Origin of the sequence: Salinivibrio sp. VYel1 (genome assembly GCF_009377945.1) — a bacterium.
Lineage (GTDB): Bacteria > Pseudomonadota > Gammaproteobacteria > Enterobacterales > Vibrionaceae > Salinivibrio > Salinivibrio siamensis.
On sequence record NZ_RSAM01000013.1, the window covers coordinates 1 to 57171 of the forward strand.

Annotated in this window: 56 protein-coding genes, 2 tRNA genes, 2 rRNA genes and 1 pseudogene (1 of these 61 only partly in view); 30 read left to right on the forward strand and 31 right to left on the reverse strand. The window is 50.8% G+C overall.

Annotated features, from left to right (window positions below; genetic code table 11):
• The 4 genes from EHW58_RS12390 to EHW58_RS12405 form a co-directional block, all read left to right on the forward strand.
• Positions 1-98 (forward strand): 23S ribosomal RNA (locus EHW58_RS12390); the annotation flags it as partial.
• Between the two features lie 115 nt (positions 99-213).
• Positions 214-329 (forward strand): 5S ribosomal RNA (gene rrf / locus EHW58_RS12395).
• Positions 330-388: 59 nt separating this feature from the next.
• Positions 389-465: transfer RNA gene (locus EHW58_RS12400), tRNA-Asp, on the forward strand.
• A gap of 8 nt (positions 466-473) precedes the next feature.
• Positions 474-550: transfer RNA gene (locus EHW58_RS12405), tRNA-Trp, on the forward strand.
• Between the two features lie 200 nt (positions 551-750).
• Here EHW58_RS12405 and EHW58_RS12410 read toward each other — a convergent pair.
• A complete protein-coding gene (locus EHW58_RS12410; RefSeq protein ID WP_077668144.1) occupies positions 751-1149 on the reverse strand; it encodes a gamma-glutamylcyclotransferase family protein in 399 nt (132 codons plus the stop codon).
• 183 nt (positions 1150-1332) lie between these two features.
• Here EHW58_RS12410 and EHW58_RS12415 point away from each other — a divergent pair, with 183 nt between their 5' ends.
• Entirely contained in the window at positions 1333-2175 is an 843-nt protein-coding gene (locus EHW58_RS12415) for an endonuclease/exonuclease/phosphatase family protein (protein WP_172969995.1), read from the forward strand.
• A gap of 33 nt (positions 2176-2208) precedes the next feature.
• On the opposite strand, the gene EHW58_RS12420 is transcribed toward EHW58_RS12415, so the two are convergent.
• The 3 genes from EHW58_RS12420 to gloB all read right to left on the reverse strand — a co-directional run bounded on the left by EHW58_RS12420 (position 2209) and on the right by gloB (position 5301).
• Positions 2209-2898, reverse strand: a complete 690-nt coding sequence (locus tag EHW58_RS12420; RefSeq protein ID WP_370517136.1) for a YIP1 family protein — start codon at positions 2896-2898, stop codon at positions 2209-2211.
• Positions 2895-4472 carry a LysM peptidoglycan-binding domain-containing protein gene (locus EHW58_RS12425; protein WP_152796800.1) on the reverse strand — a complete coding sequence of 526 codons (1578 nt, stop codon included), beginning with the start codon at positions 4470-4472 and terminating at the stop codon, positions 2895-2897. The genes EHW58_RS12420 and EHW58_RS12425 overlap by 4 nt, the downstream gene beginning before the upstream one ends.
• A gap of 70 nt (positions 4473-4542) precedes the next feature.
• The gene (gloB, locus tag EHW58_RS12430; protein ID WP_046073779.1) at positions 4543-5301 is read right to left on the reverse strand and encodes a hydroxyacylglutathione hydrolase; all 759 of its coding nucleotides are present in this window, start codon (positions 5299-5301) and stop codon (positions 4543-4545) included.
• A 33-nt stretch (positions 5302-5334) separates the two neighbouring features.
• Here gloB and EHW58_RS12435 point away from each other — a divergent pair, with 33 nt between their 5' ends.
• Positions 5335-6060, forward strand: a complete 726-nt coding sequence (locus tag EHW58_RS12435) for a methyltransferase domain-containing protein (protein WP_046073778.1) — start codon at positions 5335-5337, stop codon at positions 6058-6060.
• An 8-nt stretch (positions 6061-6068) separates the two neighbouring features.
• On the opposite strand, the gene rnhA is transcribed toward EHW58_RS12435, so the two are convergent.
• Positions 6069-6536 carry a ribonuclease HI gene (gene rnhA, locus EHW58_RS12440; RefSeq protein ID WP_077578630.1) on the reverse strand — a complete coding sequence of 156 codons (468 nt, stop codon included), beginning with the start codon at positions 6534-6536 and terminating at the stop codon, positions 6069-6071.
• Between the two features lie 51 nt (positions 6537-6587).
• Here rnhA and dnaQ point away from each other — a divergent pair, with 51 nt between their 5' ends.
• Positions 6588-7310 (forward strand): DNA polymerase III subunit epsilon, encoded by a 723-nt coding sequence (gene dnaQ / locus EHW58_RS12445; protein WP_046073776.1) that lies wholly within the window; start codon positions 6588-6590, stop codon positions 7308-7310.
• A gap of 8 nt (positions 7311-7318) precedes the next feature.
• Entirely contained in the window at positions 7319-8623 is a 1305-nt protein-coding gene (locus EHW58_RS12450) for a TIGR03503 family protein (protein ID WP_152796802.1), read from the forward strand.
• A 94-nt stretch (positions 8624-8717) separates the two neighbouring features.
• On the opposite strand, the gene fadE is transcribed toward EHW58_RS12450, so the two are convergent.
• Positions 8718-11162: an acyl-CoA dehydrogenase FadE gene (gene fadE / locus EHW58_RS12455; RefSeq protein WP_152796803.1), complete on the reverse strand. Its 2445-nt coding sequence runs from the start codon at positions 11160-11162 to the stop codon at positions 8718-8720.
• A 310-nt stretch (positions 11163-11472) separates the two neighbouring features.
• On the opposite strand from fadE, the gene lpcA reads away from it, so the two are divergent.
• A complete protein-coding gene (lpcA, locus tag EHW58_RS12460; protein ID WP_046073773.1) occupies positions 11473-12051 on the forward strand; it encodes a D-sedoheptulose 7-phosphate isomerase in 579 nt (192 codons plus the stop codon).
• A gap of 22 nt (positions 12052-12073) precedes the next feature.
• Positions 12074-12862 carry a class II glutamine amidotransferase gene (locus EHW58_RS12465; protein ID WP_046073772.1) on the forward strand — a complete coding sequence of 263 codons (789 nt, stop codon included), beginning with the start codon at positions 12074-12076 and terminating at the stop codon, positions 12860-12862.
• Between the two features lie 54 nt (positions 12863-12916).
• On the opposite strand, the gene purN is transcribed toward EHW58_RS12465, so the two are convergent.
• Together purN and purM are read right to left on the reverse strand one after the other, a co-directional pair.
• Positions 12917-13552 carry a phosphoribosylglycinamide formyltransferase gene (gene purN, locus EHW58_RS12470; RefSeq protein ID WP_152796805.1) on the reverse strand — a complete coding sequence of 212 codons (636 nt, stop codon included), beginning with the start codon at positions 13550-13552 and terminating at the stop codon, positions 12917-12919.
• The gene (purM, locus tag EHW58_RS12475) at positions 13549-14592 is read right to left on the reverse strand and encodes a phosphoribosylformylglycinamidine cyclo-ligase (protein WP_172969994.1); all 1044 of its coding nucleotides are present in this window, start codon (positions 14590-14592) and stop codon (positions 13549-13551) included. The genes purN and purM overlap by 4 nt, the downstream gene beginning before the upstream one ends.
• 184 nt (positions 14593-14776) lie before the next feature.
• On the opposite strand from purM, the gene upp reads away from it, so the two are divergent.
• Positions 14777-15403 carry a uracil phosphoribosyltransferase gene (gene upp / locus EHW58_RS12480; protein WP_152796807.1) on the forward strand — a complete coding sequence of 209 codons (627 nt, stop codon included), beginning with the start codon at positions 14777-14779 and terminating at the stop codon, positions 15401-15403.
• Positions 15404-15543: 140 nt separating this feature from the next.
• On the opposite strand, the gene dxs is transcribed toward upp, so the two are convergent.
• Genes dxs through xseB form a run of 3 tightly spaced genes read right to left on the reverse strand, consistent with a single transcriptional unit; the run spans position 15544 to position 18583 of the window.
• Entirely contained in the window at positions 15544-17418 is a 1875-nt protein-coding gene (gene dxs / locus EHW58_RS12485) for a 1-deoxy-D-xylulose-5-phosphate synthase (RefSeq protein WP_152796809.1), read from the reverse strand.
• A gap of 27 nt (positions 17419-17445) precedes the next feature.
• Entirely contained in the window at positions 17446-18345 is a 900-nt protein-coding gene (gene ispA, locus EHW58_RS12490) for a (2E,6E)-farnesyl diphosphate synthase (RefSeq protein WP_152796811.1), read from the reverse strand.
• Positions 18338-18583, reverse strand: a complete 246-nt coding sequence (gene xseB, locus EHW58_RS12495) for an exodeoxyribonuclease VII small subunit (protein WP_046073766.1) — start codon at positions 18581-18583, stop codon at positions 18338-18340. Before xseB ends, ispA begins: the two co-directional genes overlap by 8 nt.
• A gap of 222 nt (positions 18584-18805) precedes the next feature.
• On the opposite strand from xseB, the gene pomA reads away from it, so the two are divergent.
• The 3 genes from pomA (at position 18806) to thiI (ending at position 22149) form a co-directional block, all read left to right on the forward strand.
• Entirely contained in the window at positions 18806-19567 is a 762-nt protein-coding gene (pomA, locus tag EHW58_RS12500; RefSeq protein ID WP_172969993.1) for a flagellar motor protein PomA, read from the forward strand.
• Between the two features lie 46 nt (positions 19568-19613).
• Complete coding sequence (locus EHW58_RS12505) at positions 19614-20552, forward strand: flagellar motor protein MotB (RefSeq protein WP_046073764.1); 939 nt, start codon at positions 19614-19616, stop codon at positions 20550-20552.
• Between the two features lie 148 nt (positions 20553-20700).
• Positions 20701-22149 (forward strand): tRNA uracil 4-sulfurtransferase ThiI, encoded by a 1449-nt coding sequence (gene thiI / locus EHW58_RS12510; protein WP_152796813.1) that lies wholly within the window; start codon positions 20701-20703, stop codon positions 22147-22149.
• A 69-nt stretch (positions 22150-22218) separates the two neighbouring features.
• Here the strand turns inward: thiI and EHW58_RS12515 are convergent, their stop codons facing one another.
• The 7 genes from EHW58_RS12515 to EHW58_RS12545 form a co-directional block, all read right to left on the reverse strand.
• On the reverse strand, positions 22219-22824 hold the full coding sequence (locus tag EHW58_RS12515) for a DJ-1 family glyoxalase III (RefSeq protein ID WP_152796815.1): 606 nt from the start codon (positions 22822-22824) through the stop codon (positions 22219-22221).
• Positions 22821-23711, reverse strand: a complete 891-nt coding sequence (locus EHW58_RS12520; protein WP_152796817.1) for a 2-dehydropantoate 2-reductase — start codon at positions 23709-23711, stop codon at positions 22821-22823. The genes EHW58_RS12515 and EHW58_RS12520 overlap by 4 nt, the downstream gene beginning before the upstream one ends.
• Positions 23712-23799: 88 nt before the next feature.
• The gene (locus tag EHW58_RS12525; protein WP_152796819.1) at positions 23800-24633 is read right to left on the reverse strand and encodes an outer membrane protein OmpK; all 834 of its coding nucleotides are present in this window, start codon (positions 24631-24633) and stop codon (positions 23800-23802) included.
• A 221-nt stretch (positions 24634-24854) separates the two neighbouring features.
• Entirely contained in the window at positions 24855-26249 is a 1395-nt protein-coding gene (locus EHW58_RS12530; protein ID WP_152796821.1) for an MFS transporter, read from the reverse strand.
• A gap of 21 nt (positions 26250-26270) precedes the next feature.
• On the reverse strand, positions 26271-26831 hold the full coding sequence (locus EHW58_RS12535; protein ID WP_152796822.1) for a peptidylprolyl isomerase: 561 nt from the start codon (positions 26829-26831) through the stop codon (positions 26271-26273).
• A 2-nt stretch (positions 26832-26833) separates the two neighbouring features.
• Complete coding sequence (locus EHW58_RS12540; RefSeq protein ID WP_046073758.1) at positions 26834-27403, reverse strand: YajG family lipoprotein; 570 nt, start codon at positions 27401-27403, stop codon at positions 26834-26836.
• Between the two features lie 19 nt (positions 27404-27422).
• On the reverse strand, positions 27423-28565 hold the full coding sequence (locus EHW58_RS12545) for a methyltransferase (RefSeq protein ID WP_152796823.1): 1143 nt from the start codon (positions 28563-28565) through the stop codon (positions 27423-27425).
• Between the two features lie 175 nt (positions 28566-28740).
• Between EHW58_RS12545 and bolA the strand changes: the two genes are divergently transcribed.
• The 10 genes from bolA (at position 28741) to dinB (ending at position 37885) form a co-directional block, all read left to right on the forward strand.
• Positions 28741-29052, forward strand: coding sequence for a transcriptional regulator BolA (bolA, locus tag EHW58_RS12550; protein WP_152796824.1), 312 nt, complete (start codon positions 28741-28743; stop codon positions 29050-29052).
• A 419-nt stretch (positions 29053-29471) separates the two neighbouring features.
• Positions 29472-30812, forward strand: a complete 1341-nt coding sequence (locus EHW58_RS12555; protein ID WP_152796825.1) for a Na(+)-translocating NADH-quinone reductase subunit A — start codon at positions 29472-29474, stop codon at positions 30810-30812.
• A 3-nt stretch (positions 30813-30815) separates the two neighbouring features.
• Positions 30816-32057: an NADH:ubiquinone reductase (Na(+)-transporting) subunit B gene (locus EHW58_RS12560; RefSeq protein ID WP_152796826.1), complete on the forward strand. Its 1242-nt coding sequence runs from the start codon at positions 30816-30818 to the stop codon at positions 32055-32057.
• Complete coding sequence (locus EHW58_RS12565; RefSeq protein ID WP_152796827.1) at positions 32047-32850, forward strand: Na(+)-translocating NADH-quinone reductase subunit C; 804 nt, start codon at positions 32047-32049, stop codon at positions 32848-32850. Before EHW58_RS12560 ends, EHW58_RS12565 begins: the two co-directional genes overlap by 11 nt.
• Complete coding sequence (locus EHW58_RS12570) at positions 32843-33475, forward strand: NADH:ubiquinone reductase (Na(+)-transporting) subunit D (RefSeq protein WP_046073753.1); 633 nt, start codon at positions 32843-32845, stop codon at positions 33473-33475. The genes EHW58_RS12565 and EHW58_RS12570 overlap by 8 nt, the downstream gene beginning before the upstream one ends.
• A gap of 6 nt (positions 33476-33481) precedes the next feature.
• On the forward strand, positions 33482-34078 hold the full coding sequence (gene nqrE, locus EHW58_RS12575) for an NADH:ubiquinone reductase (Na(+)-transporting) subunit E (RefSeq protein WP_046073752.1): 597 nt from the start codon (positions 33482-33484) through the stop codon (positions 34076-34078).
• 31 nt (positions 34079-34109) lie between these two features.
• Positions 34110-35333 carry an NADH:ubiquinone reductase (Na(+)-transporting) subunit F gene (nqrF, locus tag EHW58_RS12580; protein ID WP_077668158.1) on the forward strand — a complete coding sequence of 408 codons (1224 nt, stop codon included), beginning with the start codon at positions 34110-34112 and terminating at the stop codon, positions 35331-35333.
• 84 nt (positions 35334-35417) lie between these two features.
• Entirely contained in the window at positions 35418-36434 is a 1017-nt protein-coding gene (locus tag EHW58_RS12585; RefSeq protein WP_152796828.1) for an FAD:protein FMN transferase, read from the forward strand.
• 98 nt (positions 36435-36532) lie between these two features.
• Positions 36533-36754 (forward strand): (Na+)-NQR maturation NqrM, encoded by a 222-nt coding sequence (nqrM, locus tag EHW58_RS12590; protein ID WP_046073749.1) that lies wholly within the window; start codon positions 36533-36535, stop codon positions 36752-36754.
• A 54-nt stretch (positions 36755-36808) separates the two neighbouring features.
• Positions 36809-37885 carry a DNA polymerase IV gene (gene dinB, locus EHW58_RS12595; RefSeq protein ID WP_077578616.1) on the forward strand — a complete coding sequence of 359 codons (1077 nt, stop codon included), beginning with the start codon at positions 36809-36811 and terminating at the stop codon, positions 37883-37885.
• Here dinB and EHW58_RS12600 read toward each other — a convergent pair.
• The gene (locus EHW58_RS12600; RefSeq protein ID WP_152796829.1) at positions 37882-39357 is read right to left on the reverse strand and encodes an aminoacyl-histidine dipeptidase; all 1476 of its coding nucleotides are present in this window, start codon (positions 39355-39357) and stop codon (positions 37882-37884) included. The two genes, dinB and EHW58_RS12600, sit on opposite strands and share 4 nt — an antisense overlap.
• Before the next feature lie 702 nt (positions 39358-40059).
• Between EHW58_RS12600 and EHW58_RS12605 the strand changes: the two genes are divergently transcribed.
• From EHW58_RS12605 to EHW58_RS12630, 6 genes are all read left to right on the forward strand, one after another.
• Positions 40060-41352 (forward strand): NCS2 family permease, encoded by a 1293-nt coding sequence (locus EHW58_RS12605; RefSeq protein ID WP_046073747.1) that lies wholly within the window; start codon positions 40060-40062, stop codon positions 41350-41352.
• Positions 41353-41408: 56 nt separating this feature from the next.
• On the forward strand, positions 41409-41864 hold the full coding sequence (gene gpt, locus EHW58_RS12610; RefSeq protein ID WP_069361135.1) for a xanthine phosphoribosyltransferase: 456 nt from the start codon (positions 41409-41411) through the stop codon (positions 41862-41864).
• A gap of 165 nt (positions 41865-42029) precedes the next feature.
• On the forward strand, positions 42030-43283 hold the full coding sequence (gene frsA / locus EHW58_RS12615) for an esterase FrsA (protein WP_370517861.1): 1254 nt from the start codon (positions 42030-42032) through the stop codon (positions 43281-43283).
• Positions 43284-43440: 157 nt separating this feature from the next.
• Positions 43441-43842, forward strand: coding sequence for a sigma factor-binding protein Crl (gene crl / locus EHW58_RS12620; RefSeq protein ID WP_046073744.1), 402 nt, complete (start codon positions 43441-43443; stop codon positions 43840-43842).
• 85 nt (positions 43843-43927) lie between these two features.
• On the forward strand, positions 43928-45082 hold the full coding sequence (proB, locus tag EHW58_RS12625) for a glutamate 5-kinase (RefSeq protein WP_077578638.1): 1155 nt from the start codon (positions 43928-43930) through the stop codon (positions 45080-45082).
• A 21-nt stretch (positions 45083-45103) separates the two neighbouring features.
• Positions 45104-46357 carry a glutamate-5-semialdehyde dehydrogenase gene (locus tag EHW58_RS12630; RefSeq protein ID WP_152796833.1) on the forward strand — a complete coding sequence of 418 codons (1254 nt, stop codon included), beginning with the start codon at positions 45104-45106 and terminating at the stop codon, positions 46355-46357.
• Between the two features lie 72 nt (positions 46358-46429).
• Here the strand turns inward: EHW58_RS12630 and lipA are convergent, their stop codons facing one another.
• The 12 genes and pseudogenes from lipA to leuS all read right to left on the reverse strand — a co-directional run.
• Positions 46430-47395 (reverse strand): lipoyl synthase, encoded by a 966-nt coding sequence (gene lipA / locus EHW58_RS12635; RefSeq protein WP_046073741.1) that lies wholly within the window; start codon positions 47393-47395, stop codon positions 46430-46432.
• Positions 47392-48042 (reverse strand): lipoyl(octanoyl) transferase LipB, encoded by a 651-nt coding sequence (gene lipB / locus EHW58_RS12640; protein WP_158075435.1) that lies wholly within the window; start codon positions 48040-48042, stop codon positions 47392-47394. Before lipB ends, lipA begins: the two co-directional genes overlap by 4 nt.
• 84 nt (positions 48043-48126) lie before the next feature.
• Positions 48127-48396 carry a DUF493 family protein YbeD gene (ybeD, locus tag EHW58_RS12645; RefSeq protein WP_152796835.1) on the reverse strand — a complete coding sequence of 90 codons (270 nt, stop codon included), beginning with the start codon at positions 48394-48396 and terminating at the stop codon, positions 48127-48129.
• Positions 48397-48525: 129 nt separating this feature from the next.
• Positions 48526-49677: a serine hydrolase gene (locus tag EHW58_RS12650; protein ID WP_369795687.1), complete on the reverse strand. Its 1152-nt coding sequence runs from the start codon at positions 49675-49677 to the stop codon at positions 48526-48528.
• 112 nt (positions 49678-49789) lie between these two features.
• Complete coding sequence (locus EHW58_RS12655; protein ID WP_152796837.1) at positions 49790-50611, reverse strand: septal ring lytic transglycosylase RlpA family protein; 822 nt, start codon at positions 50609-50611, stop codon at positions 49790-49792.
• A gap of 2 nt (positions 50612-50613) precedes the next feature.
• On the reverse strand, positions 50614-51732 hold the full coding sequence (gene rodA / locus EHW58_RS12660) for a rod shape-determining protein RodA (protein ID WP_152796838.1): 1119 nt from the start codon (positions 51730-51732) through the stop codon (positions 50614-50616).
• Positions 51729-53609, reverse strand: a complete 1881-nt coding sequence (gene mrdA / locus EHW58_RS12665) for a penicillin-binding protein 2 (RefSeq protein WP_152796841.1) — start codon at positions 53607-53609, stop codon at positions 51729-51731. The genes rodA and mrdA overlap by 4 nt, the downstream gene beginning before the upstream one ends.
• Before the next feature lie 6 nt (positions 53610-53615).
• Positions 53616-54086: a 23S rRNA (pseudouridine(1915)-N(3))-methyltransferase RlmH gene (gene rlmH / locus EHW58_RS12670; RefSeq protein WP_077578611.1), complete on the reverse strand. Its 471-nt coding sequence runs from the start codon at positions 54084-54086 to the stop codon at positions 53616-53618.
• A 3-nt stretch (positions 54087-54089) separates the two neighbouring features.
• Positions 54090-54407, reverse strand: coding sequence for a ribosome silencing factor (gene rsfS, locus EHW58_RS12675; RefSeq protein ID WP_046073734.1), 318 nt, complete (start codon positions 54405-54407; stop codon positions 54090-54092).
• 68 nt (positions 54408-54475) lie between these two features.
• A complete protein-coding gene (gene holA / locus EHW58_RS12680) occupies positions 54476-55498 on the reverse strand; it encodes a DNA polymerase III subunit delta (protein ID WP_046073866.1) in 1023 nt (340 codons plus the stop codon).
• Complete coding sequence (gene lptE / locus EHW58_RS12685; RefSeq protein WP_231637399.1) at positions 55498-56121, reverse strand: LPS assembly lipoprotein LptE; 624 nt, start codon at positions 56119-56121, stop codon at positions 55498-55500. The genes holA and lptE overlap by 1 nt, the downstream gene beginning before the upstream one ends.
• 32 nt (positions 56122-56153) lie before the next feature.
• Positions 56154-57171, reverse strand: a pseudogene (gene leuS, locus EHW58_RS12690) (leucine--tRNA ligase) (its annotated part continues 1541 nt past the right edge of the window); the annotation flags it as partial.

Sequence of the window (57171 nt, forward strand, 5' to 3'; positions counted from 1 at the left end):
TAAAGGGTTGTTCTAGACTAGAACGTTGATAGGCAGGGTGTGTAAGCGCTGTGAGGCGTTGAGCTAACCTGTACTAATTGCCCGTGAGGCTTAACCATACAACACCCAAGAGGTTTTGGGTTGGACTTGAAATAAGCCAGTTGATTGTGGCGAGAACGAACAGCTTTCTAGATTACGTGTTTTGACTGAAAAGTGAAGACACACCAAATTTTGCTTGGCGACCATAGCGCTTTGGACCCACCTGACTCCATGCCGAACTCAGTAGTGAAACGAAGCAGCGCCGATGGTAGTGTGGGGTCTCCCCATGTGAGAGTAGGACATCGCCAGGCTTTGAATACAGTTGATTAAAGCCAATAAATATAAGCCTTTAATCATACAGAATTGGTGCGGAGTGGTAGTTCAGTTGGTTAGAATACCGGCCTGTCACGCCGGGGGTCGCGGGTTCGAGTCCCGTCCACTCCGCCACTATTTATAGGGGTATAGCTCCAATTGGCAGAGCAGCGGATTCCAAATCCGCGTGTTGGGGGTTCGAATCCCTCTACCCCTGCCACTCGAAAAGCACTGACATCCGTCAGTGCTTTTTTTATTTCAATCTTACCGATAGACTAACTTATGGATGGTTTTTGGTGTGACATCGAAGTCCGCGTGTTGGGGGCTGGGGCGCCAGTCCGATCGAATCCCTCTACACCTGCCACTTGAAAAGCACTGACATCCGTCAGTGCTTTTTTTTGATCTATTCAAACAAGTCTTCTAATAGTTCTTGGCCACAAATTGGCTTGGGCCTGTTGCATCGGGCTGGTGACTAAAACAAAGCTCATAGGCAAATGCCGTGGTATGCATTGGCTCTGTTCGGCTCTCACTGTGATATTCGACTTCCACAATCACTCTCTGATACCCCGATCCCTCAAATGCATCAAGTTTAGGTAGAAAATGGGATAAGTCCTCTGCTTTTAAGAGCCAACCCTCAACGCGATCATTGACAGAGTCGCTGAGCTCAATGCCGGGATAACCTGAGGCCGATCCCCAACCACGGTCGGTGCGTATTGCTTGTATACTCGCAGGGAACCACTGACCATGGACGTCCGCGAGCACATGGTGATTTGTGCCTTCTGGACACAGGGTTCCGTATACGAAGAGGTTGTTAAGCATAGGCGTCGCTCCATGAATGCACTTTGTTATTATTTCTTTTCTATCCTATCTCTGAGTTGAAGCAAGCAGCAAGTAATAAGTCAGTGCACCACTTGTATTTCAGCCTTCATGATCGCAAAATCGGCGCCCATTCTAGTAACAACCTATACTCACACTGGCAAGCGTTATGGTGGTGATCAAGCAATGAAAAAACGTATTGGCAAGGTAGTGGCATGGGGCAGTGCTATTTTTGTCCCTGCTGCGGTGATTGGTGTCAATGGCTACTTCACCGTGCCTGACAGCACCCAGCTCCATACAGTGTCTGGTATACATCGCCAGTGCGTTGATTACACACATTCTTCACCGCTTGACGAACAAGGCCGTTTTTCTTTGTTGGTGTGGAATATCTATAAACAACAGCGCCCTCAGTGGGACACGGCGTTAAGCCAGTATCATCAACCTCACCGTTTGATGTTGTTGCAAGAGGCAAGCTTTGGTCCACAATTGGCGCGTTGGATCACGCAAGCATCATTGCACTATGACCAAGCTTATGCGTTTGCGATGCAAGATGCTGTTGCAGGGGTGATGAACCTTTCCAAAGTGAACCCTTGGCACAGTTGTGCGTATACTGCGGTCGAGCCTTACCTGCGCCTTCCTAAAAGTGCTCTGTATAGTGAGTACCAGCTCTCCAATGGACAGCGCCTTGCGGTGGTGAATATTCATAGCATTAACTTTACTTATGCAATGGCCGCTTATAAGAAACAGTTGGCTGCATTGGAGCAAGCTTTGGCGCGTGTCGAAGGGCCTATTATTTTAGCCGGTGATTTTAATACTTGGTCTCAACGGCGGTTAGACGCGGTGAGAGCGATGGTTAAGCGCTTATCATTACAAGAAATGGGTTATCACCCCGATGAGCGAATGACTAAATTTGGGTTGCCGTTGGATCATGTTTTCTACCGTGGGTTATCGGTAGAAAAGGCGAGTGCGATAGATAATGGTGCCTCCGATCACGCAGCGATAGAGGCACAACTGAAAGTGACAGGATAGAGGCAACGAGGGGAGCCCCCTCGCTGAACTTTCCTAACTTAGTGCTATGACGATGGCCCAACTGGCAAAAACGGCAACCCAAGGCAGGGTAGCGACGACAATCGCTTTGCCATGATTGAGTGGTGTCCAAGTGCCGATAACCGTAATGCTTAATACCCAGTACCACGGGAGCAGTAGTGGTAAGCTTGCTGCCCATGCACTCCATGAGGAGGCGAGCGGCAATTTTAGCAAGCCATTAAGACTATTTAAGTCCGCATGAGCCGGCAAAATAAAACCGGATGATAAAGTCATATTGGTATAGCTTGCTAAATCGCCTACGACGGCGGGCAAAAAGATAAAGCAAGAGGCCGCGAGCCAGTGACGATAGCCAAAGTTAGGGGCTTCTTGTTTGGTGGCTAACCGAAACCACAACGCCAAGGCAAAAATGACCGCCGCTCGGCCAAACCAATCTCCGAGCACTTCAGAGGCAAGAAGTGTTTCACGTTGTAACCACTTTTCAGCGTCTGCAGGTGGCATCGATAATTGTTGCGCGAGTGCTTGCTGAAGCGCGGCAAGGTTGGTGTGATCAAAATAAGCACTCCAAAATGCAATAGCGCTTAGGCTCATGAGCAAATAAGCCAACCAACCCCATACCGGGCGCTGGCTTAATGCAGCAAAGCACGCACTGGGACGAAGGACGATGTCTCTTAAGGCGAACAATGGATTGGCTGAAGCTTGCATCATGAGCCGCTACTCCGAGAAATGTCGATATGCAGTGTTAGCTTTTGACCTGGTTGGATATACGCGTTTTGGCGTAACTGGTTCCATTTAACCAGCTCGGCGACTGATACATTGTAGCGTTGTGCAATACTGCTCAACGAATCACCTTGTCGAATTCGGTAGGTAATCGTGCGGATGCGACGTGCATCCCCCTCTTTATCCCAAACGACCAACTTCTGGCCAATGCTGAGGGTGTCGCGAGGACTCATGCCGTTCCACTTAGCGAGCTGACGATAATCAACGCCATAACGACGGGCGATTGTCCAAAAGCTGTCGCCTTGGCGGACTGTGTGGGTGCGCTTGTGGCCGTCTCGCTCCGCCGCTTGCAATGCTGCGAGGCGCTGTGGTGCGCTTAGCGTATATTGTGATTCATCTTTCAGCGAAACAGGGATCATCAGGCGCTGACCCACGCGAATACGTGAGGAGTGGAGTTGGTTAGCACGTTTTAATACTTTGACGGTGGTGTTGTACTCAGCCGCGATTTCACTCAGGCTATCACCTGACTTCACCGCATAACGTTCCACACGAAGCCCTTGGTTGTCATTTTTAGCCAACTCAGTATTAAAGCGTTCCACATTTTCGTTGGGCAACAATAAGTGGGTGGGGCCTGATGGTGACGTTGCCCAATGGTTATACGCAGGGTTAAGGCTTTGTAGCTCAGAAACACTTAAACCGGCATAGTTAGCCGCGAGAGCGAGATCCATTTGCATCTTAGGATCGACCAAGGTCAGTGCTGGCTGGTTAGGGATCGCAGGGACCTCTAAGCCATATTGATCTTGATGGCGTAGTACATCGCCAAGTGCAATCAGCTTAGGCACATAACTGCTGGTTTCTTTGGGGAGATCCAAATGCCAAAAATCGGTGGGTTGGCCACGTTGCTTGTTGCGACGAATAGCACGAGCCACGCGTCCCTCGCCGGAGTTATATGCAGCGATAGCGTGTAACCAATTACCATCAAACATGCCATGCAAGTACTCGAGGTAATCGAGCGCTGCATCGGTTGATTGCACCACATCACGTCGGCCGTCGTACCACCAATTTTGTTCTAGGCCAAAACGTCGGCCGGTTGCTGGGACAAATTGCCAAAGGCCAGCAGCCCGGCCATGCGAGTAAGCAAATTGATCAAACGAGCTTTCTACGACTGGAAGCAATGCCAGCTCGAGTGGCATGTTGCGTGCTTCGACTTTCTCTACGATCAGGTGCAAAAATGGCGTGGCGCGCTCAGCGACCGTGGCAAGGTGATTAGGGTACTTTAAGTACCAATTACGATAACGGCGCACCGAGGCGTTATCAGGTACTGGAAGCGAAAGCTGCATACTGATGCGTTGCCACACATCATTCTGTTTTTGCGGGGAAAGTACCTTAGGCGTCGCGGGGGTGGCTTTCTTGGGCGTCTCTGCGGCTTTATCAGGCGAGCGCGTTGTTTCTTTTGCGACAACGGGCGGTGCCTCGGAGGCGATATCCGTATTTTGAGCGTCGCCGATAGATTGACAGCCGCTCAGCAACAGCGTGCTCAATATAATAAAACGGTACTTCATTGCATAAAACCTTCGTCCAAAATAGCCGATGATGATAGGGGCTGGCCTCATTGATGACAAGAGACTCAGCTCAAAATTCGTCCTTCCACTGACGCAGCGCACGGAAAACGGCAAGCTCGTCGTCGGCAGTGGTGCGACCTACGACCGCTTGAATGACCGTCGGCTCTTGAGTGCGCAAAAATGGATTAATGCGCTTTTCTCGCTCTATGGTACTGGGGAGCGTTTGCTTACCTTGGGCGCGTAAGCGGTTCACTTCTTCCCGGTATAGATGTAATGCATCGTTTTCAGGCTCCACAGTCAGCGCAAACGCGACATTGGCGGCGGTATACTCATGGGCACAATACACTTGGGTTTCGATGGGGAGCGATGCCAGTTTTTTCAATGAGTTGAGTGATTGTTCAGCGGTGCCACCGAGTAAACGGCCACAACCGGCTGAAAACAATGCATCGCCACAGAACAGCTTACCATCGCCGACAAATGCAATGTGATCGTCGGTGTGGCCTTCGACACCGACGACCAAAAAACGATGGTCAAAGACATCAATTTGGTCACCGTCACCAACCGCCATTGAACGTTGAGGTATCGGGTGAACATCTGGGCCGATCACTTTGGCGCTTGGCGCATAGCGTACAAGATCGTCAATGCCATTGGTGTGATCCCAATGGTGGTGTGTGATAAGAATGCACGATAAAGTCAATGAATTCGCTTTGAGGTAGTCAATAACCTGACTTGCCTCACCCGGATCGACCACGGCGCAGCGATTATCTTCACTAATAATGAGCCATATGTAATTATCGTTAAATGCAGGTATGCTTTTTACATGAAGCATTGGGTTCTCCAGCGATAGAATGAGCCTTAATCAATGAAACCAGCGCGCATAGAACATCAGTTTGACTATCCCTATACGTGGGACCAAGTTGCTTACGGTGATTGGGCGCGCACCCAATTGCAAACTCGGCTGGATGAATGGTTGCCGACCTTATTTGGCTACCATTTGCTGAAATTGGGCGGCTTAAGCTGCGAGCTAGTCAGTGAACAGTGTAACATTCAACACCAAGTCTGTGTCGACCAACATAACCCAATGCGCAATGTGACCGCGACACATTATGCCTTGCCATTTATCGAGAAATCTTTTGATGCGTGTGTATTAGCGCACCAACTTGATTATAGCGATGATCCTCACCGTTTATTACGAGAGGTTGATCGTGTGATGATTGATGACGGTTGCTTGATCATATCGGGTGTTAACCCCGCAAGCTTTTTGGGCGTAAAAAAAGTGCTACGTGGCAGGCATCAACGGCTTCCGTGGGGGGGACGGATGTTTTCACCTCTTCGCGTTAAAGATTGGTTGAGTGTCATGAACTATGAGGTGGTTGAGGCGCACCAGATGGGACTGTGGCCGACTCATCGACCCAGTGCCCGCCATGCTTGGGTAGAGAGTAGCGCCAGTATGGTGACACCTGCGCTTGGGTCCATTTATTTGATCATTGCGCGTAAGCGTAGCTACCCACTAAAACCCATTAAGCCTCGTTGGAAACTCAAGCAAGCGGTCTCACCGCTGGGCGGCGTTGTTCCCAACGGCGGCTAGAAATAGGATTAGTCTGCAGGCTGATAGCCTTCATCGATCTCGGTAGGGTGGTTGGCAGCGTCGCGCGCGAGCTCGTCACAACGCTCATTTTCCGGGTGTCCAGCGTGGCCTTTCACCCAGTTCCAGGTGATTTGGTGCTTAGATGCCGCTTGATCAAGCTGTTGCCATAAATCGGCATTTTTCACCGGTTTCTTATCCGCCGTCTTCCATTGGCGTTTTTTCCAATTATGGATCCATTGGGTGATCCCTTGTCGAACGTACTGGCTGTCTGTAGTGAGAACCACGTTACAGCTTGTATTAAGCGCATTTAAGCCGACAATTGCCGCCATTAGTTCCATGCGATTGTTGGTGGTGAGGGTGAAACCGGCACTCAAGGTTTTTTCATGTTGTTTGTAGCGCATCACCACACCATACCCGCCCGGCCCCGGGTTGCCGAGACAAGAACCGTCTGTGAAAATTTCTACCTGCTTGGTCATCTTTGATACTATTGGCTATTCATCTGAGCCAAGTTTGACACAGTTATTGCCATGAAAGCGAATTACGATCGCCTCGTTGTGCTTGATACCGAAACCACCGGTATGAACCGCGAAGGGGGGCCACATTATCAAGGCCACAATATTATTGAAATCGGTGCGGTTGAGATTATCAACCGTAAGCTGACGGGGCGGCACTTTCATGCCTACATTCAGCCTACACGCGCGATCGATCCTGAGGCGATTTCGGTACACGGTATCACCGATGCCTTTTTGGCCGACAAGCCGCGATACGCGCAAATCCATCAAGCCTTTGTTGATTTTATTCAAGGGGCGGAGCTGATCGCCCATAACGCGCCCTTTGATGTGGGGTTTATGGATTATGAATTCAAAAACCTAGGTGTCTCGCTGCAAACCACTGAGCTTTGCACCATCACAGACACCTTAGCGATGGCGAAGAAAATCTTCCCTGGAAAGCGTAACAACCTTGATGTGTTGTGCGATCGCTACGGTATTGATAACTCTCGGCGAACGCTTCACGGCGCTTTGTTGGATGCGGAGATCCTTGCTGACGTATACCTATTAATGACCGGGGGACAAACTAACTTGTCATTTAATGCGGGTACTGAGACGGATAATGCAAGTCCAATGGCACCAAGAACCGTTAAGCGTCAGAAATCGCTAAAGGTTATTCCCGCATCGGCCGATGAAATGAGTGCGCACGAAGCGCGTTTAGACTTTATTGAGCAAAACGGTAGCTGTCTTTGGCGGCAGTAGGAGAAGGCATGAAGAAGCGATGGTGGGCGGTGTGTGTTTGTTTTCCCTTGTTGGCACACGCTAACGAGCAAGAAATTCGTCTGCTGGAAAATCGCTTCCGTGTTGATCCAACCATTGAACGTGCGGCCTTCGTGATTTATCGAGAAAAGCCAAGCATGCCAGTGGTGTTGGTACGCCCGGACGGCACCAAATATTATGCATGGCGCCACCCAGACAAAGTATCCTGGCATCAAGAATCAGACATGGACATCGTGTCGATTACCGACCCCATGCCAGGACCATGGCAAGCGATTGGCCGAGTGAGCCCTGACAACAAAGTCCGTGTTTTAAGTGACTTGCGTATGCAGGTTGAAGACTTACCCAGTCGTCTTTATCAAGGCGAGGCGGTGAAGTTTACCGCACAGCTCATGCTGGGCGATAAGCCCCTTAACTTGCGTGACTTCATTGAGCGTGTCGATTTGACCGTACACTTTACTGAGTTCATCGAAGATCCGGAGTCGCTTAATCCCGATCAGCGGCCACAGCCCAAAGCATTAGGGCAATTTAGTGACGACGGCTCGGGGCTTGATGAAGCACCCAATGACGGCGTTTTCACCGTGTCTTTGCCGATTAACGTCATGCCAGGAAAATACCGCGCACGCGTGACCTCGGGTAACGGTATTTTTTTCCGTACTTTAGAGCAACAAGTCTTAGTTTACCCGACACCGTTAATGGCCACGTTTAAACAAAGCCAAGGAGAGGGCGAACCGCATCAATTGGTTGTTGAGTCCGAGCAGGCCAGTATTGAGCCAGGTAGCGTGTCTGTTCACGCCAAATTCACCGATACCGAAGGAAAAACGACGGTCTACCAAACAACCGCTGAGGAAGAGCAGCAAACGATTACGCTCGATATTCCTTATGCCAGTACACCTGGACAATACAAATGGCGGACAACCTTGTATGCGACGGATCAGTTATCGGGACGACCCTTGGTTTTTCCTCTTCCAGAACAAACCTTTGCGGTCACCGATTACGCGGCGCTGGAAGAAGCCGAAGCAGAGCGTGAAGCGCGTGAACAAGCCATGATGGAAGCAGCGGAGGCGCGCCGCCAACAACGAGAGCGAGAAGAAGCACGAACCACTTCCCTGTTGATCATTGGATTAGGTAACTTATTGGTGATGCTGATAGGTGCCGCCACTTGGTTTGTCTTGCGAAAACGCAAAGCACGCAAATTGGCTGAAGCGGCGCAAGAGCTGGAAGCCCCTCCACTGGACAGCGACGGCGACGACCAAGCCAGTGAGCTTGACATGGATAGGCCGGATAAAAACGACTAGCACTGTGGTGCGAGTAAGCCCATCTATACGGGCAATAAAAAAGAGAGGGAAGCCCTCTCTTTTTTCGTTACGCCATTGATGCAAGAAAATACGGTTAAGCCGCGTTATGCATCTTGCTCTCCTTGACCGACGCGGCGGGCAGCTCTGACGGGTCAAAGTCATCCACATTGATCGTTTCAAGGCGGCCTTGCTCGGCTTCTCGCAATAGTGCAGCTTCTTGCTCGGTAATCACGCCGGCGCTCAAGCCTTTATCCGCGACTTGGTCGAGGAACATAAACGGCAGCTTCTCACCGATGCCATCACACACTTTTTTATGAATAGGCTCGGCATTCAAAATGTCATGCAGTGCCTTTTCAATATTACCAATCGCATTACCTGGCTCGAAGTACTGACCTCGGCCGAGGCGATCACGCGTTGCACTGGGTGATTGTAAAATGACAGCCAGTTTGCCATCGAGGCGATCGCCAGGCTGACGGCGTCCTTTACCCAGCGGTAATACCAGTACGCGCACTAAGCCAGCAACTACTCGATTCGGGAAGTTAGCGATAAAGCCATCCAGTGCTTGTTCAGCTTGGTACATGGCGTCTTGCATGCCCCAATGCACCAGAGGGAGATCCTCTTTCTGATAGCCTTCATCGGCATAGCGTTTCATGGTGGCTGACGCAAGATAAAGCTGGCTCAGCACATCGCCAAGGCGCGCTGACAAGCGCTCTTTACGCTTGAGGTTGCCGCCTAATACTGCCATAGAGACATCGGCGAGTAGCGCGAGCGCGGCACTGTAGCGATTCATCTGCTGGTAATAACGACGTGTCGCGTCTTTGCGGGGAGCTTTAGACAAACGACCATCGGTAAGACCAAGCCAGAAAGCACGTGCAACATTGCTAAACACAAAGCCAACATGACCAAATAAGGCCTTATCAAACGCTGCGAGGGCGGCTTGCTGATCGCTATTTTCGCTGGCACGAATCTCATCCAACACGAATGGATGGCAACGAATCGCACCTTGACCGAAGATGATCATTGAACGCGTCAGGATGTTAGCGCCTTCCACCGTGATGGCGATCGGCGAACCTTGATAGTTGCGTCCCAGGAAGTTTTTTGGTCCCAGGCAGATGCCTTTACCGCCTGCCACATCCATCGCATCAATCACACCTTGTTGACTGCGGTGGGTACAGTGATATTTAACGATGGCAGAAATGACCGAGGGCTTCTCGCCGATATCGATACCCGTCACCGTCAGCGCGCTGGCGGCATCCATCACGTAGGCGTTGCCAGCAATACGCGCGAGAGGCTCTTCAATCCCTTCCATTTTACCAATGGGGAGTTTGAACTGACGGCGAATGCGTGCGTAAGCCCCTGTTGCTAGGGCGGCTGACTTTAGTCCTCCCGTGGTATTGGAGGGTAGGGTAATGCCGCGACCAATTGACAGGCATTCCATCAGCATACGCCAGCCTTGGCCTGCCATTTTCTGGCCACCAATAATAAAGTCCATCGGTACGAAGACGTCGTTGCCTTGAGTTGGACCGTTTTGGAAAGGCACGTTAAGCGGGAAATGGCGACGGCCAATCTCAACCCCTTCGAGGTCCGTTGGGATCAGCGCACAGGTAATGCCAAGTTCATCCTGATCGCCTAACAGGTGTTCAGGATCGCGTAGCTTAAACGCCAGCCCCAACACAGTGGCAACCGGGGCGAGGGTAATATAACGTTTGTTCCAGGTGATTTTCATCCCCAGCACTTCTTCACCTTGCCACATACCTTTGGTGACCACACCATAATCAGGAATCGAGCCTGCATCAGAGCCCGCCTCTGGGCTGGTCAACGCAAAACAAGGGATTTCTTTACCTTGGGCCAAACGAGGGAGGTAATGGTCTTTTTGCTCTGTGGTGCCGTAATGCTGGAGCAATTCACCTGGGCCTAGTGAGTTAGGGACCCCCACGGTGGATGACAGCACACCAGAGACGCCTGACAGTTTTTGCAGCACCAAGGATTGCGCGTAGGCAGAAAATTCCAAGCCACCATATTGCTTTTTGATGATCATGGCGAAGAATTTGTTGTCTTTCAAATATTGCCAAACATCCTCGGGCAGGTCAGCGAGTTCATGCGTGACTTGGTAGTCATCGACCATGCGGCAGACTTCGTTGACCGGTCCATCTAAAAATGCTTGCTCTTCCGCACTCAGCGTCGGGGCGGGAATGTCATGCAGTTTGTTCCAATCCGGCGCGCCGCGGAATAGGTCGGCTTCCCACCAGACTGTTCCCGCATCAATCGCTTCTTTTTCCGTCGCTGACATTTCTGGCATCACGGATTTAAATGCTTTGAAAGCGGGCTTGCTGAGCCAGTTGCGACGAAACGTCACGATATTGAGGGGCAACGCGATCACGGCAAAGATCAACCAAGTGATCTCCCCGACGCTGCCCATGATTGTCCCTACAACTAGTCCGGCTGCGAGCACGGCAGTCGATACCAGCAGCTTGGCACGATGGTATGCGAGTACACCGGCCAGTATTAGCATGGCGGCGATATATAACCCTGTTGCCATCACGTCATCTCCTTAGGTTTTGGTTTGCCCTTACTGTCGTGGTAAGAGGTCGTACCACTCAATGTAAGCAAATAATTAACGAATTGTAAAATGATACGGTGTGACCTAGCTTGCAAGGTGAGAAAATCACCACTTGAGGATGAGGACAACTGGCAAGATAGGTTGCCATTCAAGCAAACGTGACCTAGCTCGCTTGTCGGAAGGGCTCGGCAGTCGACAGCCGTAAAACGATGCGGGTACACTGGCAGTCATGTGACGTTATGCCTGTCAGGCGAGAACGTCAGATATTTGTTAACAGTGGGAAAGTGCCATGTACCAAGATATTATTCGCGGTGAGCTGACAGAAGCTGCCGATGTGTTAACAGCGTTTTTAAGTGATGACAATAACATTCAGCAAATCGAGAAAGCCGCGAAACTGTTGGCCGATAGTTTTAAGGCCAGTGGCAAGGTGCTCTCTTGTGGTAATGGCGGCTCGCATTGTGATGCCATGCATTTTGCTGAAGAATTGACCGGGCGCTACCGAGAAAACCGTCCTGGTTATCCCGCGATTGCCATTTCAGATCCAAGCCATATTTCGTGCGTGTCGAATGACTTTGGCTACGAGTATGTTTTCTCGCGTTATCTTGAGGCGGTGGGCATGAAAGGCGACGTGTTGTTTGGGCTATCTACATCGGGCAATTCGGGGAATATCCTCAATGCCATTGATGTCGCCAAACAAAAAGGCATGAAGACCATTATGCTTACGGGAAAAGACGGCGGCAAAATGGCAGGTCTCGCTGATATTGAAATCCGTGTGCCTCACTTTGGTTATGCGGATCGTATTCAGGAAGTCCATATCAAAATTATCCATATTCTTATCCAGCTAGTGGAAAAGGAAATGGCAGCGTAACCCCGCGGAGGTAGATGAAAGAATGTGCGAGCTGCTTGGCATGAGTGCCAACGTCCCAACCGATATTTGTTTTAGCTTTACTGGCTTGATTCAGCGCGGCGGTAAAACGGGCCCGCATCGCGATGGCTGGGGGATCACCTTTTATGAAGGCAAAGGGTTTCGCACCTTTAAAGATCCAGCACCCAGTAGCCAGTCCAAGGTCGCAGAGCTGGTCACCAGTTATCCGATAAAAAGCTGTGCGGTGGTTAGCCATATTCGCCAAGCAAATCGAGGTGGGATCAGCTTAGAAAACACACATCCTTTCACTCGTGAGATCTGGGGGCGTTATTGGACGTTTGCTCACAATGGGCAGTTATCTGGGTTTGAGAGCCTGGATACTGGCCACTTTAAGCCTGTCGGGGAAACAGATAGTGAGAAAGCGTTTTGTTGGTTATTGAATGAGTTGTTTAAGCACTATCCGCAACAGCCAGACAATATGTGTGAGGTGTTTGACTTTATCGCTTCACGCTGTGATCGCCTGCGCGCGTTGGGTGTCTACAACATGCTGTTTAGCGATGGCGACTATGTCATGGCTTATTGTACCAATAACCTCCATTGGATCACGCGTCGCGCTCCGTTTGGAAAAGCTAGCCTGATCGACCAAGAGATGACGGTCGATTTTCATGAGCAAACCACGCCTAACGATGTGGTGACCGTGATTGCCACGCAACCCCTTACCAACAACGAGCGCTGGCATAAAATGGCTGAAGGGGAATATTGTGTGTTTCACTTTGGCGAGGTGTATTGCGCCAATCACACATCGGTATCTTAGCGAATAAAAAAGGCGCGAATGCGCCTTATTTTATGTTGTCAGTGTCTATACGAGCTACGCGTCTGCGGCATAGCCGGCGTGGCCGAGTGCCTGACCATCAAGCCAAGCGTGATCTTCCATCATCTTCAGGCGGCCATCGACAAACCACTTGACCACCAGTGGGTAGATCCTGTGCTCTTGTTGTTGGACGCGCGCGGCGACAGACTCTGCGTCGTCGTCCTCAAAAATAGGCACGCGAGCTTGGAGTATCACGGGGCCACCGTCGAGCTCTTCAGTGACAAAATGCACCGATGTACCATGCTCGGTATCGCCAGCATTAATCGCACGCTGGTGGGTATGCAGTCCTGTGTACTTGGGGAGCAGGGAGGGGTGAATGTTGAGCATTCGCCCCGCATAGTGGGCAACGAAACCTGGGGTTAAAATACGCATAAAACCCGCCAGTAGGACGAGGTCGGGCTGATAGGCATCTAGCGCTCGAATAAGCGCCGCATCATACTCTTCTCGGCTAGCATAATCGGTGTTGGCAACCACTTGAGCCGGTATCCCGGCGTGCTCGGCACGCGTGAGCCCATAGGCGTCAGCTTTATTGGCAATCACGGCGACAATGTTCGCGCGCTGCGCGTGAATGTTATCAATCAATGCTTGCAAATTGGAACCGCTGCCGGAAATCAAGACGACAATGCGCTTCATGCTTTCAGCTCCACCTGTGCGTCTTCGCCCGTCGCGTGAGCAATATGGCCCAGTTGCCAGGCGGTTTCGCCCGCTTGATTTAACAGGGTAATCGCTTTGTCAGCTTCAGCCTGAGGGAGTGCAATCACAAGTCCCACACCACAGTTAAAGGTGCGTAGCATTTCATAGTCACTGACGTTGCCTTTTTCTTGCAACCAGTTAAATACAGGCGGCCATTGCCAACTGGTGTTGTCGATCACCGCCTTGGTTCCAGCGGGCAATACGCGGGGGATGTTCTCCCAAAAGCCGCCACCTGTGATATGAGAAATCGCGTGAACGGGGATTTGCTCAAGCAGGGCTAATACCGATTTGACGTAAATGCGGGTCGGGGCTAGCAAGTGATCGATGAGTGGTTGGCCTTCTAGGTCGTCACTCAGGTTTGCTTGACTGACTTCGAGGATCTTTCGGATCAGCGAGTAGCCGTTTGAATGCGGGCCACTAGACGCAAGGCCAATCAAGGCGTCGCCATCGCTGACTTGGCTCCCATCAATGATGGCAGACTTCTCGGCAACACCGACACAAAAACCAGCCACATCGTAATCATCGCCGCTGTACATGCCAGGCATTTCCGCGGTCTCGCCGCCGATAAGGGCGCAACCTGCTTGCTGACAGCCTTGGGCGATACCCGTCACAACGTCCGCCGCGACGTCAACATCCAACTTGCCTGTTGCATAGTAGTCGAGGAAAAAGAGAGGCTCAGCACCTTGCACGATCAGATCGTTAACGCACATTGCAACCAGATCGATGCCGATAGTATCGTGTTTATTCGCATCCAGCGCTAAGCGCAGCTTGGTACCCACGCCGTCTGTACCAGAGACCAATACCGGTTCTTTGTATTTGGTTGGCAATGAACAAAGCGCGCCAAAGCCTCCTAGGCCTCCCATGACTTCGGGCCGGTGCGTTTGTTTTACTACCCCTTTAATGCGGTCGACTAGTGCGTTACCAGCGTCAATATCGACACCAGCGTCCTTATAGCTAAGAGATGATTGTTTACCGCTCACTGCAATTCCTCGCCGGAGTTGGAAGTCAAAAGTCGGCGCTATTCTATCAGTGCATTCAGAGAAAGGAAAACGTTTGCGTAGGCTGTTTGGCGAGAATCTGGGCGATATGTCAAGCCCTAAGCCTACGCTAGCAAAAACCTTTCATGTATACTACCGAGAATTTGTTTTTTGTAAGGAGTCTAAGATGAAGGTCGTGGAAGTAAGGCACCCGTTAGTCAAACATAAAATCGGCTTGATGCGCGAGCGAGATATTAGCACCAAACGGTTTCGCGAGCTTGCGACCGAAGTGGGCAGTCTGCTGACTTATGAAGCGACGTCTGACTTCGATACAGAAAAAGTAACGATTGATGGCTGGGATGGCCCAGTTAATGTCGATCAAATCAAAGGCAAAAAAGTCACCGTGGTGCCTATTTTGCGTGCAGGCTTGGGCATGATGGATGGGGTGCTTGAGCATGTCCCAGGTGCGCGCATCAGTGTCGTCGGTGTGTATCGCGATGAAGAAACCCTAGAGCCTGTCCCTTACTTTCATAAACTAGCCAGTAATATCGACGAGCGCATGGCCTTGGTTGTGGATCCGATGTTGGCCACGGGGGGGTCGATGATTGCGACTATCGATTTGCTCAAAGAGCAGGGCTGTCAGCAGATCAAGGTCTTGGTATTGGTCTCTGCCCCAGAAGGGATTGAGGCATTGAAAAAAGCGCATCCTGATATTGAGCTTTATACGGCGGCTATCGATGAAAAGCTGGATGACAAAGGGTACATTGTACCTGGGCTTGGTGATGCCGGTGATAAGATTTTTGGTACCAAGTAAGCGTGCGTGAGCGGGCTAAGCCACTGCGTCAATGTCCGCTGAAGCATAAAAAACCCGCTCATTGGTAGCGGGTTTTTTCATACCAGGAGATAGCGCCTGACTCGTGGTGCAAAAACGACGCCTCTACGCAGTCAACGCCCCTATTCAGCCAACGTGGCCAAGTAACGCTGAATTTGAGCCTTAATGCCGGGACCATCGAGCTCAAGCTCGGCATGCACTTCTTGCTGGGTGCCTTGAGAGATAAAGCGATCGGGTAAACCGATTTGCCGTACAGGCTTGATAACTCCATGGCGCATCATCGCTTCAATCACCCCGGAGCCTGCACCACCTGCGACCGCATTTTCTTCCACGGTGACCAGGCAGTCATGCTTCTTGGCCATGTCGAGTAGCAGCGCTTCATCTAAAGGTTTGGCAAAGCGCATATCAACCAAGGTGGCATCCAGCTCGTCTGCTGCTTCCTGAGCATGCGGCAATAAGGTACCAAAGTTGAGGATGGCTAACCGTGTTCCCCGACGTTTGATCACGCCTTTGCCAATCGGCATCGCTTGCATCTTCTGTTCAATCTCTGCACCGATACCACTGCCGCGAGGATAGCGCACCGCCGCTGGCCCATTATGAATATGGCCGGTATACAGCATTTGGCGACACTCGTTTTCATCACTTGGCGTCATCACCACCAAGTTGGGGACACAGCGTAAATAGCTTAAATCAAAAGCGCCTTGGTGGGTTTGGCCATCTGCGCCAACAATCCCGCCACGGTCAATGGCAAACAGCACGGGTAAATTCATGATCGCGACATCGTGAATGACTTGATCATAGGCGCGCTGTAGGAAGGTCGAATAAATGGCCACCACAGGGTGGTAGGTACCGATTGCCATGCCTGCAGCCAGCGTCACTGAGTGCTGCTCAGCAATGGCGACATCAAAATATTTGTCTGGGTGCGTTTTAGAAAAGCGCACCATGCCGGAGCCTTCGCGCATGGCTGGCGTAATCGCGAGTAACTTGTCATCTTGTTCCGCCATATCACATAGCCAGTCGCCGAACACATTAGAAAACGTTGGGCTCGCTGGCTTGGATTTAGGCAGCGTGTGTACACTGGGGTCAAACTTAGGCACGGCATGGTACCCAATCGGATCTTTTTCCGCCGGCTCGTACCCTTTGCCTTTTTTGGTCATGACGTGCAAAAACTGCGGCCCTTTTAAATGGCGCATATTTTTGAGGGTTTTGACTAACTCTTCGACATCGTGGCCATCAATTGGGCCAATGTAGTTAAAGCCCAGCTCTTCAAACATGGTGCCTGGGACAACCATGCCTTTAAGGTGCTCTTCCGCGCGGCGCACTAACTCTTTAATTGGTGGCGCGCCCGACAATACTTTCTTACCGCCTTCACGAATACTGGTGTAGACATTGCCAGAGAGGAGTTGGGCAAAGTGATTATTCAGCGCGCCGACGTTTTCAGAAATGGACATCTCGTTGTCGTTGAGTACCACGAGCATATCGGGTTTGATATCGCCGGCATGATTCATGGCTTCAAATGCCATCCCAGCGGTGATTGCGCCATCGCCTATCACACTGACTACACGTCGATTCTGCCCCTCTTTTTGCGCACTAATGGCCATACCGAGCGCGGCGCTGATGGACGTTGAGGAATGACCAACCGACAGCACATCGTAGGGGCTTTCTCCGCGCCACGGAAAGGGGTGCAAACCGTCTTTTTTCCGGATAGTTTGCATGCGCTCACGTCGTCCAGTCAGGATCTTGTGCGGATAGGCTTGGTGCCCTACGTCCCAAACGAGGTGATCGAAGGGCGTGTTATACACATAGTGCAGCGCTACAGTCAGCTCCACGGTACCCAGCCCAGAGGCAAAGTGGCCACTTGAGTGACTGACCGTGTTGAGTAAATAGGTACGTAACTCTTCACAAAGCTGCGGCAGATGATCGCGTGGTAAGGTACGCAACTCTTCCGGCGTATCAGCAAGAGCGAGAGTGGGGTATTTTGATATATCCAGTGTCATAATGGTTCGGCGCTTTTATTAATCATGCTAGTTGTTGCGCTCGATGATATATCGGGCAAAAACTTCCAATTGTTCGGTATTGTAGGGGATTGCCTCCAAGGCGTGTAGTGCCTCTCGGTAAAGTTGTTCGGCTTTTTCTTGTGCACCGGCCAGCCCCAGCAATGCCGGGTAGGTACTTTTCTCTGCGTTTACGTCTGACCCTTGTGGCTTACCCAGTGTCTGGGTATCGCTGGTAATGTCCAAAATGTCGTCTTGAACTTGAAATGCGAGACCGATGGCGTCAGCAAAGCGATCAAGCGCACTTAAATGGCGCACGCCGGACTCGCCAGCGGCATAAGCGCCGAGCCTCACCGCCCCTTTGATCAATGCACCGGTTTTATTGTGGTGAATGCGTTTGAGTGCTTCAAGATCAACAGCACGTCCCTCCGCGGCTAAATCCAATGATTGTCCTAGGCACATACCCGCCGCACCGCTGGCCGTAGCCAAGGTTTTCACCATATGTATACGGTAAGGTTCGGCCGCTGGATTGAGTTCGCCTTCAGCCAGCACGGTAAAGGCCAGTGTTTGTAACGCGTCACCGGCCAAAATCGCGCTCGCTTCATCAAAGGCGACATGACAGGTTGGCTGCCCGCGTCGCAAGCTGTCGTTATCCATGGCAGGCAAATCATCATGAATCAACGAGTAGGCGTGAATACACTCCACGGCGACAGCCGGTGTATCAATTTGCGCAAGTGGCACACCAAACAACTGCCCTGTGGCATAGGTTAGAAAGGGGCGAATGCGTTTACCACCCAAGAGCAAACCATGGCGCATTGCCTGGATAAGCGGTTGATCTTGAGAGGATAAGGTATCAAGCCACGCTTCGAGTTGTTGATTACTTCGGGTTTGCGTTTCGCGCAGCGCATCGTGTACAACAGTGTTAATCATCGTCTTGAGGAGAAAACTCAGTCAGTGGCCCATCATCTTCTTGCGAAAGCAAGATCTCGACGCGTTGCTCGGCGTCTGCAAGGGTTTTTTGTCCTTGACGCGTGAGTGCAATGCCGCGTTCAAAACGTTTCATCGCGGTATCGAGAGGGAGTTCGCCGGACTCTAGCGCACCGACAATGCTATCTAACTCTTTGAGCGTGTCCTCAAAGGTCATATTTTCTGGTTTCTTCACAGCCATGATGCCATAAAATTAGAAAAGAGAGGCTAGACGGTAACTCAGTGGTTAAGGGCGGTCAAACCACTCGGCGTGTTTTTGTGTGCTTGGCGCCACCGTGGTAAAAGGCATGTTATCCTTGTTGGTATCAGCGGATTTACGCTAAACCTATAGGGTTGGTTGCCGATATAACCAATACCCTAAAAATGAAAAACAATGACTTGACGTAATTTAAGGGAGACTGACGTGGATATAGCGACGCTCATCGGCATTCTCGGCTCGTTTGCATTCGTAATAATGGCGATGCTGTTGGGCGGCACCATGAACATGTACTTTGACGTGCCATCGGTGCTGATCGTCATCGGGGGGAGCTTATTTGTGGTTCTCACCAAGTACACTATGGGGCAGTTCTTTGGCAGTTTTAAAATTGCAGGCAAGGCGTTCATGTTCAAATCTGATGACCCAGAGGACTTGATTGCCAAGATTATTGAGATGGCTGATGCGGCGCGTAAAGGTGGCTTCCTTGCCTTGGAAGAGATGGAAGTGAGTAACTCGTTTATGCAAAAAGGCGTGGACTTGCTCGTCGATGGTCATGATGCCGATGTGGTTCGTGCCACGTTGCACAAAGACATTAACCTTACCGAGGAGCGCCACGATCATGGCATCGGTTTTTACAGTGCCTTGGCTGATGTAGCGCCAGCGATGGGGATGATAGGGACCTTGATAGGGCTGGTGGCCATGCTATCGAACATGGATGATCCGAAGGCGATTGGCCCTGCAATGGCGGTTGCTTTGTTGACCACCATGTACGGTGCGATGTTGGCCAACATGGTGGCGACCCCCATCGCCAATAAACTTGCCTTGCGCAAGGAGCAAGAGAAACTGAATCGACGCTTGATTATGGACGGCTTACTTGCGATTCAAGATGGACAAAACCCGCGTGTCATTGATGGCTTTTTGAAAAACTATCTCAATGAGGGTAAGCGTGAGGTTGATGTCGATAATTAATCGGACTGAGGTTTTGGCTTCAGCGAGCGCCAATTAAGGAGTCTTCATGGCACAACAACAAGAAGAAGAGGAATGCAAATGTCCGCCTCCCGGCTTACCGCCGTGGATGGGGACGTTTGCGGACTTGATGTCGCTTCTTATGTGCTTTTTCGTCCTTCTGTTGTCATTTTCAGAGATGGATGTGCTTAAGTTTAAGCAAATTGCCGGTTCGATGAAGTTCGCTTTCGGGGTACAAAATGTCCTTGAGGTGAAAGACATTCCCAAAGGGACCAGTGTGATTGCCCAGGAGTTCCGTCCGGGACGCCCAGAGCCGACACCGATTGAAGTCATCATGCAGCAAACCATTGATATGACGCAGCGCACCTTGGACTTTCAAGAGGGCGAAGATGATCGGTCGGGCGGCTCCCAACGCAATACATCAGATAAGGAAGGCGGCACCAGCGCCCAAGTGGCGTCACAATTGGAGCAGCAGCGAATGCAGCAGCAACTTGAGCAGCTGCAAAAGGCGTTGATGCAGGCGTTGCAACGCGAAATCGATGAAGGCGCGGTTGAAGTAGAGAATTTAGGGCAACAGTTGGTGATAAGGATCCGCGAAAAAGGGGCGTTTCCACAAAACTCGGCGTTTCTGCAGCCTAAGTTCCGCCCAATGGTGCGTCAAATCGCGCAACTGGTAAAAGACGTGCCGGGGGAAATAAAAGTCTCAGGACATACCGACAGCACACCTTTGGAGTCAGAGCTGTACCGATCCAATTGGGATCTCTCCGCACAGCGTGCGGTGTCAGTGGCACAAGAGATGGAGAAAGTGCCTGGTTTTAACCATTTAAGGATGAAAGTGGAAGGCCTGGCGGATACCAAGCCGCGTGCCCCGAACAACTCACCGGAAAACCGTGCATCTAACCGACGCGTGGAAATTGCTGTGATCCAAGGAAAACCCACCTATTCGGATGAAATCTCTACCGAGAACGCGGCTCCCAATGCCCCCTAGCGGCCTATCCCGGTGATAACTGACTGTCTGATAGGGCAAGTTGTCACCGGTCACTCCCACTTTTTAGCGACGCAAAAATACCCGGTTTCAGCAGCAGCCTGGTTATTGTATAATCCGCGGCCTTGTTTCCAGCTGTATCGAACCGGTTATGAAGTTTATCGTTAAAATTCACCCTGAGGTGATCGTCAAAAGTGAGTCAGTCAGAAAGCGTTTTACAAAAATCCTCGAGTGCAATATTCGTAATATTTTAAAGCGTCGGACTGATAATACGGCGGTATATAACCGTCGGGATCACATTGAGGTGACGTTAAAACAACCTAACGAGCGCCAATTGGTTTTGGATGTGCTGAGCAACACACCAGGCGTGCAAACCGTGCTTGAGGTTGAGCAAACCCTGTTTAACGATTTACATCATATCTATGAGCTCACTTTGGCGGGCGTACGTCATCAAATCGAAGGCAAAACCTTTTGTGTGCGCGCTAAGCGTCGTGGGCAGCATGACTTTACCTCTATCGATCTTGAGCGCTATGTCGGTGGCGGATTAAACCAAGCCGTCCCGTCGGCCAGCGTGCAACTGAAAAAACCGGATATCACCGTGATGATGGAAGTGGACCACGACAAGCTCAACGTGGTGAAACATCGTCACGCAGGCTTGGGGGGCTTTCCGCTCGGTACACAAGAAGATGTATTGAGCTTGATCTCTGGCGGGTTCGATTCAGGCGTTTCCAGTTATTTACACATTAAACGCGGCAGTAAAGTGCACTACTGTTTCTTTAATCTAGGCGGAAAATCGCATGAAACGGGTGTGCAGCAGGTGTCTCATTACCTATGGAATAAATTTGGCTCGTCGGCCAAAGTGAAGTTTATTTCGATTGATTTTGAGCCAGTTGTTAACAACATCCTGGAAAATATCGATAACGCGCAAATGGGCGTGGTGCTTAAGCGTATGTTTATGCGTGCGGCGGCCATGGTGGCCAAACGGTTTGGTATTCAGGCACTGGTGACCGGTGAGGCGTTAGGACAGGTGTCGAGCCAAACACTGACCAACCTTCGCATGATTGATAATGTCACCGATAGCTTGATTTTGCGTCCACTGATTAATTGGGACAAAGAAGACATTATTCAAACGGCGCGTAAAATTGGTACGGAAGATTTCGCCAAGACCATGCCTGAGTATTGTGGCGTGATTTCCAAAAAGCCAACGGTGAAAGCCGAAAAAGCTAAGCTGGAACACGAAGAAACCAAATTTGATTTTAGCTTGCTAGAACAAGTGGTTGATAACGCCACTGTGATGGATATCCGTGATATCGAAGCATTGAGCCAAGAAAAAGCGCCGGAAGCGGAGCTGGTTAATGAGGTAGAGAACGGCGCGGTCGTGCTTGATATTCGCAGCCGTGAAGAGCAAGAAGATAAGCCTCTTGAGATTGAAGGCGTCGATGTCGTGCATATTCCCTTCTTTAAACTGGCGACCCAGTTTGGCGACCTTGACCAAACGAAAACCTATTTGCTCTATTGCGAGCGAGGCGTGATGAGTCGCTTGCAGGCGCTGTATCTTAAAGATATGGGCTTTGAGAATGTCAAAGTGTATCGGGTGTAACGCAGGTTTTGCCGCAATAAAAACAGGCAGCCATTTGGCTGCCTGTTTACGTTTGAGCCTTGCATGAGCCTAGCCTTCTGTAAACTTTTTCTCATAATGCAGTTGAGGCAGAGGTATCATCGGCTCCGCGACTTGCCATGCCAAGGCTTTGCCGCCCAGCACGTAAACGATTTCAATCGCGAACTCCATTGCCGAGCCTGGCCCCTGACTGGTAATTAAACGGTGGTCATAATCGGTCATCACGCGGCGGCGGCTTAGCCATTGCTCTGGGATCTGATCGCTAACGCTCGGGTGACAACTCATGTGTGACTGTGGGAATAGCTGGTGGCGTTGTAGCACCAAAGCTGGTGCGGCACAAATGGCTGCCACCCACGCATTGTCGCTCTGTTGTTGTTTAACCATTTCAGTCACAAGGTTGCTATCCCCCAAACACTGCGCGCCTTCAACCCCTCCGGGTAAGATCACACAGTCAAATGGTTGATCGGCCACCATCGCCAGCGCCGCGTCGCAAACTAGCTTCACACCACGCGAGCAGGTTAGCGTCAGCGCGCCATCCGGATCAGCACTGGCCACAGTGACGTTAAAGCTGGCGCGCTTCATGACATCAATGGCGGTCACGGCTTCCATTTCTTCAGTGCCGTTAGCAATACAAATCAGGATGCGTTTGTCACTCATGATGATTCCTTATTCCTTTGTGCTTGTTGCATGGCTTGATAAAGCTGCTGGTGGTGTGGGGTTGAGATCTGGTGTGCCTGTGCCCGTTGTAACACATAGCCTGTAATGTATTCCAGCTCTGTGGAGCGCTGATAAAACACATCCCGATTCATTGAAGAGTAGTTGTCTGCGGTTGCCTTGGCGACTGTTTCCACACGTTGACGTACTTCGGTGGCAGAGGCAAGGATCCGCTCTGCTCGCATTACAGTGGCCAACTCTTGGCACAGCGCATCAATGATTGGCTCATAATCAAGCTTGAGCAGCTCACCGTTTTTGATCCCGTGTAAGGCGGTGAGCGGATTGATGACGCTATTGACTGCCAGTTTATACCATAGCGATTCAATGATATTGGTCTGCCAAGTTGCTGTCGGCAAGGTATGATCCAACACATCGGCGAGAAACTGGCAGGCTTCACCGGCTTTGTTACCTGCTCCGAGCGCCGTGGGGCCATTGCCCGTGTGTTGATACTCGCCTGTTTCAGCACGAAATACACCTTGTGAGGTGGTTGCAAGTAGCAGCGGTTGGCTGGCTGGTAGAGAATCAATGAGCCATTGATGCGGTCCCATGCCGTTATGCATCAACATCACCATGGTCTCCGGCTCAAGATGAGTAAAGCACGGGGTTAAGGCTGCTTGCACGTCATAGGCTTTGGTGCATACCAGCCAAAGATCACTGTATCGAAGTAAGCCTGGTTGATTGGCGGGCAAGGTAAGGGAGGCGCCGTCCAGGTTGAGCTCTCGCTGATGAGCGCTATCGCGGGTGATAAGATGAACGTGATGACCCGCTTGGCTTAATTTTACCGCCCATAAGGTGCCGATCGCACCAGCGCCTATCAAGGTGATCCGCATGACACTTGCCTATCGATGAAAAGGCCAGTGTATCACAGACAATATAGAGCAGGGAGCAAAGCGCCGGCAGGGACCGGCGCTGGATAGATTAGAACTTGTAGGTCGCGCTAAGGTAGTGAGAAATACCCGAGCTTTCAGTTGTACCGGCATCTTCAATTAAGTAGACGTCATTGTACGCTTTTAGGCCGTAACCAAGGGCGTAGTTGTCTGAGTGCCAGTACAGGCCGTTAAACATCGCACCGCCATGGGTCGCCTGACTGCTGCCTTTAAAGGTATCGTCAGCACCGAATTGGTAATCGATATAACCTTGGTACGACAGGAAGCTGCCATTGTCGAAAAAGTGGAAAGGTTTAAACCAGTTAGTCGAGAACTGATAGCCATTCCAATCTTTTTTATTGATGTCATACAAGCCATAAAGGTTCATGCCCACTTTGCCAAACCAAGGTAGCTCAACATCGGCACCGATACCCCAGAACGAGTTATTAGTGCTAGGAGCCTCGTTTTCACCGCTATTTCCGCCCCCCCAGTTAAACAGAGTCGAGAAGTAGACTTCTTGTACCGGGCCAAATGACAAATCTTGCCCGGTGATGCCATCAATTGAGAAGCGCGGTGCCAACTTCATAAAGGTTTTATCTGCACCTTTTTTGTTGTTGTTGTCGCTGTCGCTCTCTGCCAAGTCAAAAATATCCACATAACCATAGAGCTCGACCACCCCCTTTCGGCCGCCAAACTCCATCTCGAGATAGTTATGGTCTTTATCGGTGTCATCACCAAATTGCGGCTTTTCGTTAATGGCATACATGGCATTAAACTGAAGCCATTTATGATCATTTTTGTAAATGTCATCCGAGTAATCGGCGGCGTTGGCAACGGATACACCGCTGGCGGCGATAACGGCGAGTGCGAGTAGGGATTTTTTCATAGTGACTGCCTCTGCTGGGTCTTGTTGTTGCGCAGTGCGCATTGGACAGAGGCAGTATATTGATTAAGTTCACTATAAAGAATGTAATAAACATAGACACAAAAATAGGCTGTGATCCGCGGCAAGTTGTAAAGCGTTGCATGACAGTTTTATGTGATCTTTGTTACTAAAACACTCACAGCGTCGTACAAAATTTTGCACTCCACTGTGATATGTCGGGGTTAGTCGCGACGGGAATCTAGGCAATGTCCAGCACGCTTATCATTTTGTGACGGAGGTTGGCGAAAGTGCCTGCCAATATAGATCAGCATGACCAGTCCCGGGATCACCATTAACGCAGTTATTACGAAAAATGTTGACCAGCTATCGAGCCAGTCGACCATCATGCCACTGAATGACGCGACTGTGGTGCGACCTAAGTTCCCCAAGGACGCGAGCAGCGCATATTGGGTAGCTGAGAACGCGCGACCGGTTAAGAAGGTTAAAAAGGAGACAAACGCAATGGTGGCAAACGCGGAGGTAAAGTTGTCTACCAAGATGGCACCCAGTAGCAGATGCTCGTTGGGGCCGACCATCGCAATCCACGCGAACATTAAGTTGCTGGATGCCATGGCGACACCGCCAATAAATAGGCCTTTAATCACGCCAAAGCGCAGATTAATGTAGCTGCCAATCAGGGTGTAGATCACAGTGAGTCCCCAGCCGACCAGCTTGGAGTAATAGCCAATTTGCTCATTAGTAAAGCCGACATCTTTGTAAAACACAATCGACATACGGCCGAGAAAGGCTTCGCCCAATTTGAACAAAAACACAAACAACAACAGCGTGAGTGCCACATTGATACCGTTGCGACGAAAGAATTCGGCAAAAGGTTCCACGACGGTAACGGCAAACCAAGCTTGGAAGCCACTATAGCCTTGATTGAGGTAATGTTTGGTGGCCTTGTCTTGGCGCTGTTCGCGATCACTGACAGGCTCTTTGACATACAGGGTAGCCAAGATCATTAAGCCGACAAAGCCGGCCATAATCACATAAACTTGGTTCCACCCCATGGCATCGGCATTAATAAAACCGATATAGCCAGGCACGGAATAACCTGTCCACCAACCAATGACCGACATGGCCGAGGCGAGCGGAAACTTCTCGGTTTCGTGCTCGGCGAAGTTATCGATACGGAAGGCATCAATGGCGATATCTTGCGTGGCTGATGCGAGGGCGATAGAAAAAATCAGCGACGAAAGTACAAGGGTGGTGACCCATGGGTCGATCGCTTGCAGGCCTTGCATGTTAACGCGAGACAAGGCCAAGGTGGCTAAAAGCATCAATGATTGTGTCACCACAATCCAGCTGCGGCGATGGCCGAGCTTCTCATTCAATACTGGGATCTTAAGCCTATCAAGCAGGGGGGCCCACAAAAAGTTAACGGCGTAAAGGACAAACACAGAGCCAAAAAGGCCAATAGCCGTGCGCGATAACCCCTCATCGGCCAGCCAACCATTTAAGTTGGAGCCAATTAATACCCAAGGGAAACCACTACAGCACCCCATTAAAAAAACAAAGAGCAGGCGACGGTCGGCGTAGGCCGCCAAGGTCGTTTTTAGCTTGGATGACTGCATAGCAAAGGGCCTACATGAATACTAGGGTGACGACACACTGTCGATAGCGGTAATAATAATCGGTTGCTGCGGCACATCTTGCATCCGTTTGCTGGGGATAGTAACGGTTGGCTGCTCGGTCATGGTCAAGATAGTGTTAAATCCTTCCACCACGCGGCCAAACACGGTATACCCCAGCTTATTGGGGGTTGCATCTAAAAAGCCATTATCACTGACATTGATGTAAAACTGGCGGGTGGCAGAGTCCGGATCTTGGGTTCTGGCCATCGCGATAGTCGCGCGACGGTTACGCAGGCCATTACGCGACTCATTATCGACTGGCTCATAGGATGGACGGCGATTGAGGTCTTTATCAAATCCGCCTCCTTGTACGACAAAACGTGGGATCACCCGATGAAATTGGGTGCCGATGTAACTGCCATCCTCGACATAGCGTAAAAAGTTGCTGACCGTCTCGGGGGCTTTGTCCTCATTAAGTTGCAAGACAAAGTCTCCTTGGGTTGTTTCAACGGCTACCATCACATTGGCCTGCACTGGCGCAACCGCCAGTGCAAGTACCCATAAAAGTGTACGTACTTTCATGATTAAAAGTGCGCTTTCATGTGATCAAGTAGCTGCTCATCATTGGCAATGTCCTGCAAGACAGCTTCCAGCAGGTTGTTTAATGCCATTTCGATGTCATCGGGCGAAGCGCTGCTGACGCCACTTTGGGTTGATTTGCCGGTATAACGTTTTACAAAGCGGCCATCGGGCGATTCAGCGACCAGCTGCAGCTGTACGGACGCTTCCATATCGTGTTTAAACACCGTGTGTTTTACACGAACTAACGCGTCGAGAATATCTAAACGTAACATGCCAGGGCCGTTTGCCACGACGCGGAACCCTTGTGCAGAAAGCTGGCGTGAAAGTGTGTCTTCAAGAACCACGCGCAAGTTTTGGCTGGCGTGCAAAGGTTTGACATTGGAGCGACCGCTATCAATCACCGCGACGAATTGAGCCGTCCGTAAGTCCTTACTCTTTACCACCACAGGAAGATTGTTGACCTGTTGCTGATTGGATGACGCTGGAGACGGTGCAATCGTTAGTTGTGGCTCGCGAGGTGTTGAGCAGCCCGCTAGGACTAGCACAGCGGCGGCAATAATCAGTTTCTTCATGGGGTTCAGCATCCTTTTGTTAAAATTGGGCGTTGACTGCCTTGAGAATAACGAATTTTTTATTTGACGCAACGACAGTCACGTTACCAAAAAGACGTTTTAGCTTAGTATGATAGCCAAGATGACGATTGCCAATGACTAAAAGCGCACCATTCGTGGTCAGAACACGTTTTGCGTCACAAAACATTTGCCAAGCAATGTGATCAGTGATGGTTTGTTGCTGGTGAAAGGGTGGATTACATAACACTAGGTCAATATCTGTGGGTTCAAAACCGGTAAGGCAATCTCGCGCTTCACATTGGAAACGGCGCGCGTCAATACCATGGCTTTCAAGGTTGTGTTTTGCGCTGGCGACGGCCATATGGCTTTCATCGACCGCATAAATGTATGCCTGTGGGTTGGTACGTGCCGCCTGCAGGGCAAGCACACCATTACCACAGCCTAAATCCACTATTTTTCTTTCGTCGCGCGAACTTGGGATTTGCGGAAGCATTAAGTAAGCCGCGATATCCAGCTTTTTGGCGGAAAAAACATTGGGCCAATTAGCCAAGCGCATCGAAAACTCAGGCACATCGACATAGCTAAGTGGCTCGGTTGGCTTTTGAGTCTGGGCGTTAGCGGTAACAAAAATCAAGCGCGCTTTTTTCTTTGCCAACGAGGTGGTGGTTGCCCCAAGCCAGTGCTCAAACTGATTCAGCGTAGAGGTATGGATCTCTTTTGCCTTGGCACCGGCGAGGATGCGTGTGGCCGGTGTCGTCACAGAAGCCAGTTGCTGAAGTTGCCATGCCAACATTTTACTGCTTTTAGGCACCCGCATGAGCACCGCATCAAACCGTTTAGGCAGTGGTTCCGTACTCTTTACCAGCTCAATGTGTGGAAGCTGGTTTTGGCGGAGATTTTCGAGGGTTGCTTTTTGTGACACCACGGAGTCGCTGACGGAGACCACGTCACAACCCAGCGCGCTTGCCCAACAACTCAACGCGCCAAATTGATCATTGAGAATTAAAACTCGATCGCCGGCCTCAAGTTGCCAGGTGCTAGCGTGCTCAATGATATATTCATCTGCCGCATCAAAGGCCTGGAGCGTTTCATTTTTTCGGCGCGGGTAGCGGTGTAGTGTCAGGGGAGATTCGCCGCTTGGGGTTGCAAGTTCTGTTTTCATGGGAGCGTTTGCGTCGGAGGTCACAGACTGCGTATATTGTCGCACTCACACCACAACTGCAATTCAAACTCGGTGCGTATGCCATTAATGATGGCGTGATCAGGCTATTGAATTCGCAATTTTATCGATAACGACTAAGATCTGGGCAACTTGCCCTTAATCGGTTGGGGAAGCCATGAAAACTCAAACGCAAATTACAGAGAAACTGACCCAGGCTTTTGCGCCTGTTCATCTTGATGTCCGCAATGAAAGCTACATGCATAACGTACCTGAAGGGGCAGAGAGCCACTTTAAGGTTGTCGTGGTATCAGATGAGTTTGAAGGTAAGCGTTTAATACAGCGTCATCGTGCTATCAATACCACTTTGGCGGACGAGCTTGCTGATGATATTCATGCATTGGCCATTCACACTTACACCCCAGAAGAGTGGCAAGAGCAAGCACATGCACCAGACTCACCCGCATGTCGCGGTGGTGGTTTGAAATAAGAGTTAGCCAATGTGCTTAGGCGTGTTGATTCTTCACGTTATGGCAACAAATTCTTACATAAAGTCGTCGTTGGCGTGCCTATCAATGCGTCGCTTGGCACACAACGCCAACGGCTTGAGGTTGGGTACCCTAACCTTAAAGCGAGCAAAATAACAACAGTAAAACTGTGAGCTTACAACGAGCATTGTTTGTACAGGTATGCATAATTGCCACGCCCTGGTGACAATACCCATAGAATCAATACTGGGGTTAGTGATAGAATGCCGTGCTTAAAGACTAACCTAGGCTACCTTTGTGTAACGTCATGGTTAGCAGGATGTTGCGACGGTGCGCCCTCAGGCCACCATACAGTCGAAAGTCGTGTCTTTAACTGCGCAATAACAGAATTCTTTTTCCCGTTAATGTAGTGCAAGTGCGTATGATTACAATAAAAAAGGGTTTGGATATCCCCATTGCTGGGACTCCTGCTCAGGTGATAAATGATGGCCCAGCCGTCAAGAAAGTCGCCTTGCTTGGCGAAGAGTACGTTGGAATGCGCCCCACTATGCATGTGCGAGTGGGTGATGTGGTGAAAAAAGGCCAGGGCCTTTTCGAAGATAAGAAAAACCCTGGTGTGATATTTACTGCTCCCGCAGCCGGTAAAGTGGTTGAAGTCAACCGCGGTGCCAAACGTGTTCTTCAGTCTGTCGTCATTGAAGTCGATGGCAACGAGCAAGTGACATTCAACAAGTACGAAGCCTCGCAATTGGCCTCCATTGAGCGTCAAGCGGTGGTTGATCAATTGGTTGAGTCGGGTATGTGGACCGCGCTCCGTACACGTCCGTTCAGCCGTTCACCCGCTATTGATGCGGTGCCGGAAGCCATTTTTGTTAATGCGATGGACACTAATCCGCTCGCCGCGGATCCGAAAGTGATCATTGATGAGCAAAAAGAGGCCTTCATCGCAGGTCTTGATGTACTCTCCCGTTTAACTGACAAAAAAGTGTTTGTCTGTAAGGCGGATGTTGAGTTACCTACCAGTCAGCAACCTAACGTTGAACAACATGTCTTCGCTGGTCCTCACCCAGCAGGCTTAGTGGGCACCCATATCCACCACTTGCGCTCAGCAAGCATGGAGAAAAAGGTGTGGCATCTTAATTTCCAAGATGTGATAGCGTTCGGCCACTTGTTCCTTACCGGTGAAATCAACACTGATCGTGTGGTGTCATTGGCCGGTCCGATGGTTAACAAGCCACGCTTGGTGCGCACGCAGTTAGGCGCGAACCTTGATGAGCTGACTGAAGGCGAGCTAATGGCGGGTGAAAGCCGTGTTATCTCTGGCTCTGTGCTGTCGGGGACAAAAGCGTCTGGCCCACATGCTTATTTGGGTCGCTTCCACTTGCAAGTCTCTGTATTGCGCGAAGGCAATGAGAAAGAGCTGTTTGGTTGGTTGTCGCCAGGTAAAAACCGTTTCTCAGTGACGCGTGCTTACCTTGGTCACCTATTCAAAGGCCAACTTTTCAATTTGACCACCTCGACCAATGGCAGTGATCGTTCCATGGTACCAATCGGTAATTATGAGCGAGTAATGCCACTAGATATCGAGCCAACAATGCTGCTGCGTGATATCTGTGCTGGCGATACAGATAGCATGCAACAGCTGGGCGCGCTGGAGTTAGATCCTGAGGATTTGGCCCTTTGTACCTTTGTCTGTCCAGGCAAGTACGAATACGGACCAATGCTCCGCGAAAGCCTAGAAAAGATTGAGAAGGAAGGGTAACTGATGAGCCTTAAAAATTTTCTAGAGCAAATCGAGCCACACTTTGAGCCAGGTGGCAAACATGAAAAATGGTTTGCCCTGTACGAAGCGGTTGCCACCATTTTGTACACCCCGGGTATGGTGACCAAAGCCGGCGCTCACGTGCGTGACAGCATCGATTTGAAACGCATCATGATCATGGTGTGGTTTGCTGTGTTCCCCGCGATGTTCTGGGGCATGTATAACACAGGTAACCAAGCCATCATGGGATTGATGGACTTGTATTCTGGTGACCAACTGGCACAGGTGATCAGTGGTAACTGGCATTATTGGCTCACCGAGTCGATTGCGGGGCCGCTAGCCGCCGCGGGATGGGGAACCAAAACCATTCTAGGGGCCACCTACTTCCTGCCTATTTATGCCACCGTATTTATTGTGGGTGGTTTCTGGGAAGTCCTGTTCTGCATCGTGCGTAAGCATGAAGTCAACGAAGGCTTCTTCGTTACCTCGATTCTCTTTGCGTTGATCGTGCCGCCAACTCTTCCATTATGGCAGGCTGCACTGGGTATCACCTTTGGTGTGGTAGTTGCAAAAGAGATTTTCGGGGGAACCGGACGTAACTTCTTGAATCCTGCCCTTGCGGGACGCGCGTTCTTGTTCTTTGCTTATCCCGCGCAGATCTCTGGCGATTTGGTGTGGACTGCTGCAGACGGTTACTCAGGCGCAACGGCACTGAGCCAATGGTATGCCGGCGGCGAGGGCGCATTGCAACATAATGTCTCCGGGCAAGCGATGTCATGGATGGACGCCTTTATCGGTAATATCCCTGGCTCTATCGGTGAAGTGTCAACCTTGGCTATCTTGATTGGTGGTGCGGCCTTGGTATATATGCGCATTGCCTCATGGCGCATCATCTTAGGTACCTTCTTGGGTATGGCCGTTGCGGCAACCCTGTTTAACCTGATTGGTTCCGACACTAACCCAATGTTTAGCATGCCTTTTTACTGGCACTTGGTACTAGGTGGCTTTGCATTTGGCATGATGTTTATGGCAACGGATCCCGTTTCAGCCGCGTTTACTAACAAAGCGAAGTGGTGGTACGGCGCATTGATCGGTGCCATGGCTGTGATCATTCGCGTGGTCAACCCAGCATACCCTGAAGGCATGATGCTGGCGATCCTGTTCGCTAACCTGTTTGCACCCTTGTTCGATAACTTGGTGATTCAGGGCAACATCAAACGGAGACTGGCTCGTAATGGCAAGTAGTAACGATAGTATTAAGAAAACGCTGATCGTTGTTATCGCGTTGAGCTTGGTGTGCTCAATCGTGGTGTCCGGTGCAGCGGTAGCGCTACGTCCTTTGCAGCAGATGAACGCAAAGCTAGACGTACAAAAGAACATTCTTTCAGTCGCCGGCATTGATGTGTCGGGCGGTAAGAGTGCGATAAACGATGCGTACAACAAGTACATTGAGCCGCGCCTAGTTAGCCTAGAAAAAGGCGACTTTGTTAGCGCTGATGCGGTGAATGTTGAGGAAGTCGCTGACTATGATCAGCGTGAAGCCGCCAAAGACCCTGAATTGTCAAGAAAACTGAGTGGTAAGGAAAACATTGCGGGTTTTGGCCGTCGTGCTGATATCGCGAAGATCTACTTAGTGAAAAACGACGCAGGTGATTTGCAACGTCTCATCTTGCCAGTTAAAGGCTCAGGTCTTTGGAGCATGATGTATGCGTTTGTTGCGGTCGAGCCCGATGGCAATACGGTGGCAGACATCGTCTATTACGAGCAAGGTGAAACGCCGGGCTTGGGTGGCGAAGTTGAAAACCCGAAATGGCGCGCGAAGTGGGATGGCAAAAAGCTGTTTAACGACCAAGGCGAGCCTGCTATCAAGGTGGTTAAAGGCGGTGCACCGAGTGATAGTGAACACGGTATTGATGCGCTATCGGGTGCAACCCTGACCAGTAACGGTGTGGAGAAACAATTTGATTTCTGGCTAGGTGATTTGGGCTTTGGTCCATTCCTAGCAAAAGTTCGTGAGGGAGGCCTGACCAATGGCTGAAGCGAAAGAACTGAAGAAAAATCTGCTATCGCCGGTGTTAGACAATAACCCGATTGCCCTTCAGGTTCTCGGTGTATGTTCGGCACTGGCGGTGACCACGCAGATGCAAACGGCCTTTGTTATGACCTTGGCGGTGATGTTCGTGACCGCTATGTCTAACTTGTTCGTATCGCTGATCCGCAACCACATTCCTAACAGTGTACGTATCATCGTGCAAATGGCGATCATCGCGTCATTGGTTATCGTGGTTGACCAGACACTCAAAGCCTTTGTCTACGATATTTCCAAGCAGCTATCGGTATTTGTTGGCCTTATCATTACCAACTGTATCGTGATGGGCCGCGCGGAAGCGTATGCGATGAAATCGTCGCCGCTGCCGTCATTTATCGATGGTTTGGGTAACGCACTAGGTTATGGTTTCGTTCTGATGACGGTTGCCTTCTTCCGCGAGCTTCTGGGCTCAGGCTCTGTCTTTGGCGTGTCTATTCTGCCTGTAGTCAGTGAAGGGGGTTGGTATCAGCCAAACGGCATGATGCTATTGGCCCCATCTGCATTCTTCCTAATCGGCTTTTTGATTTGGATTGTGCGTACCTTCAAACCAGAACAAGTTGAAGCGAAGGAGTAACAGCACATGGAACATTATTTGAGCCTGCTGGTGCGCTCAATCTTTATTGAGAACATGGCGCTGGCATTCTTCCTCGGCATGTGTACGTTCTTGGCGGTGTCCAAGAAGGTAAAAACAGCGTTCGGCCTCGGTGTCGCCGTGGTGGTGGTATTGACTATCGCAGTACCGGTTAACAATTTAGTCTATAACCTGATCCTACGTGAAGATGCACTGGTGAAAGGGATCGATCTTAGCTTCCTCAACTTTGTGACCTTTATCGGTGTTATCGCCGCATTGGTTCAGATTTTGGAAATGGTATTAGATCGCTTCTTCCCGCCACTTTATAACGCGTTAGGTATCTTCCTGCCGTTGATTACGGTGAACTGTGCCATCTTTGGTGGCGTATCATTTATGGTACAGCGTGATTACAACTTCGCAGAGTCAGTCGTATACGGCTTTGGCTCTGGGGTAGGCTGGATGTTAGCCATCGTCGCCCTTGCGGGTATCCGTGAGAAAATGAAGTATTCAGACGTGCCGCCAGCACTGCGGGGATTGGGGATCACCTTTATCTCTGTTGGCCTGATGGCATTGGGCTTTATGTCTTTCTCTGGTGTGCAACTGTAAGCCGGGTAAACTGCGAGAAAAGGAATAGTCAATGGACATTATTCTTGGTGTAGTGATGTTTACTCTGATTGTGCTGGCATTGGTATTGGTGATCTTGTTCGCCAAATCCAAGCTGGTACCAACCGGAGACGTCACAATTGATATCAATGACGATCCTGAAAAAGCGATCGTTACTCAGCCAGGCGGTAAACTGCTTGGCGCACTGGCCGGTGCTGGTGTGTTTGTATCGTCTGCCTGTGGTGGCGGTGGTTCATGTGGTCAGTGCCGCGTGAAGATCAAAGAAGGTGGTGGTGATATTCTGCCGACCGAGCTTGACCACATCACCAAAGGTGAAGCACGTGAAGGTGAGCGTCTTTCATGTCAGGTTGCAGTCAAGCAAGACATGAAAATTGAGCTTCCCGAAGAAATCTTTGGGGTGAAGAAGTGGGAATGTGAAGTTATCTCCAACGATAACAAAGCCACCTTCATCAAAGAGCTTAAACTGCGTATCCCTGATGGCGAGTCGGTTCCCTTCCGAGCTGGCGGTTATATTCAGATTGAAGCGCCACCGCATCACATCAAATACTCAGACTTTGATATTCCTGAAGAATATCGTGAAGACTGGGAGAAGTTTAATCTTTTCCGCTATGAGTCGAAGGTGGATGAAGAGATTATCCGTGCATACTCGATGGCAAACTACCCAGAAGAGGAAGGCATTATCATGCTGAACGTGCGTGTGGCAACGCCACCACCACGTAATCCTGATGTGCCACCAGGTCAGATGTCGTCCTATATTTGGTCACTCAAGCCAGGTGACAAGTGTACAATCTCTGGGCCATTCGGTGAGTTCTTTGCTAAAGACACCGATGCGGAGATGGTATTTGTGGGTGGTGGTGCCGGTATGGCGCCAATGCGATCACACATCTTTGACCAGCTTAAGCGTCTGAACACCGATCGCAAGATCACCTTCTGGTATGGTGCGCGCTCTAAGCGAGAAATGTTCTATGTCGAAGACTTCGATATGCTCCAAGAGCAAAACGATAACTTCGAGTGGTATTGTGCGCTATCGGATCCGCTTCCAGAGGATAACTGGGAAGGGGACACGGGCTTTATTCACAATGTCCTTTATGAAAACTACTTGAAAGATCATGAAGCGCCAGAAGATTGTGAATATTACATGTGTGGGCCGCCGATGATGAACGCCGCCGTGATTGGTTTGCTTAAAGACCTGGGTGTCGAAGACGAAAACATTCTTCTGGATGATTTCGGCGGGTAAACACCGACAGTCTGTCTTACCTCTTAATGGCTGGCCTATGGGTCAGCCATTTTACGTATGAAACTGATGTCGAAGGACACCACTATGAAGACGTTATGGTTACGCTGTGCATGGGTATTTGCGCTAGCTGTCGGATTGCTCGGTTGCGACCGTGCTCCTGAGCTGGTGCATCTGACCGGTGAGACCATGGGAACATACTACTCGGTGAAATATATCGCCACCGACAACGCGCCATCACAGGATGTGATTCAAGCTGAAATTGATAAGCGCTTGGAACGAGTCAACGATCAGATGTCGACGTATCGTACCGATTCTGAACTCAGCCAGTTCAATCAGCGGAAAGCAGATACACCAATGGACGTATCGCCAGCAACCGCGACCGTGGTGAAAGAAGCGATTCGGCTGAATGAGTTCACTCAAGGGGCGCTCGATGTCACTGTAGGCCCGTTGGTGAACTTATGGAGCTTTGGCCCCGAGAAACGCCCAGAGAATATTCCGAGCGACAAAGACATCGCCTCACGCATGGAAAGGATTGGGTTGGAGCATTTACAGGTTGAAGGCAACACCCTCACCAAAACCCATCCTGACTTGTATGTCGATTTGTCGACGATTGCCAAAGGGTATGGGGTAGATATGGTCGCCAATTATCTCGCCACGCTTGGTCTCGATAATTATTTGGTTGAGATTGGCGGTGAGTTACAATTAAAGGGTGTCAACCAAGATCAAAACCCGTGGCGGATTGCCATCGAAAAACCCAGTACTGGCGCGCAATCTGTGCAAGAGATCATTCAGCCCGGTGATATGGCCGTCGCTACGTCTGGCGATTACCGTAACTATTTTGAGCAAGATGGTGTACGTTATTCGCACATTATCGACCCCAAAACAGGACGACCCATTAATCATCACCTCGTGTCCGTCACTGTGCTTGATCCGTCTTGCATGACCGCCGATGGTTTAGCGACGGGCTTTATGGTGTTGGGGCCGGAAAAGGCCATGGCGCTGGCCAACCAAGCGGATATTCCCGCGTTTATGGTGGTCAAAACCGATGACGGGTTTACAGAAATGGCGTCAGAGGCCTTTAAACCATACCTAAACCGTTAGTGCGTCACGCGCACTGGCGGCTATTACACGCATTAGGCGTGGAACTAGCGTTCAGCGTTATGTTGCTGAGCGTGACGACTAAAAGTAGGTGAGCAATTATGTCAGTTTTTCTTATCACCTTTGCTGTCTTTGTACTCGTCATTGCCGGCATGGCAATTGGTTACATCGTGCAGCAGAAAACGATCAGTGGTAGCTGTGGTGGCTTAGGGGCCGTCGGTATCGAGAAAGAGTGCGACTGCCCAGAGCCATGTGATGCGCGGAAAAAGCGAGAAGATCGCGCGGAAAAAACGCGTGAATGGAAGAAAAACCAAATCATCTAAAGAGAATGCCCACCGTGGTGACCGCCACGGTTGGGCTGTTAGCGACGCAGCATAATGACGAGCTCAAAAACCCGCCGAGCGAGCAAGAAAATTATCCATATCGACATGGACTGTTTTTATGCGGCCGTTGAAATGCGGGATAATCCTGCGTTACAAACCATTCCCTTAGCAATTGGTGGATCTGCAGATGGGCGAGGTGTGATAGCGACCTGTAATTATCCGGCGCGCCGATTTGGGATCCGCTCGGCAATGGCGACCGCCCAAGCTCTTAAACTGTGCCCTGGGTTAACCGTGATGCGCGGCGATATGGGCAAATACCGCCGAGTGTCTCAGCAGCTTCATGCTATCTTTCATCGCTACACCGATCTCATCGAGCCGTTATCTTTGGATGAAGCTTACCTCGATGTCACCGACACTGTTTGTCTACAAAACTCTGCGACGCGGATAGCTCAAGCGATTCGGCGCGATATTTATCAAGAGCTTGGTCTCACCGCATCAGCCGGTGTAGCACCGGTGAAGTTTGTCGCTAAAGTCGCCTCAGACAAAAACAAACCGGATGGCATTTGTGTGGTGGGGCCTGAGCAGGTGGATGACTTTGTCCGTGACCTCCCTTTGCAGTCAATTCCTGGTGTGGGTCGAGTCACATTGACGAAACTACATGAATGGAACCTTTTTACCTGCGCAGATATCCAGGCCTGCGATCAAACCGATTTGATACAGCGGATGGGGAAATTTGGTGCCGTGCTATGGCAGCGGGCGCACGGTATTGACCCACGAGAGGTTGAAGTTGAGCGAGTTCGCAAATCCGTGGGCGTAGAGCGGACCCTCTCGGAGGATATTGACCAGCTCGAGGCCTGTCTACCCTGGATAGATCACCTCTATCAAGCGTTATTGGTTCGCTTAGAAAAAGCCGATGCTAGTGGCCGAATTTGTCGGCAGGGGATAAAAATCAAGTTCAATGATTTTCAAACCACCACGGTGGCGCATCGATGCGAGTCACTTGACCGCGCGTTGTTTGATACCTTGCTGCATGAGGCGTTTTATCGTGGAGAGGGACGACACATACGACTGATTGGACTATCGGTGGGATTGGGGGACGATAATGCCCCCCAACTTAGCTTACTGGGTTAGGCTGATTTAGTGGGGATCGCCTTTAAAATCGCCTGCATTTGCTGCCAGTAATGGCCCACACTATCGATATGCACTTTTTCATCGGGTGAATGTGGGAACTTGATGGTCGGGCCGAAGGAGATCATATCCATCGTTGGATACGGCTTCTTAAACAAGCCACATTCAAGGCCAGCATGAATCACCATAATGTCAGGCTTACGCTGATAAATACCTTCATAGGTGTCACGGAAAATATGCATGATTTGTGAGTCAGGATCGGGCTTCCAGCCTGGATATGCGCCTGAAAACTCGACCGTGACATTGGCGAGGCTTGCCAAAGATTGCAGCATCCCCTGCATCATTTCTCTGCCCGAATCGATTAACGAGCGGATCAGAAATAGCACAGTAATGCGATCCTCTTCGGTGTTGATAACCCCTAAATTCAGTGACGTTTCGACCACACCCGGAACATCATCACTCATTCTGACAACGCCGTTTGGTGCGGCATTCAAGGCCGCCAATAAACGGGATTGCACGGCGCGTGTCAGCGGTGCAATGGGGTTATCACACGGCTCTAGAATGACAGTGACTTGCTGTTCAAGCTGGCCAAGTTCGTCTTTCATCAGCATGGCAAAATCATCGACAGCCGCCGCCAGCGCTTGCTGCTGGCCTTTAGGGATGGCGATATCGGCAAACGCCTCTCGCGGGATGGCATTACGCAAGGTGCCGCCCCGCAATGCGAGTAGGCGTGTATCCGTTTCTCCAAGATGATGACTGAGCAAACGGGCCAGTAATTTATTGGCATTGGCGCGTCCGGTGTGGATGTCGACTCCTGAGTGACCACCTTTTAGCCCTTTGATCCCCACGGTAAAGCGCGCAAGCTCCTCGTCGTTGATTTGTCGCTCAATCGGAAAATGCATGCTGGCATCGACGCCACCGGCACACCCCATATAGACTTCGCCTTCTTGCTCCGAATCCGTGTTGAGCAAAACGTCGCCTTCTAGCCATCCTGCTTCCAAGCCAAATGCGCCATCCATTCCGGCTTCTTCATTGGTGGTAAGTAGCACCTCTAGCGGGCCATGCTCAATGTCATCAGCGTCTAGTACCGCAAGGCATGAAGCCATGCCAATGCCATTGTCCGCGCCTAATGTCGTGCCATCAGCGGTCACCCAGTCACCATCGACATAAGGACGAATAGGATCGCGAGTGAAATCGTGATCGGTATGCTCGTTTTTCTGCGGCACCATATCCAAGTGGGCTTGGAGTACGACCCCTTTACGGTTTTCCATTCCGGGCGTTGCCGGTTTACGAATAAATACGTTCCCCGTTTGATCCTGACGGACGTCTAGGCCGCGCCCTTTAGCCCAGTCGATAATAAATTGAGCAAGTTGCGACTCATGATAAGAGGGATGAGGAATAGCACAGATCTGGTCGAAGAATGCCCAAACGGGGCGGGGTGATAATTGGCTGATTTCAGACACGGTAGACTCCATTTTATTTTATCTATGGCCTTTTTCGTAGCAGGCCTCTCTGGAATGGAAAAACAAACCCAAGGATATCACTGTCTCTATGTCGACAACAGTCACGGAGAGAAACCACTTATGCCAGCATTACTAGGCGTTTTTACTGTAATTAAATTACACATATGAACTTTTTGTGACTATGGTCACCATTATGCTTGTAAATAAATTACCATTGGGGTATTATCTAGACATTGGCAACCAAGCTTGCCAGTTGTTCATGGAGTGAACCCGAGTATTCGCCTCCAAGGAACCGAGATAAATGTGAACAACATTGGTTTAAACTTGAGAGAGGTTAAAAATGGAAGGCATGGTATCAAGCTACTACTGGAACCAGCAGTCAGTCTATACACAAGGTTTTACGTATCCGGCACCGTTCGGGTATAGCAAGTAAGTTTTACGATTCCCCCGCTCTTACAGAGACATTTCTGATCCAGAAGCAAACGCTTTAATTCTGGCGCCGCACAATGTGTGGCGTTTTTTTTGCCTGTTTGCTACCGAATAATGACGATTTTGACAGTTATCTGTTCGAGTCGGCGATATTTACCCTTGTTCCGGTCTTTTTACGCTGGAAATTTCCGCCATCGATCGGTAAGATTTGCGCCAAATTTTACCACGCAAACGTTTTCCTTTTGGTATCTAGCGATACACCACTTTTAGTTTGGGACATAACCGATGTTAGAGCGTTTATTTAAACTCAAGGCCCATGGCACAGATCTTCGCACGGAAGTGATTGCTGGGTTTACCACTTTCTTAACCATGGCGTACATCATATTCGTCAACCCATCGATTTTAGCCGAAACGGGCATGGACAAAGGCGCTGTCTTTGTCGCCACCTGTCTCGCTGCCGCAATTGGTTGTTTGGTGATGGGGATTGTTGCCAACTATCCGGTGGCGCAGGCGCCGGGGATGGGCTTGAATGCTTTCTTCACCTACACGGTGGTATTGCAAATGGGACACTCGTGGCAAGTTGCGCTAGCGGCGGTCTTTATCTCGGGCCTATGTTTTATCTTGCTGAGTGTATTGCGCGTGCGAGAGTGGATTATTAACTCCATTCCTATGTCATTGAGGACGGGGATCTCCGCTGGTATTGGTCTTTTCTTGGCACTGATTGCCTTACAAAATGCGGGGATTGTGGTTGATCATCCAGCCACCATGGTGGCACTGGGCGATGTGACCGCGTTCGCCCCCGCGATGGCGGCACTCGGGTTCTTCCTGACCATTGGCCTTGTGCATCGTGGTTTGAAAGGGGCGGTCATGATTGCCATTTTAGCGGTCACCGTGATTGGTGTGATTGCCGGAGATGTGGCTTATGGGGGCGTGATGTCAGCACCACCGAGCTTAGCACCGACGTTTATGCAGCTAGATTTTTCTGGCGCATTGGAAGTGGGGTTGGTGTCGATTGTGTTCGCATTTTTGTTTGTTGACCTTTTTGATACCGCAGGAACCTTAGTGGGTGTGGCACAGCGCGCGGAACTTCTCGACAAAGATGGTAAACTACCGCGTTTAAATCGTGCTTTACTGGCAGACAGTACCGCGACCTCCGTCGGGGCGCTTTTAGGCACGTCAAACACGACTTCTTACATTGAGAGTGTCTCCGGGGTCGCCGCGGGCGGGCGCACAGGCCTAACGGCGGTCGTTGTCGGCATCTTGTTTTTGCTCGCGCTCTTTTTTGCGCCGCTCGCGGGGATGGTGCCAGCTTATGCGACCGCCGGCGCATTGTTTTATGTGGCGATCTTGATGATGTCTGGCTTAGTCGGTATCAATTGGCGAGATCTCACAGAAGCGGCCCCTGTGGTGGTTGTCTGTTTGCTGATGCCGCTGACGTATTCGATTGCAAGCGGTATCGGGCTTGGCTTTATTGCGTTTTGTGCCGTAAAAACCTTTGCGGGCAAAGGGCGAGAAGTCCCTGTCAGTATTTGGATTTTGGCGGGGTTGTTCTTACTCAAGTTCGTTTTCTTGGTGTAAAACAGCTGCCCACATTGATGTTATAACAAGGCGAGAGTCGCCACGAGGTTTTCACCATGAGCAATAAGTTTATTATCACTTGGGACAATATGCAGATGTACACCCGTCAGTTGGCGGAGAAATTGCTGCCCGCAGAGCAATGGAAGGGGATTATTGCCGTAAGCCGCGGAGGCCTCGTACCCGCAGCCATACTGGCTCGTGAATTGGGTATTCGTCATGTCGATACTGTGTGTATTTCAAGCTATGACCATGACCATCAACGCGATATGCGAGTGGTGAAGCAAGCCCCAGGTGATGGTGAAGGCTTTATCGTGGTGGATGATCTGGTCGATACCGGGGGTACCGCAGAAATGGTCCGCCAGTTATATCCGAAAGCCCGTTTTGTCACCGTCAGTGCCAAGCCGGCTGGGAAGCCTTTGGTTGATGACTATGTGGTCGACATTGCCCAAGACACCTGGATTGAACAGCCTTGGGATATGGCGGTCAGTTATATTGATCCCATCGCCAAGTAAGTCATTCATACTCCCACCCCAAAAAACGTCGCGTTGTTACGCGGCGTTTTTGGTTTCTGAGGTGACGCTTTTGGCTGGTATGGCTGATTAGTGCGGAAAATCATGGCCTTGATATGTGTATGGTTTAAACTAACAGCACGTTACATAAAAAGCCTAGGAGCGGGTGTGTCGGACAACGAATCACAAAACCTATCGGTCAAACTGTTTGCTAAACACAAGCATGCCACCGAGACATCGACCCTGTTCGGTGCCGTTCAGCAAACCCAACAGTCAGATTACTCGGCATTTGATGGTGACAGCGAGTCGAGTTGGTATCGAATGCGCCGTCGTGGTCAGTGGACGTGGCAAGGGGTTGAGCCATTGGAAATGGAGGCCATCTTTGCCCGTATCGCTCACTCAGACAACTCGCGCTCGGTAGAAACATTGCTCGATACCGTTGAAGGCTACCGCTCGGGAAACTGGAATTATGAATGGACAGCGGTTGGCATGCAGCATCAAAAAGCCGCCCAAGCCTTGATGGATGAGGGAAAAGCCAAACAAGCAGGGGAGCAATGGCTACAAGCTTGCACATATTTTGGTATTGCCGCTTACCCACACTTGAAAGGGGACAGCTTGGCGCTACAGTCGGAAACCTTGGCATTTAAGGCGTTCGAGAGTGCGATTGCACAACTGCCGTTCACAGTGAAAACGGTGGAGACGCGGCTAGATGGGAAATCACTGAAAGGGTATCTCTATTTACCCCGCACCGACGCTACGCTACCGGTGGTTATCTTAAGCGGCAGCTTAGATAGCTTACAAACTGACTTGTGGCGCTTGTTTGTTGACTATTTTGCCCCCGCCGACATTGCGGTGTTGACCCTAGATATGCCTTCCGTGGGGCATAGCTGCCATTGGCACCTCAATGAAGATACCAGCCGTTTGCACACCGCGATGTTGGATAAGTTGGTCGATGTCCCTTGGGTGGATCATCACCGTGTGGGCACCATGGGCATTCGCTTTGGTGCCAATCCGGCAGTGAGAATGGCGTTTCTCGAGCCGAATCGTGTGAAAGCCAGTGCGTCACTCGGTGGCATTGTTCATGCGTTACTGACAGACGCCTCTTTAATGAAAAAAATGCCGCCTATGTACTTGGATACCCTCGGATCACGCTTGGGGCGTCGTATTCCTATCGACACATTAAAAACGCGCTTACAGGCTTGGTCGCTAAAAAATCAAGGGTTGCTTACTGGCCGACGCACAGAGGTGCCGATCTTAGCGCTTAGCCTAAAAGATGATCCCGTTTGTCCGGAGTCAGACAATCAAATGATCGCCAGGTACAGTCGCGGTGGCAAAGCCATGACGTTACCCAATACCCCACTGCACGATGGTTATCACCGTGCCTTGACCGAAACCGTTAAGTGGTTCGAGGGTGTGCTTTAATCGGGATACCGCGGCACGGATAGCATAGGCGCTATCCGTGAGAGGGGTAAAAATGAAGATGTGATCCACCGCTGAAAGCGGGATATTGTCGTTCACCTGATGGCTAAGCCCATGATATACCATGAACAAGGACGTCACAGTGCCATTGGAGGACACGATGAGCGATAAATTACCGCTTTCACATGGACGATTAAAAACACGCTTTACTGCATTGGGCCCGTACTTTCGAGAAGGAAAGTCAGACACCGAGCGCTACTTTTTCGATAGCCTTTCTGTCTGTGTGGATGCTAAAAAAGATCCTGACGCACGTGAGTTCTGGGGCTGGTGGTTTGAAATGACCCCGGAGGGGGAAGGGTTTACCTATCGTTATGGGTTTGGTTTATATGATAAAAAAGGGGATTGGGTCGCCAAGTCGATTCCGCGTGAAGCGCAAGCGGCCGTGGATAAAACCTTGACTAACTTTTATGCCAAATTGAGTGCGTTGCTGGACGATGAGCTAGGCCTGTCTCTTTCACCAAGCCAAGCACTGACTGAGCCGGAACTGGCCTGCTCTGAATAACCCGCCATTTGCCTGATCCCACCCCTTGTTAAATAGGTGAGGGATTGATAAAAGAGAGACATACGCTTTTGTGGATCAGGCAACCATGACAATTCAAGATGTATTTCAAGACGGTGACCTCGCGGCCAGCGTCTCTCCCCAAACGCTTGTGGTAAAACTCGGCACCAGTGTGTTGACGGGCGGTTCTGCGCGCTTAGATCAGGCACACATGGTTGAGCTGGTGCGTCAATGTGCCCGTTTGCGGCAGCAAGGTCATCAGGTGATCATCGTATCATCAGCCGCGATTGCCGCGGGCAGAGAGCACCTCGGCTATCCAGTACTCGCTGACACGGTTGCCAACAAGCAAATGCTGGCTGCGGTGGGTCAGTGCCGTTTAATACAAACCTGGGAGCATTTATTTGGTTTGTACGGCTTTCAAGTCGGACAGATGCTGCTTACCCGGGCCGATCTAGAGCACCGTGAACGCTTTCTCAACGCGCGTGATATGCTTCAGGCCTTACTGGATAATGGCATTGTGCCGATTGTGAATGAGAACGATGCGGTTGCAACGTCCGAAATCAAGGTGGGCGATAATGATAACTTATCTGCCTTGGTGGCCATCCTCGCCGATGCAGACAAACTCCTCCTTTTAACTGACCAACCCGGCTTGTTCACGGCCGATCCGCGTTCAAACCCGGATGCCGAGCTGATTCGTGAAGTCCATACCATTGATGAAACCTTACGCAAATTAGCAGGTGGCAGCGTAGGGGGCCTGGGCACAGGTGGTATGGCGACCAAGCTTCAAGCGGCTGATATTGGCCGTCGAGCGGGAGTAGAGGTGACCATCGCCGCGGGGAGTAAGCCTGAAGTGATTCAAAAAGTCACCGCTGGGGATAACGCAGGCACGCGCTTTTTGCCCTTAGAAAGCCCCTTAGAAAGCCGTAAACGCTGGATCCTTGCCGGACCGCCACCCGCGGGGGATATTGTCGTCGATGCGGGCGCCATTACCGCCGTGACGCAAAAAGGTAGCAGCCTGTTAAGCAAGGGAATTGTTGCGGTGAAAGGGGCGTTTGCGCGTGGTGAAGTGGTGCGTATTCTCTCGGTTGAAGGAAAATGCGTCGCGCGCGGTATTTGTCGCTATACCGCCAGTGATTTGCGCCGTATCGCTGGCGCTCATAGCCAGCAAATCGCAGATATTCTTGGTTATGAATACGGTCCTGTCGCGATGCACCGTGATGACCTAGTCGTAGTAGACAATTAAAAGAGCAAAGACGGGGACATAATGAGTTTACAAAACATGGGCAAAGCAGCCAAAGACGCTGCGCACCAACTGGCCGTCACATCGACGAGCAACAAGAACCGAGCACTCGCCATTATTGCTGACGAGCTGGATGCACAGCAAAGTGCAATATTAGCCGCCAACCAAAGCGATCTCGCCGCCGCTCGTGAGGCAGACATGGATCCTGCGATGTTGGACCGTTTAACCCTGACCCCAGACCGTTTAACCAATATGGCGAGCGATGTGAGGCAAGTGATTGCGCTGGCCGATCCCGTGGGCCAGATGCTTGATCATAAGCTGCTTGAAAACGGCATGTCATTATCAAAGCGCCGTGAACCGCTAGGAGTGATTGGGGTCATTTATGAGGCGCGCCCGAATGTCACCATTGATATCGCGGCATTGTGCTTAAAAACGGGCAATGCAGCGATTCTGCGGGGAGGGAAAGAAACCTTCGCGACTAACCAGGTATTAGTGAGAGTGATACAAACTGGGTTAGAGAAAGCGGGATTGCCGCATGCCTCGGTGCAATATATTGAAAAACCTGATCGTGCGCTGGTCTCTGAGTTACTGACTCTTGATGATTATGTCGACATGATCATTCCACGCGGTGGTGCCGGACTGCACAAAATGTGCAAACAAAACAGTACCATCCCTGTGATTATCGGGGGGTTTGGCATTAGCCACTTGTATGTCGATCACAGTGCCGATCTTGATAGAGCACCCGATGTGATCCTCAATGCCAAGACAGACCGCCCATCCGCCTGCAACGCGCTAGACACCTTGCTGGTTCACAAAGACGTGGCAGCACAATTATTCGCTCGCTTGCTGACGGCGTTTAATCAGCATGGGCTGCACATTGTCGCCGGATCAAGTGCGCTACCGTATCTGGATGGCGTGGCGAAACTGCGTGAGGCGCAATCAGGAGACTTTGATACGGAATGGCTCGGGCCAACCCTTGGAGTGGTGGTGGTTGATAGTGTGGATGAGGCACTCGCGCATATGCGCGCGCACAATGCCAGCCATTCCGATGCTATTTTGACCAACGACTTGCAGGCGGCAGAAACCTTTATTAATGGTGCCGGCTCGGCGGCAGTGTACGTCAACGCCTCAACGCGCTTCACCGATGGTGCGCAGTTTGGGCTTGGGGCAGAAGTGGCGGTTTCGACGCAAAAGCTGCATGCACGTGGCCCGATGGGGCTTGAGGAGCTGACTACCTATAAATGGGTGGGGCGTGCGGACTATTTATCACGTCACTGAGTACCCAAGGTAACCGATAATAAAAAACCGCTAGTCTGGCTAGCGGTTTTTTTGTCTCAACAGCTTGAGCGTTTATTTAATTTCCACGCCTTTTGCCTGTAGATCGGCATGGTAGGAAGAGCGAACAAACGGGCCGCATGCGGCATGTGTAAAGCCTAAATCAAGAGCAATGTCTTTCAGCTCGTCAAACTCTTCAGGCGGGACGTAACGCTCTACTGGCAAGTGGTGGCGGCTTGGTGCCAAGTACTGGCCAAGCGTGAGCATGGTGACGCCGTGAGCACGCAAGTCCTTGAGAACCTCGATGATCTCTTCTTTGGTTTCTCCCAAACCCATCATCAAGCCCGATTTGGTCGGCACCTCTGGATGCATCTCTTTGAACTTTTTCAGCAGATCCAGCGACCATTGATAGTTGGCTCCTGGGCGGGCTTTTCGGTACAACCGTGGCGCTGTTTCTAAATTATGGTTGAAAACATCGGGTGGGTTGTTTTGCAAGATATCGAGTGCGCGATCCATACGGCCACGGAAGTCAGGAACCAGTGTTTCAATTTGGATCTCTGGATTGAGCGCGCGGATTTCTCGGGTACAGTCAACAAAGTGTTGGGCGCCCCCGTCACGTAAATCATCACGGTCAACCGAGGTAATGACCACATAGCGCAGTTTCATGTCTTTGATGGTTTGCGCCAGATGCTTTGGCTCTTCGCTATCAGGGGCGACGGGGCGACCGTGGGCAACATCACAGAAGGGGCAACGGCGGGTACAAATCGCCCCGAGAATCATAAAGGTTGCCGTGCCGTGACTAAAGCACTCCGCCAAGTTAGGACACGATGCCTCTTCACACACGGAGTGAAGATTGTTTTTACGCATCGCGTCTTTAATTTCTTTAATACGCGCAGTCTCAGCTGGGAGTTTGATCTTCATCCAATCAGGCTTGCGCAGCACTTCTTTTTGCTCGGTCGGCATATTTTTGACCGGGATAAGCGCCATTTTGTCGGCGTCGCGGTACTTAACACCGCGTTCCATCTGAATCGGTTTGCTCATAAATCGCTGCTTTCCGTTGTAAACTCAACCTCAGAGTACGTCAGCTGTTGAGTTAAAGTGTCTACCAGCACAGGTTGAACGTCCTCGAGCGTGACTTTGCCAACCTGATCGCTCAGTTGCGTCATGGCCATACCAGCGTAACCACATGGGTTAATGCGCTGAAACGGTGATAAGTCCATATTGATGTTGAGTGCCAGTCCATGGAATGAGCACCCGCGACGGATACGGAGCCCAAGAGAACATATTTTTGCGTCGTTAACGTAAACACCGGGCGCATCTGGGCGGGCGTAAGCGTCAACGTGGAAGTGTGCTAGTGTGTTCACCACAATATCTTCAATATGGCTCACGAGCGCTCGCACACCGACTTTTTTACGTTTGAGATTAATCAGGAAATAGGCGACGAGTTGCCCTGGCCCATGATACGTCACCTGTCCGCCGCGATCTGATTGTACGACAGGGATGTCGCCTGGGACCAACACATGTTCCGTTTTTCCCGCTTGTCCTTGGGTAAAAACCGGATCATGCTCAACCAGCCAAACTTCATCACGCGTATTGTCGTCACGCCGATCGGTGAAGTGGCGCATCTGTTCCCAGACGCGGAGATACGGTTGACGGCCAAGGTGCCTTACAACGAGTTGGTGCTGCAAACCCATTTCCCATGTTGTTGTCAGTGGCGATATTATAGAGGCTGGCAGCGCGATTTAAAGCCGCCAGTCGTGTGGGTATTCGAATTAGAGCACCATGCGGACGATGTCAATTTCACCCAGCTCTTTATAGAGGACTTCCACTTGCTCAATGGAGGTCGCCTTAATGGTGATCGACACCGAGTGATAGGTACCCTTGGCACTGGGCTTGACGGCTGGGCTATAGTCGCCTGGCGCGTGGCGTTGGATCACGGTCAATACATGATCGGGTAGCTCAGGTTTTGCCTGGCCCACCACCTTGTAGGTGAATTGGCAAGGAAACTCCAACAGATCTTTTAATTTCGGTTGCTCTTGCATGTTAACTCCCAACTGCAGGCTGATAGAGGCACGCGTTTGTGCGATTGATCACGATTAACGCGAAATACTAATCTGCCAAGCGCGAGAAAACAAGCCGCCCACCAAGTTGGTGGGCGGCACAGAGAGGGATTAACCGACGAGGTTTTTAAACATCATCACGATGTAATCTATTAAGCGACTAAAAAGCCCGCCTTTTTCAACATCGTTTAGGGCGACAAGCGGGTATTCCGCCACATCTTCATCATCCACTTGATAGAAGAGTTTACCGACGACATCACCTTTACTAATCGGGGCTTCCAATGTGTTGTCGAGGACAAAACTGGCTTTCAGATCTTGCGCCTTGCCACGGGGAAGCGTGACAAAGGTATCTTCAGTGACGCCGAGCGCGACTTCGTCTGTATCACCCATCCAGACCTTCTCAGTCACAAAGGTTTCGTTGGCTTTATGGGGGGCCACGGTCTCGAAGAAGCGGAAACCATAGTTGAGGAGTTTTTTGCTCTCTGCTTTGCGGGCGTTGGCGCTCTTGGTGCCCATCACCACCGAGATAAGACGCATGTCGCCTTCAGTGGCTGAGGTGACCAAGTTGTAGCCTGCACCGTCGGTGTGGCCAGTTTTGATACCGTCAACGTTCAAGCTTTTATCCCATAGCAAGCCGTTGCGGTTGTATTGCGTGATACCGTTGTAAGTGAAGGCTTTTTCTTTATAAATACGATATTCCGCAGGCACATCGCGAATCAGGGCTTGGCCGAGCAGCGCCATATCGTACGGTGTGGTGTAAAGATCTTTGGAGTCCAAACCGTGAACATTGGAAAAATGGGAACTGTCCATACCTAGGGTTTCGCCCCAGCGGTTCATCAAGTCGACAAAGGCGTCTTCTGACCCCGCAACATGTTCAGCCATCGCTACACAGGCGTCGTTGCCTGACTGGATGATAATGCCACGATTGAGGTCGGCCGCTTTCACCGTGGTACCCACTTCGATGAACATCTTCGAAGAGCCGGGAAAGTTTTTGGCCCACGCATTCTCACTAATGACGACGTCATCATCCATTGAGATATTGCCACGCTCAACTTCCTGACCAATTACGTAACTGGTCATCATTTTCGTCAAACTGGCAGGATTAAGGCGTTGATAGGCGTTGTTTTCAGCCAGTACCTCGCCAGAATGATAATCCATCAATACGTAGCCTTTGGCGGCAATTTGCGGCGCATCAGGGACAACAGCAGGTGCGGCTTGAGCGGTAGCAGAGGCGAATAAGGCTGCAGAAAGCAGTGTACGCATGCGGAAAACGGTTTTATTCATCATTGTTAGTACTTATGTCGGTTATCGATGTCGATACTGTGCCCTCACTATACCAAATTGCGGATAGAGGGACAGGCTCGATTTCTTTAACTTATTGATTGCTTGTTTTAGCACTTGTGACAGATGTGTCGCCATTAACAAGTGCTTCGGTGACGATAAATGCCCCCGGCAACTGATGCTGCTTTGCCGTGCGCATCGCTTGTTGCGCTTGGTCTCGATCATAAAAAGGACCAAAGCGAACACGATACACGGTATCACGGCGGGCGATATGTGTAGGTAGACCATGGGTCTTCGCCAATTGTTCCGCTTTTTGATTGGCTTTTAGGCCATCAGAGAGGGCAGCCAATTGCACATAATAGGCATGATGGCGAGCGGAATGCCACTCGTCATCCGCTGGTTTACTCGGTGAGAGTAGACGCAGTGACACGGGGGCTGTCCCCGTCTTTAATACATCCAGCTTCTTGGCCGCGGCATAACTCAGGTCTATCAAGCGCTTATTGTGAAAGGGCCCGCGGTCATTGACGCGCACAATGGCCTTTTTACCATTATTTTGGTTGGTGACTTCCACGTAACTGGGCAGGGGAAGGGTTTTGTGCGCGGCTGACATGGAGTACATATCATACACCTCGCCATTGGAGGTACGATGGCCATGAAACTTCTCCCCATACCAGGAGGCAATGCCCGCCTCTTGGTAGCCTTTTGGATCGCGTAAGATTTGGTAGCGCTGACCATTTAACGTGTAATCTTTGTTACCCGCGAGGCTGTAAGGCTCATACCTGGGTTGGGCGTTTTCTGCGTGAATAACTTGTGGCACCGTCTCGGGTGCTTTATCACTTTGCATGTCGTAGCGACCTTGCTGGCTGCTGCATGCACTTAATAAGACGATAGCGCTAGAAACGATAATAGCTCGCATGTTTATGCCCTGGATAACATTTTACGATGAGTGTGGATAGACATCAGAATGCCAAAACCGGCCATCAGTGTGACCATTGAGGTGCCGCCATAGCTGATAAGTGGTAAGGGTACCCCAACCACAGGAAGAATGCCGCTGACCATGCCAATATTGACAAAAACATAAACAAAAAAGCTTAACACGATACTGCCAGCCATCATTCGGCCAAATGCCGTTTGGGCGCGGCTGGCGAGCATTAGCCCTCGGCCGATCAAAAAGAGGTACAGGGCTAACAAGACACAGACACCGATCAACCCCCATTCTTCAGCGATAACGGCGAAAATAAAGTCTGTGTGTCGCTCAGGGAGAAACTCCAATTGAGACTGTGTCCCTTGTAGCCAGCCTTTGCCGCTTAAGCCACCAGAGCCAATGGCAATTTTAGATTGAATGATGTGATAGCCTGCGCCCAAGGGATCGGACTCTGGGTTAAACAGGGTCAGCACGCGGGTACGCTGGTAATCATGCATTAGGAAAAACCAGAGTACAGGGACAAAACTGGCCAGCGCAATCACCGCTGCTGTGATAATTTTCCAGCTTATTCCGGCCAAAAACAGCACGAACACCCCAGAGGCGGCAATCAGTATTGAGGTACCCAAATCTGGCTGCTTAGCAATCATAATGGTGGGCACAAACAATAACACTAGGGCGATGAGCAAGTGAGTAAATTTGGGGGGGAGCGGATCTTTGCCAATAAAGCGGGCAAGCATGAGCGGTACCGCAAGTTTAATGATCTCTGAGGGTTGGAAGGTGACCACTCCGAGATCAAGCCAGCGCTGCGCGCCCTTTGCGGTTTCGCCAACCAATAGAACCGCCGCCAGTAACACCACCCCCATGGCATACAAATAGGGCGCCCAAAACTCATAGTGGCGCGGCGGCACTTGGGCGAGGGCAAACATGACCGCAAGTGCCAATAGCATGCGGATCGCCTGGCGCTCCATCATCGCCATGCTTTGGCCACTGGCGCTATACATCACCACTAGGCCGAAGCCCATCAGTAACAAAATGCCCACGAGCATGGGTAAGTCGAGATGCAAGCGATCGAACAAAGAGCGTTTCGCGCTAACTTGGGCTAGTGAACTCATTGTTTGGCCTCTTTGGTCTCTTTGTCTTCTAACAAGATATGGTCGAAGATGCGGCGGGCAATGGGGCCCCCGTTGCTCGAGCCACCCCCTGCGTTTTCCAGTACCATAGAGACAGCGACTTCCGGGTTCTCAAAGGGGGCAAAGCCGATGAAAAGGGCGTGGTCTCGCAGGTGTTCAGCAATTTCGTCCGCGTTATATTCTTCATCTTCACCCAGCCCGAAAACCTGTGCGGTGCCTGACTTACCGCCCGATAAATACTCCGCCGAACGGAATGAACGACGCGCGGTCCCTTTGCGACCGTGGTTAACCAGTTGCATACCTTTGAGGCCGACATCCCAATATTTATCGTCGACCCCTTTAATCGGTGGAAACGGCTCGGCGTCGGGTTTGTGGGTGCCGTGTTCATCACGTGTTTTGTTTAACAGTTTGGGGGCTTTGACTTCGCCACGGTTAAGCAGCACGGTCAAGGCTTTGACGATTTGCATCGGGGTGGCAGTCCAATAACCTTGTCCAATTCCGACGGGAATTGTGTCACCTTTATACCAGGGTTGGCGGTAGCGACTCATTTTCCATTCACGGTTAGGCATATTAGCGCTGCTTTCTTCTTGAATGTCGATGCCTGTGTATTGGCCAAAGCCAAACTTTTCCATCCACATAGAGAGTTTATCGATCCCCATGTCATAAGCGATTTGATAGAAGAAGGTATCGACTGACTCCTCGATCGACTGCACGATATTTACCCGTCCGTGCCCCCAAGGGAGCCAGTCACGGAAAGGGCGCGTATCCGAGTTAGGGATCCGCCAATAACCAGGGTCGTTACGCGTGGTCTTGGTGGTGATAACGCCTTCTTCTAGCGCGGCGACAGCAATGAAAGGCTTCACTGTGGAAGCTGGCGGGTAAATGCCTAGGGTGGCGCGATTCACCAAGGGACGATCTTTATCATTGAGCAACTGCCGATATTGGGTACCGGAAATACCATGTACAAATAAGTTAGGATCGTAGCTAGGCGTTGACACCATCGCCAGTACGCCTGAGGTGTCAGGGTCGACCACCACCACCGCGCCTCGTCGGTCACCGAGGATGCCGCGCACGTAAAGTTGCAGGTCAATGTCTAGATTAAGAATCAGATCCTTACCCGGTTGCGGCGGCACATATTTAAGCGTACGTATTACACGGCCACGGCTGTTCACCTCAACTTCTTGGTAGCCCGCTTTACCATGCAGTGTTGGTTCGTAGTATTTCTCTATCCCCAGCTTGCCAATATCACGGGTTGCTTTGTAGTTATTGAGCACCCCTTTTTGCCTGAGTTTGGCAATATCGCGATCATTGATTTTGGCGACATACCCGAGCACATGGGTCAGTGCATCGCCGTAAGGGTAATGGCGCTTTAAGTAGGCTTTGATTTCCACCCCAGAAAATTGATGCTGGTGCGCGGAAAAAATCGCGACTTCTTTATCGGTGAGCTGTGTTTTCAATGCCACGGCATTAAAACGTCGCGAGCGGCGACGCTCTTTTTGAAAGCGCGTAATGTCTTTGTCGGTCAATGAGAGTAAGTCTTTTAGCTGGGCGAGGGTTGCCGGCATATCATCGACTTGCTCAGGCGTCACTTCTAAGTGATAAACGGGGCGGTTTTCAGCCAGCAATTTCCCATTGCGGTCATAAATGAGGCCACGGTTAGGCGCCACCGGGACGACTTTAATGCGGTTATCGTTCGAGCGGGTTTGGTAGTCTTGGTGTTCGGTCACCTGAATATGATAAAGGTTAGTTAGTAGCATCCCAACCAACGCCATGATACCGACAAAGCAGACGATAGCGCGTCGCACAAACAAGGCCGCCTCGGCGCTGTGGTCTCGGATTTCAACTCGTTGGCGCTTCATCTTTGCTTATTCTCGATGATACGGGTGATTGGTGGTCAAGCTCCACGCTCGATATAGGCTCTCGGCCATAATGACGCGTACCAGCGGATGGGGGAGGGTCAGTGGCGATAGCGACCAGCTTTGCTCCGCGGCCGCTTTACACTGTGGTGCTAGCCCCTCTGGCCCACCGATCAAAATGGCGACATCGCGGCCATCAAGTTTCCACTTTTCCAACTGGTTAGCCAATTGCGGTGTGTCCCAAGGCTTGCCGGGAATATCGAGTGTCACAATGCGGCTACCACGGTTGACGGCCGCCAACATCGCTTCCCCTTCTTTTTGCAAGATACGGGTGATATCGGCATTTTTGCCCCGCTTGCCAGCAGGTACCTCTACCAGCTCGAGTGGCATGTCTTTTGGAAAGCGGCGTTGATATTCTTCAAAGCCTTGCTCCACCCATTTGGGCATTTTATTACCCACCGCAATCAATTGGATTTTCATGGTTTAGTTCCAGAGTTTTTCCAATTGGTAGAGTTGGCGTTGCTCCTCTTGCATGACATGCACCATAACGTCACCTAAATCGACCACAACCCATTCGCTGTCATCTTGTCCTTCCGTGCCGAGAGAGTCGATATCGACCGCTTGGGCCTGTTCACACACATGCTCGGCAATGGAGGCAACATGACGGCGAGAGTTGCCGGTGCACAGCACTAAAAAGTCGGTAATGCATGATTTGTCGCGTACATCCAGAGTCACAATATCGCTGGCTTTTAACTCATCGACCTTATCGGTCACAAACTGTTTTAACTCGTTAGCTTGCAAAGAAAACCTCTATGTGTTGCTGATGGTCTTATTAGGCCAGTATACCATTTGCTAACCCGTTGGACACGCTAGGGCGTGAGTGGTTCGGACGCTTGGCACATGAGTGCACAAAAATAATGCAGATCTGGCCAAGGGTCGCTACCAAAGTCCGTTTTTAGCCTGATCTCTAACTGTGCTAAGCGGCGTAGCAGTGCGGTTAATCGGGCTTTGTTGAGCCGATTGAGAGCGGCGGTGAGCATGGGACGACGTGTTTGCCATACACGAAGTTGGTCAAAGATGGCATTCAGCGGCCTGCCTTTTTGCCCCTGCTCGTGAATGGTATACAACTGTTTGAGCTCCTTTTGGATCAGTCGTAAAAGGAGAGTGGGCTCTTCGCCTTCAGCATGCAGTTGCTCAAGTATCCGTTGCGCGCGTTGTGCCTTTCCTGCTAGCAGCGCATCGGTGAGCTGAAAGGGGGTAAAGTGATGGTGGCGTGACAGGGCACTCTCTATGCGTGGCAGGGTTAAGGCGCCATCCGGATAGAGCAGTTGTAGAATGTGCAGGCTTTGTACCAATGCCAATAGGTTTCCTTCATGCCATTGTGCTAACAACTGTAGCGCTGGTTGGTCTGGCTTTAGCCCTAACTGGCGACACCGTTGCTCAATAAAACGCGGGAGTTGACGGGCATCCGGGGTATTGCACACCACGTATAAGCCGTGTTGGGCGAGCGCTGAAAACCATTTAGCGCTTTCTTGCTTCTTGTTGAGTCTTTCCCCTTGCACCAATAGGAGGATATCAGGATGCAGATAAGCGGCCAGCTCGGTAAGCTGCTTGGCTTGCGTGCTGGTGAGGCCATTATCAGGGCAGGAAAGTTCAATAATTTGCCGAGAAGCAAACAAGCTAAGCGCTTGACAGCAGTCGATAACCTCTTGCCAATCTAGTTGCCCATCGATGACAAATTTATGATGCTCTTCAAAACCTTGGGTGCGTGCCGCGCTTGTAATGGCGTCACGCGCTTCGAGTTTGAGTAATGGGTCGGAGCCAAAGACCAAGTAAGTTTGGCGCAGCGGTTGATTGAGCTGCTGCGCCAATTGGTCGGGATAGGTTCTCATCATTGCGCGGTATTCGTCTCGGTTTGTCGCGTTTCGATGATCACGTTGGGCTCTGTTGGCGTTTCACCTTGCTCGAGCTTCTCCATTGCCGCTTGTTCGGCCTGTTGGCGTTCAAACTCGGCGATATCGCCTTTTAATTGGGAAAGTTGACGCATAATTTGCCGAGTGGCTTCTGTACGCATCTCAGCGACTAACTTATCTTCTTCCACCGATTTTGCCAGCGCTGTCAGCGGGTTATCTAGGAAATTACGGCTTAAGGTGGTGTTGTAGGTATAACTGCCTTTATCAGGCACGGTGACGCGATAGCGCGCGACATAGCGAAACTCTTTCTCCGCCACGCGGCTGTTTTGATAAAGCGATAACGTCTGTTCGCTATTGCTTTCACCGAGCAAGTGGATATTGGCCACGTCCTTGGAAGGGGAGACAAGATCGACCTTGTGTTGACGCAAGGCATTTCGCATTTGCCGGGTGAGCTCACCATAAGGGTCAAAGCTCGTTAACGACACCTTATCAACCTCATCGGGCAGGTTGTAGCTGCCACGCAAGGCAAACCCGCAAGACGCGATGGTCAAACAGACCATCGCGACAAGCAGGGAGCGAAGCATTGTCTTAAACAGATTCACTCCATCGCTCCTTGTTAGTTGGCAACAATGTTAACCAGCTTGCCAGGTACATAAATCACCTTGCGCACGGTTTTGCCTTCGGTAAATTTCACCACGTTTTCATCTGCCATCGCTTGGGCTTCCACTGCGTCTTTCTCCGCATCCGCGGCGACGGTGATCTTGGCGCGTAGCTTACCGTTGACTTGGACGATAATCAGCTTTTCGTCCTCAACCATGGCTTCTTTATCTGCCTCTGGCCACGCTGCGTCATCAATGTGGCTCTCACCCAATGCATTCCATAGGCTAAAGCAGATATGTGGGGTAATGGGGTAAAGCATTAGCACCACCGCTTTGAGGGCTTCGTCGAGCACCGCGCGGTCTTGTTCGCTTTGTTGTGGGGCTTTCACCAATCGGTTCATTAGCTCCATAATCGCCGCGATGGCGGTGTTAAAGGTTTGACGGCGCCCCATGTCATCACTGACTTTCGCAATGGCTTTGTGCACCTCGCGGCGCAGCGCTTTTTGCTCATTGGTGAGCGCGCTAGCATCCAGTGCCACGACAGGTCCTTGTTGGCTGTGCTCGTAAACCAGTTTCCAGACGCGACGCAAGAAGCGGTGTGATCCTTCAACCCCTGATTCTTGCCACTCCAGCGTCATATCCGCAGGCGCGGCGAACATCATGAACAGGCGCACCGTATCAGCCCCGTACTTCTCGACCATAAGCTGCGGATCAATGCCGTTGTTTTTAGACTTCGACATCTTGGTCATGCCCGCATGGGTCACCGCATTGCCTTGGCTGTCTACCGCATTAACAATTTGCCCTTTGCTATCACGCTCAACGGTGACGTCGGTTGGCGAGACCCACACGCGCACGCCTTTGTCATCGGTATAATAGAAGGCATCAGCCAGTACCATGCCTTGACAGAGCAGTTGCTTGAAGGGTTCATCGCTATCGACCATGTTTTCGTCACGCAGCAACTTGTGGAAGAAGCGTGAGTAAAGCAGGTGCATACAGGCGTGCTCAATCCCACCAATATACTGATCGACAGGCAGCCAATAGTTGGCAGCACTT

Bases quoted from the DNA above. Each gene is read 5' to 3' on its own strand.
- EHW58_RS12410 (WP_077668144.1), bottom strand. From the start codon at position 1,149: ATGCTTAACAACCTCTTCGTATACGGAACCCTGTGTCCAGAAGGCACA.
- EHW58_RS12415 (WP_172969995.1), top strand. From the start codon at position 1,333: ATGAAAAAACGTATTGGCAAGGTAGTGGCATGGGGCAGTGCTATTTTT.
- EHW58_RS12420 (WP_370517136.1), bottom strand. From the start codon at position 2,898: ATGATGCAAGCTTCAGCCAATCCATTGTTCGCCTTAAGAGACATCGTC.
- EHW58_RS12425 (WP_152796800.1), bottom strand. From the start codon at position 4,472: ATGAAGTACCGTTTTATTATATTGAGCACGCTGTTGCTGAGCGGCTGT.
- gloB (WP_046073779.1), bottom strand. From the start codon at position 5,301: ATGCTTCATGTAAAAAGCATACCTGCATTTAACGATAATTACATATGG.
- EHW58_RS12435 (WP_046073778.1), top strand. From the start codon at position 5,335: ATGAAACCAGCGCGCATAGAACATCAGTTTGACTATCCCTATACGTGG.
- rnhA (WP_077578630.1), bottom strand. From the start codon at position 6,536: ATGACCAAGCAGGTAGAAATTTTCACAGACGGTTCTTGTCTCGGCAAC.
- dnaQ (WP_046073776.1), top strand. From the start codon at position 6,588: ATGAAAGCGAATTACGATCGCCTCGTTGTGCTTGATACCGAAACCACC.
- EHW58_RS12450 (WP_152796802.1), top strand. From the start codon at position 7,319: ATGAAGAAGCGATGGTGGGCGGTGTGTGTTTGTTTTCCCTTGTTGGCA.
- fadE (WP_152796803.1), bottom strand. From the start codon at position 11,162: ATGGCAACAGGGTTATATATCGCCGCCATGCTAATACTGGCCGGTGTA.
- lpcA (WP_046073773.1), top strand. From the start codon at position 11,473: ATGTACCAAGATATTATTCGCGGTGAGCTGACAGAAGCTGCCGATGTG.
- EHW58_RS12465 (WP_046073772.1), top strand. From the start codon at position 12,074: ATGTGCGAGCTGCTTGGCATGAGTGCCAACGTCCCAACCGATATTTGT.
- purN (WP_152796805.1), bottom strand. From the start codon at position 13,552: ATGAAGCGCATTGTCGTCTTGATTTCCGGCAGCGGTTCCAATTTGCAA.
- upp (WP_152796807.1), top strand. From the start codon at position 14,777: ATGAAGGTCGTGGAAGTAAGGCACCCGTTAGTCAAACATAAAATCGGC.
- dxs (WP_152796809.1), bottom strand. From the start codon at position 17,418: ATGACACTGGATATATCAAAATACCCCACTCTCGCTCTTGCTGATACG.
- ispA (WP_152796811.1), bottom strand. From the start codon at position 18,345: ATGATTAACACTGTTGTACACGATGCGCTGCGCGAAACGCAAACCCGA.
- xseB (WP_046073766.1), bottom strand. From the start codon at position 18,583: ATGGCTGTGAAGAAACCAGAAAATATGACCTTTGAGGACACGCTCAAA.
- EHW58_RS12505 (WP_046073764.1), top strand. From the start codon at position 19,614: ATGGCACAACAACAAGAAGAAGAGGAATGCAAATGTCCGCCTCCCGGC.
- thiI (WP_152796813.1), top strand. From the start codon at position 20,701: ATGAAGTTTATCGTTAAAATTCACCCTGAGGTGATCGTCAAAAGTGAG.
- EHW58_RS12515 (WP_152796815.1), bottom strand. From the start codon at position 22,824: ATGAGTGACAAACGCATCCTGATTTGTATTGCTAACGGCACTGAAGAA.
- EHW58_RS12520 (WP_152796817.1), bottom strand. From the start codon at position 23,711: ATGCGGATCACCTTGATAGGCGCTGGTGCGATCGGCACCTTATGGGCG.
- EHW58_RS12525 (WP_152796819.1), bottom strand. From the start codon at position 24,633: ATGAAAAAATCCCTACTCGCACTCGCCGTTATCGCCGCCAGCGGTGTA.
- EHW58_RS12530 (WP_152796821.1), bottom strand. From the start codon at position 26,249: ATGCAGTCATCCAAGCTAAAAACGACCTTGGCGGCCTACGCCGACCGT.
- EHW58_RS12535 (WP_152796822.1), bottom strand. From the start codon at position 26,831: ATGAAAGTACGTACACTTTTATGGGTACTTGCACTGGCGGTTGCGCCA.
- EHW58_RS12540 (WP_046073758.1), bottom strand. From the start codon at position 27,403: ATGAAGAAACTGATTATTGCCGCCGCTGTGCTAGTCCTAGCGGGCTGC.
- EHW58_RS12545 (WP_152796823.1), bottom strand. From the start codon at position 28,565: ATGAAAACAGAACTTGCAACCCCAAGCGGCGAATCTCCCCTGACACTA.
- bolA (WP_152796824.1), top strand. From the start codon at position 28,741: ATGAAAACTCAAACGCAAATTACAGAGAAACTGACCCAGGCTTTTGCG.
- EHW58_RS12555 (WP_152796825.1), top strand. From the start codon at position 29,472: ATGATTACAATAAAAAAGGGTTTGGATATCCCCATTGCTGGGACTCCT.
- EHW58_RS12560 (WP_152796826.1), top strand. From the start codon at position 30,816: ATGAGCCTTAAAAATTTTCTAGAGCAAATCGAGCCACACTTTGAGCCA.
- EHW58_RS12565 (WP_152796827.1), top strand. From the start codon at position 32,047: ATGGCAAGTAGTAACGATAGTATTAAGAAAACGCTGATCGTTGTTATC.
- EHW58_RS12570 (WP_046073753.1), top strand. From the start codon at position 32,843: ATGGCTGAAGCGAAAGAACTGAAGAAAAATCTGCTATCGCCGGTGTTA.
- nqrE (WP_046073752.1), top strand. From the start codon at position 33,482: ATGGAACATTATTTGAGCCTGCTGGTGCGCTCAATCTTTATTGAGAAC.
- nqrF (WP_077668158.1), top strand. From the start codon at position 34,110: ATGGACATTATTCTTGGTGTAGTGATGTTTACTCTGATTGTGCTGGCA.
- EHW58_RS12585 (WP_152796828.1), top strand. From the start codon at position 35,418: ATGAAGACGTTATGGTTACGCTGTGCATGGGTATTTGCGCTAGCTGTC.
- nqrM (WP_046073749.1), top strand. From the start codon at position 36,533: ATGTCAGTTTTTCTTATCACCTTTGCTGTCTTTGTACTCGTCATTGCC.
- dinB (WP_077578616.1), top strand. From the start codon at position 36,809: ATGACGAGCTCAAAAACCCGCCGAGCGAGCAAGAAAATTATCCATATC.
- EHW58_RS12600 (WP_152796829.1), bottom strand. From the start codon at position 39,357: ATGGAGTCTACCGTGTCTGAAATCAGCCAATTATCACCCCGCCCCGTT.
- EHW58_RS12605 (WP_046073747.1), top strand. From the start codon at position 40,060: ATGTTAGAGCGTTTATTTAAACTCAAGGCCCATGGCACAGATCTTCGC.
- gpt (WP_069361135.1), top strand. From the start codon at position 41,409: ATGAGCAATAAGTTTATTATCACTTGGGACAATATGCAGATGTACACC.
- crl (WP_046073744.1), top strand. From the start codon at position 43,441: ATGAGCGATAAATTACCGCTTTCACATGGACGATTAAAAACACGCTTT.
- proB (WP_077578638.1), top strand. From the start codon at position 43,928: ATGACAATTCAAGATGTATTTCAAGACGGTGACCTCGCGGCCAGCGTC.
- EHW58_RS12630 (WP_152796833.1), top strand. From the start codon at position 45,104: ATGAGTTTACAAAACATGGGCAAAGCAGCCAAAGACGCTGCGCACCAA.
- lipA (WP_046073741.1), bottom strand. From the start codon at position 47,395: ATGAGCAAACCGATTCAGATGGAACGCGGTGTTAAGTACCGCGACGCC.
- ybeD (WP_152796835.1), bottom strand. From the start codon at position 48,396: ATGCAAGAGCAACCGAAATTAAAAGATCTGTTGGAGTTTCCTTGCCAA.
- EHW58_RS12650 (WP_369795687.1), bottom strand. From the start codon at position 49,677: ATGCGTACACTGCTTTCTGCAGCCTTATTCGCCTCTGCTACCGCTCAA.
- EHW58_RS12655 (WP_152796837.1), bottom strand. From the start codon at position 50,611: ATGCGAGCTATTATCGTTTCTAGCGCTATCGTCTTATTAAGTGCATGC.
- rodA (WP_152796838.1), bottom strand. From the start codon at position 51,732: ATGAGTTCACTAGCCCAAGTTAGCGCGAAACGCTCTTTGTTCGATCGC.
- mrdA (WP_152796841.1), bottom strand. From the start codon at position 53,609: ATGAAGCGCCAACGAGTTGAAATCCGAGACCACAGCGCCGAGGCGGCC.
- rlmH (WP_077578611.1), bottom strand. From the start codon at position 54,086: ATGAAAATCCAATTGATTGCGGTGGGTAATAAAATGCCCAAATGGGTG.
- holA (WP_046073866.1), bottom strand. From the start codon at position 55,498: ATGAGAACCTATCCCGACCAATTGGCGCAGCAGCTCAATCAACCGCTG.